The sequence below is a fragment of the Roseivirga sp. AWQ4_251 genome (assembly GCF_056158225.1).
Map to the genome: position 1 here is coordinate 7501 of NZ_JBSWSW010000002.1, position 57671 is coordinate 65171.

Annotated in this window: 47 protein-coding genes and 1 pseudogene (2 of these 48 only partly in view); 30 read left to right on the forward strand and 18 right to left on the reverse strand. The window is 39.8% G+C overall.

Annotation, left to right across the window (positions count from 1 at the left end):
* The 4 genes from ACXACJ_RS14050 to rpmH form a co-directional block, all read right to left on the reverse strand.
* A protein-coding gene (locus ACXACJ_RS14050) for a S41 family peptidase (RefSeq protein WP_475135097.1) crosses the window boundary here: on the reverse strand, nt 1–1566 show its 5' portion. It extends 90 nt beyond the left edge of the window; 1566 of the gene's 1656 nt are visible here — the first part of the coding sequence; the start codon lies at nt 1564–1566; the stop codon falls past the left edge of the window.
* A 167-nt stretch (nt 1567–1733) separates the two neighbouring features.
* Nucleotides 1734–2030, reverse strand: coding sequence for a YtxH domain-containing protein (locus tag ACXACJ_RS14055; protein ID WP_475135098.1), 297 nt, complete (start codon nt 2028–2030; stop codon nt 1734–1736).
* Between the two features lie 159 nt (nt 2031–2189).
* A complete protein-coding gene (rnpA, locus tag ACXACJ_RS14060; protein ID WP_475135099.1) occupies nt 2190–2561 on the reverse strand; it encodes a ribonuclease P protein component in 372 nt (123 codons plus the stop codon).
* A 58-nt stretch (nt 2562–2619) separates the two neighbouring features.
* Nucleotides 2620–2778 carry a 50S ribosomal protein L34 gene (rpmH, locus tag ACXACJ_RS14065; protein ID WP_084362843.1) on the reverse strand — a complete coding sequence of 53 codons (159 nt, stop codon included), beginning with the start codon at nt 2776–2778 and terminating at the stop codon, nt 2620–2622.
* Nucleotides 2779–3003: 225 nt separating this feature from the next.
* Between rpmH and ACXACJ_RS14070 the strand changes: the two genes are divergently transcribed.
* Nucleotides 3004–4674 carry a M61 family metallopeptidase gene (locus ACXACJ_RS14070; RefSeq protein ID WP_475135100.1) on the forward strand — a complete coding sequence of 557 codons (1671 nt, stop codon included), beginning with the start codon at nt 3004–3006 and terminating at the stop codon, nt 4672–4674.
* A 25-nt stretch (nt 4675–4699) separates the two neighbouring features.
* On the opposite strand, the gene ACXACJ_RS14075 is transcribed toward ACXACJ_RS14070, so the two are convergent.
* Both ACXACJ_RS14075 and ACXACJ_RS14080 read right to left on the reverse strand, forming a co-directional pair.
* A complete protein-coding gene (locus ACXACJ_RS14075; RefSeq protein ID WP_475135101.1) occupies nt 4700–5044 on the reverse strand; it encodes a YciI family protein in 345 nt (114 codons plus the stop codon).
* A gap of 104 nt (nt 5045–5148) precedes the next feature.
* Nucleotides 5149–6624 carry an aminotransferase-like domain-containing protein gene (locus ACXACJ_RS14080; protein ID WP_475135102.1) on the reverse strand — a complete coding sequence of 492 codons (1476 nt, stop codon included), beginning with the start codon at nt 6622–6624 and terminating at the stop codon, nt 5149–5151.
* A gap of 82 nt (nt 6625–6706) precedes the next feature.
* On the opposite strand from ACXACJ_RS14080, the gene ACXACJ_RS14085 reads away from it, so the two are divergent.
* The 3 genes from ACXACJ_RS14085 to ACXACJ_RS14095 all read left to right on the forward strand — a co-directional run bounded on the left by ACXACJ_RS14085 (nt 6707) and on the right by ACXACJ_RS14095 (nt 9346).
* The gene (locus ACXACJ_RS14085; RefSeq protein ID WP_475135103.1) at nt 6707–7360 is read left to right on the forward strand and encodes a pyridoxamine 5'-phosphate oxidase family protein; all 654 of its coding nucleotides are present in this window, start codon (nt 6707–6709) and stop codon (nt 7358–7360) included.
* Between the two features lie 56 nt (nt 7361–7416).
* Complete coding sequence (locus ACXACJ_RS14090; RefSeq protein ID WP_475135104.1) at nt 7417–7881, forward strand: hypothetical protein; 465 nt, start codon at nt 7417–7419, stop codon at nt 7879–7881.
* Nucleotides 7882–7945: 64 nt separating this feature from the next.
* Nucleotides 7946–9346, forward strand: coding sequence for an amidohydrolase family protein (locus tag ACXACJ_RS14095; RefSeq protein ID WP_475135105.1), 1401 nt, complete (start codon nt 7946–7948; stop codon nt 9344–9346).
* 19 nt (nt 9347–9365) lie between these two features.
* Here ACXACJ_RS14095 and ACXACJ_RS14100 read toward each other — a convergent pair whose 3' ends face one another.
* Complete coding sequence (locus ACXACJ_RS14100; RefSeq protein ID WP_475135106.1) at nt 9366–9845, reverse strand: c-type cytochrome; 480 nt, start codon at nt 9843–9845, stop codon at nt 9366–9368.
* A gap of 95 nt (nt 9846–9940) precedes the next feature.
* Here ACXACJ_RS14100 and ACXACJ_RS14105 point away from each other — a divergent pair, with 95 nt between their 5' ends.
* Nucleotides 9941–10642: a 3-keto-disaccharide hydrolase gene (locus ACXACJ_RS14105; RefSeq protein ID WP_475135107.1), complete on the forward strand. Its 702-nt coding sequence runs from the start codon at nt 9941–9943 to the stop codon at nt 10640–10642.
* A 96-nt stretch (nt 10643–10738) separates the two neighbouring features.
* Entirely contained in the window at nt 10739–11626 is an 888-nt protein-coding gene (locus tag ACXACJ_RS14110; protein WP_475135108.1) for a hypothetical protein, read from the forward strand.
* Between the two features lie 76 nt (nt 11627–11702).
* On the opposite strand, the gene ACXACJ_RS14115 is transcribed toward ACXACJ_RS14110, so the two are convergent.
* The 3 genes from ACXACJ_RS14115 to ACXACJ_RS14125 form a co-directional block, all read right to left on the reverse strand.
* Nucleotides 11703–15083, reverse strand: coding sequence for a methylmalonyl-CoA mutase family protein (locus ACXACJ_RS14115; RefSeq protein WP_475135109.1), 3381 nt, complete (start codon nt 15081–15083; stop codon nt 11703–11705).
* A gap of 137 nt (nt 15084–15220) precedes the next feature.
* On the reverse strand, nt 15221–17413 hold the full coding sequence (locus ACXACJ_RS14120; protein WP_475135110.1) for a patatin-like phospholipase family protein: 2193 nt from the start codon (nt 17411–17413) through the stop codon (nt 15221–15223).
* Entirely contained in the window at nt 17410–18579 is a 1170-nt protein-coding gene (locus ACXACJ_RS14125; RefSeq protein ID WP_475135111.1) for a THUMP domain-containing class I SAM-dependent RNA methyltransferase, read from the reverse strand. Before ACXACJ_RS14125 ends, ACXACJ_RS14120 begins: the two co-directional genes overlap by 4 nt.
* A 160-nt stretch (nt 18580–18739) precedes the next feature.
* Between ACXACJ_RS14125 and ACXACJ_RS14130 the strand changes: the two genes are divergently transcribed.
* Both ACXACJ_RS14130 and ACXACJ_RS14135 read left to right on the forward strand, forming a co-directional pair.
* Nucleotides 18740–19246, forward strand: coding sequence for a DUF4494 domain-containing protein (locus ACXACJ_RS14130; protein WP_475135112.1), 507 nt, complete (start codon nt 18740–18742; stop codon nt 19244–19246).
* Nucleotides 19233–19490, forward strand: a complete 258-nt coding sequence (locus ACXACJ_RS14135; protein ID WP_475135113.1) for a hypothetical protein — start codon at nt 19233–19235, stop codon at nt 19488–19490. Before ACXACJ_RS14130 ends, ACXACJ_RS14135 begins: the two co-directional genes overlap by 14 nt.
* 71 nt (nt 19491–19561) lie before the next feature.
* On the opposite strand, the gene ACXACJ_RS14140 is transcribed toward ACXACJ_RS14135, so the two are convergent.
* The 6 genes from ACXACJ_RS14140 to ACXACJ_RS14165 form a co-directional block, all read right to left on the reverse strand.
* Complete coding sequence (locus tag ACXACJ_RS14140; RefSeq protein WP_475135114.1) at nt 19562–21244, reverse strand: alanine/glycine:cation symporter family protein; 1683 nt, start codon at nt 21242–21244, stop codon at nt 19562–19564.
* A 207-nt stretch (nt 21245–21451) separates the two neighbouring features.
* Nucleotides 21452–24070 carry an FtsX-like permease family protein gene (locus tag ACXACJ_RS14145; RefSeq protein WP_475135115.1) on the reverse strand — a complete coding sequence of 873 codons (2619 nt, stop codon included), beginning with the start codon at nt 24068–24070 and terminating at the stop codon, nt 21452–21454.
* 29 nt (nt 24071–24099) lie between these two features.
* Nucleotides 24100–24423 (reverse strand): PadR family transcriptional regulator, encoded by a 324-nt coding sequence (locus tag ACXACJ_RS14150; protein ID WP_475135116.1) that lies wholly within the window; start codon nt 24421–24423, stop codon nt 24100–24102.
* A 120-nt stretch (nt 24424–24543) separates the two neighbouring features.
* Entirely contained in the window at nt 24544–25098 is a 555-nt protein-coding gene (gene def, locus ACXACJ_RS14155; RefSeq protein ID WP_475135117.1) for a peptide deformylase, read from the reverse strand.
* 1 nt (nt 25099) lies between these two features.
* Nucleotides 25100–25510 (reverse strand): Holliday junction resolvase RuvX, encoded by a 411-nt coding sequence (ruvX, locus tag ACXACJ_RS14160; protein WP_475135118.1) that lies wholly within the window; start codon nt 25508–25510, stop codon nt 25100–25102.
* Nucleotides 25510–26262 (reverse strand): hemerythrin domain-containing protein, encoded by a 753-nt coding sequence (locus ACXACJ_RS14165; protein WP_475135119.1) that lies wholly within the window; start codon nt 26260–26262, stop codon nt 25510–25512. The genes ruvX and ACXACJ_RS14165 overlap by 1 nt, the downstream gene beginning before the upstream one ends.
* A 345-nt stretch (nt 26263–26607) precedes the next feature.
* On the opposite strand from ACXACJ_RS14165, the gene ACXACJ_RS14170 reads away from it, so the two are divergent.
* From ACXACJ_RS14170 to ACXACJ_RS14230, 13 genes and pseudogenes are all read left to right on the forward strand, one after another.
* Entirely contained in the window at nt 26608–28254 is a 1647-nt protein-coding gene (locus tag ACXACJ_RS14170) for a S41 family peptidase (RefSeq protein WP_475135120.1), read from the forward strand.
* Complete coding sequence (locus ACXACJ_RS14175; protein ID WP_475135121.1) at nt 28229–29389, forward strand: homogentisate 1,2-dioxygenase; 1161 nt, start codon at nt 28229–28231, stop codon at nt 29387–29389. Before ACXACJ_RS14170 ends, ACXACJ_RS14175 begins: the two co-directional genes overlap by 26 nt.
* A 219-nt stretch (nt 29390–29608) precedes the next feature.
* A complete protein-coding gene (locus tag ACXACJ_RS14180; RefSeq protein ID WP_475135122.1) occupies nt 29609–30109 on the forward strand; it encodes a YybH family protein in 501 nt (166 codons plus the stop codon).
* A gap of 574 nt (nt 30110–30683) precedes the next feature.
* Nucleotides 30684–31133, forward strand: a complete 450-nt coding sequence (locus ACXACJ_RS14185; protein ID WP_475135123.1) for a hypothetical protein — start codon at nt 30684–30686, stop codon at nt 31131–31133.
* Between the two features lie 215 nt (nt 31134–31348).
* Complete coding sequence (locus tag ACXACJ_RS14190; RefSeq protein WP_475135124.1) at nt 31349–34759, forward strand: Ig-like domain-containing protein; 3411 nt, start codon at nt 31349–31351, stop codon at nt 34757–34759.
* Between the two features lie 149 nt (nt 34760–34908).
* Nucleotides 34909–35466: an outer membrane beta-barrel protein gene (locus tag ACXACJ_RS14195; protein ID WP_475135125.1), complete on the forward strand. Its 558-nt coding sequence runs from the start codon at nt 34909–34911 to the stop codon at nt 35464–35466.
* Nucleotides 35467–35541: 75 nt separating this feature from the next.
* Nucleotides 35542–35961: an HYC_CC_PP family protein gene (locus ACXACJ_RS14200; protein WP_475135126.1), complete on the forward strand. Its 420-nt coding sequence runs from the start codon at nt 35542–35544 to the stop codon at nt 35959–35961.
* 115 nt (nt 35962–36076) lie between these two features.
* A pseudogene (locus tag ACXACJ_RS14205) lies at nt 36077–39815 on the forward strand (efflux RND transporter permease subunit).
* Nucleotides 39812–41056 (forward strand): TolC family protein, encoded by a 1245-nt coding sequence (locus ACXACJ_RS14210; RefSeq protein WP_475135127.1) that lies wholly within the window; start codon nt 39812–39814, stop codon nt 41054–41056. Before ACXACJ_RS14205 ends, ACXACJ_RS14210 begins: the two are co-directional and overlap by 4 nt.
* Nucleotides 41056–41565 (forward strand): TlpA disulfide reductase family protein, encoded by a 510-nt coding sequence (locus ACXACJ_RS14215; RefSeq protein WP_475135128.1) that lies wholly within the window; start codon nt 41056–41058, stop codon nt 41563–41565. The genes ACXACJ_RS14210 and ACXACJ_RS14215 overlap by 1 nt, the downstream gene beginning before the upstream one ends.
* A 4-nt stretch (nt 41566–41569) precedes the next feature.
* Nucleotides 41570–42787 carry a sialidase family protein gene (locus ACXACJ_RS14220; protein WP_475135129.1) on the forward strand — a complete coding sequence of 406 codons (1218 nt, stop codon included), beginning with the start codon at nt 41570–41572 and terminating at the stop codon, nt 42785–42787.
* 4 nt (nt 42788–42791) lie between these two features.
* Complete coding sequence (locus tag ACXACJ_RS14225) at nt 42792–44555, forward strand: efflux RND transporter periplasmic adaptor subunit (RefSeq protein WP_475135130.1); 1764 nt, start codon at nt 42792–42794, stop codon at nt 44553–44555.
* Nucleotides 44556–44606: 51 nt separating this feature from the next.
* A complete protein-coding gene (locus tag ACXACJ_RS14230; RefSeq protein WP_475135131.1) occupies nt 44607–45062 on the forward strand; it encodes a DUF3347 domain-containing protein in 456 nt (151 codons plus the stop codon).
* 32 nt (nt 45063–45094) lie between these two features.
* Here the strand turns inward: ACXACJ_RS14230 and ACXACJ_RS14235 are convergent, their stop codons facing one another.
* Both ACXACJ_RS14235 and ACXACJ_RS14240 read right to left on the reverse strand, forming a co-directional pair.
* Nucleotides 45095–45556, reverse strand: a complete 462-nt coding sequence (locus tag ACXACJ_RS14235) for a DUF305 domain-containing protein (protein ID WP_475135132.1) — start codon at nt 45554–45556, stop codon at nt 45095–45097.
* A 34-nt stretch (nt 45557–45590) separates the two neighbouring features.
* A complete protein-coding gene (locus ACXACJ_RS14240; protein WP_475135133.1) occupies nt 45591–46115 on the reverse strand; it encodes a hypothetical protein in 525 nt (174 codons plus the stop codon).
* A 378-nt stretch (nt 46116–46493) separates the two neighbouring features.
* On the opposite strand from ACXACJ_RS14240, the gene ACXACJ_RS14245 reads away from it, so the two are divergent.
* From ACXACJ_RS14245 to ACXACJ_RS14285, 9 genes are all read left to right on the forward strand, one after another.
* On the forward strand, nt 46494–47054 hold the full coding sequence (locus ACXACJ_RS14245) for a helix-turn-helix domain-containing protein (RefSeq protein WP_475135134.1): 561 nt from the start codon (nt 46494–46496) through the stop codon (nt 47052–47054).
* A gap of 85 nt (nt 47055–47139) precedes the next feature.
* Entirely contained in the window at nt 47140–47859 is a 720-nt protein-coding gene (locus ACXACJ_RS14250; RefSeq protein ID WP_475135135.1) for a heavy-metal-associated domain-containing protein, read from the forward strand.
* A gap of 10 nt (nt 47860–47869) precedes the next feature.
* Entirely contained in the window at nt 47870–49894 is a 2025-nt protein-coding gene (locus ACXACJ_RS14255) for a copper-translocating P-type ATPase (RefSeq protein ID WP_475135136.1), read from the forward strand.
* A gap of 463 nt (nt 49895–50357) precedes the next feature.
* A complete protein-coding gene (locus ACXACJ_RS14260) occupies nt 50358–52331 on the forward strand; it encodes a TonB-dependent receptor (RefSeq protein WP_475135137.1) in 1974 nt (657 codons plus the stop codon).
* Nucleotides 52332–52906: 575 nt separating this feature from the next.
* Entirely contained in the window at nt 52907–54853 is a 1947-nt protein-coding gene (locus tag ACXACJ_RS14265) for a sensor histidine kinase (protein ID WP_475135138.1), read from the forward strand.
* Between the two features lie 6 nt (nt 54854–54859).
* Nucleotides 54860–55279: a response regulator gene (locus ACXACJ_RS14270; protein WP_475135139.1), complete on the forward strand. Its 420-nt coding sequence runs from the start codon at nt 54860–54862 to the stop codon at nt 55277–55279.
* Nucleotides 55280–55452: 173 nt separating this feature from the next.
* Nucleotides 55453–56214: a DUF6503 family protein gene (locus tag ACXACJ_RS14275; protein WP_475135140.1), complete on the forward strand. Its 762-nt coding sequence runs from the start codon at nt 55453–55455 to the stop codon at nt 56212–56214.
* Between the two features lie 122 nt (nt 56215–56336).
* The gene (locus ACXACJ_RS14280; protein ID WP_475135141.1) at nt 56337–56915 is read left to right on the forward strand and encodes a hypothetical protein; all 579 of its coding nucleotides are present in this window, start codon (nt 56337–56339) and stop codon (nt 56913–56915) included.
* An 11-nt stretch (nt 56916–56926) separates the two neighbouring features.
* On the forward strand, nt 56927–57671 hold the 5' portion of the coding sequence (locus ACXACJ_RS14285) for a flotillin family protein (RefSeq protein ID WP_475135142.1). Its footprint extends 680 nt past the window's final position; the window shows 745 of its 1425 coding nt (coding positions 1–745); the start codon lies at nt 56927–56929; the stop codon falls past the right edge of the window.

A 57671-nucleotide genomic window follows, 5' to 3' on the forward strand; every position in this document is an offset into this window, starting at 1 on the left:
TTCCAGTCTTCCTTCTTCTAAATAATAGCGAGAAACAAATTCTTCGCGTAGCAATTCGCGGATTTGCTCTCTACTGTTTTCCAAATCCTCAGCTTTATTATGCCCAAGTTTGGCTTCAAGTTGAGAAACCTGGCTTTTTACGTCAGTCAACATTCCATAATCCTCGGCAATTTCTTTAAATCTCGCTAGCTCCTTTTCCACCGGATTTGAATAATCGAAAGTTTGACCTACCGCCCACTTATTGAAATCAGCCAAAATCTGATCTGTAATTTTGAAGTTTTTAATCGAGATAATGCTATCCACCTTATTATTATAGAAGTTGCCGAATTTTAAAAACATATTATTTCTAATTAACCCTAGCGTTAATGGCGTGTATGGTCGAGTTTCAACCAACACATCAGGATCAACACCACCACCATCGTAAACGGGGCGACCATTTTCTGTTCTAAATAGAGTTTTTAAAGAATCTGGGACTTTACCCACACTTCCGTCAGGATTTCTGTTTGAATAATCAAGCGCCTGAATGCATCGGCCACTAGGCGTATAGTATTTGGCAATGGTTACTTTCATTTGAGAATTATAAGAAAGAGGCAAAGTTCTTTGCACCAATCCCTTTCCGAAAGATTTTTGACCAATTACTACTCCCCTATCATAATCTTGCATAACACCCGCTACAATTTCAGAAGCGGAAGCACTGGTGCTAGAAGTTAGAACCGCCAGAGGAATTTCCTCATCGGTAGAAGTATTCAGTGTTTTATAGCTCGCGTTCATTTCTTCCAACTTACCTTTTGTGGTCACTACCAATTCTCCCTTCGGGATAAAGATATTGGAAATGTTAACCGCTTCGTTTAACAAACCACCTGGATTCCCTCTAAGATCTAATATGATTTTTGTAGCCCCTTGCTTTTTCAAATCCCTCAAAGCAGCTTTAACTTCTTTTGAAGCATCATCGGTAAATGAAACTTGCTTAATTATACCTACATCATTATTTACCATGGCGAAGTAGGGCACATTCGGCAAATCGATTTTTTCCAACTCAATCGTGATATTTAATTTACCAACATTAGGGCGGAGCACTTCCAGCTTTACATTTTTTGAAGCCTGGCCTTTTATATACTCGCTTGCTCTTTCATAATTCCCTTTTACATCGAGTCCATCAATACTGATAATTTCATCACCACGTTTCAGCCCAGCACGATCGGCAGAAAAACCTTTATCGGGCATCAGCACCATAACTTTATCATCGATTAAGCCAACTCGGGCACCAATACCCCCATACTCACCCGTGTTTGCGGTTCGGGCATCTTCGATTTCGTCTTCAGAATAATAATTAGTGTAAGGGTCCAAATTGGCCAACATGGCATCTATGCCATTTCGCATAAATGTATTTGGATTGATATCGTCCACATAATTCGCGTTCACTTCTTTGAACATAGTGGCAAAAATGTCGAGGTTCTTAAGGATTTCGAAATACTTATCGTTTTGAGGAGCCGTAAAAGACCAAAGCAAAAACATGCTGAGTACCCCCACTATCAAATACCTTTTCTTCAATTTGCTTTTTGCCATCACTTCTTAATTGAGATTTAACTTACAACGAAACGGTGTAATATCTGTTCACCGTATTATGCATTCGGCAGTAAATCTCAATATATGGCGAAGAAAATAAAATGCATAAAAAAAGCCGACTGAACTTTTGTCCAGTCGGCTACTCTACTTTTTTAACTCTACTCTTATTAGGCTTTAAGGGCTACTTTTGCCTTATCCACTCCGTTTTTGGTGCTTTTTGCTGCAGATTCAATAGACTTATTGTATTGCTTTTTTGCTTTGTCCATGCTATCAGAAATTGCTGAACCAGCCGTTGAAGCTGCATCTTTGATTGCTGAGCTTGCAGTAGTTGCAAGGTCTTTAGAACTATCAACTATTTTTTTTCTAGTTTGTTTACCGCTGTCTGGAGCTAAAAGAATTCCTGCTAATGCTCCTGCTGCTGCGCCTGCTACTACTCCCGTGATTACTTTTGCTGTATCGTTCATGTCTTTTATGTTTTAAATTTCTTAATCGTTTTCGCTCTTCAAAAAGAAAAAAGCATACCACGTTAAGAAAACAGCCAAAACACGCTTATTAGCCACATTTTAATTGAAACGACCCAAAAATCGTGTAATCATTTCCACACTTTATGGGGAGTTTCAGGACTACGGCTCCACTTGAGCCAGCTGAAGAAGGCCTTTTTTCATTCTGCCGTTAATCATTTTGAATTCGTGCAACTGCTTACCTGTAAAAATAAAAGCAATTAAATAGCGCGGACTGGAAGATTCACTTGGGAGTTCGTGTTTATTCAGTCGATAGGCTTCCTTAATTCTTCTTTTCAGCAGATTGCGATCTACGGCTCTTTTAAACTTCTTTTTAGATACCGACACCAAAGCCTGATTAACCGGCACGCCTTCGGGCGCTGCCATGTAAACCACTTTGAAGGGGTACAAATAAAAAAAGGAGCCTTTTTCAAAAAGCTCCTGAATATGTTTTTTACTATTGAGCCTTTCCGCTTTAGGGAAAGTATATGTCAAGTTCGTAGTGTCGATGACTCAGAGGTTTACTTATTTTAAAACCTCAGCCGAGAAGTGATTACTTCTTGCCTTTTTTCTCGTCAGAAACGGTCAGCTTGTGTCTGCCCTTAGCTCTTCTGCTAGCTAGAACCCTTCTGCCATTAGCTGATTCCATTCTTGCTCTGAAGCCGTGCTTGTTTTTTCTCTTTCTCTGCGAAGGTTGGAATGTTCTTTTCATTTTATATCAGATTCTTATCGTCTTTTCCCAAAAGGACTGCAAAGATAAGGAGCTTTTTTTTATTTGCCAACCACTGTTTAAAATTGTTTTTCAATAGGTTAACAAATGCTCAAAACGCCCTTTCAGACGCAAATTTCAACAAATTATTAAGATTATCCGCCTCATTGACTACAAGTTTTCAATGTGCTATCCTTGTATTCCATAGATTTTGGTAACAGCTTCTTTATGAAATACACCTTTTCCTATTCCAATCCGCTTCAACATATTATAGATGTAAGTTTGGAAATCAACGATATCGAAAGTGAATTTTTAGACGTTCATCTGCCTGCTTGGAGGCCAGGAAGGTACACCATTCAGAATTTTGCTAAACATATTTTGAAGCTCGAAGCTTTTGACGAGAAAGGAGAAGCACTGAAAACGGAAAAGCTGACCAAAGATCATTGGCGTATAAAAACAAAGCGAAGAAATAGTGCAACTATAAAATATAATTATTACGCTTTTACTATGGATGCCGGCAATTCCTGGCTCGATGAAACCCAGCTTTATATCAACTTCATCAATTGTGCTTTGTATGTGGAAGGAAAGCTGGATGAAAGATGTACGGTTAAAATTCAAGTTCCTTCACATTATCAATTTGCAACAGGGCTAGAGCAAATCAAGCCGAAAACCTTCGCTGCTCCAGATTATTATAAATTGGTGGATTCGCCTTTAGTAGCCAGTGCTCAACTCAAAGAAGTTCAATATAAAATTGGCGATTCTGAATTTCATCTTTGGTTAATTGGTGACGCTCCTTTGAATGAAGAAAAGTTGATTGAAGATTTCAGCAAATTCACCGAACTACAGATAAATGTGATGGGCGAATTTCCTTGCTCCAACTATCACTTCATTTATCAATGCCTACCATACCCGCATTATCACGGTGTTGAACACTGGAATTCTACCATGATTACCATTGGGCCAAGCCACGAATTGAGCAATCGCCCGCTTTACAAAGAATTTCTGGGCGTAAGTAGTCACGAACTTTTTCATACTTGGAATGTAATCCGACTTCGCCCTAAGGAAATGACGCCTTATACTTTCGATTCGGAAAATTACCATAAAACCGGTTTTGTTACTGAAGGTGTAACCACTTACTATGGCGATCTTTTTTTGAAAAGAAGTGGAGTTTTCACCTTAGAAGAATACTTAGTCGAGTTGAATAAAATGTTGGAAAGACATTTTTTGAATGAAGGCAGAAGAAATATGTCAGTTGCTGATTCTTCATTCGACCTTTGGTTAGACGGTTACGAAAAAGGTGTTCCGGGAAGAAAAGTGAGCATTTATAATGAAGGCGCTTTACTCGCGCTAATGCTCGATTTAAAAATCAGGCTGAAATGGAATAACGAAATCAGCTTAGACGATGTGATGCAGCTGATGTGGGAAAAGTTTGGACGAGATATGCTTGGCTACACATATAAGGATTACAAGGAAATGTGCGAAGAGGTGTATGGCGAAGATTTAACGGACTATTTCCAAAAATATGTTTCGGGCACAAAGCCTTTTGAAACTGAGCTTTCCGATCTATTTAAAAACTTCGGTTTGGAATTTTACACCAAACAAAACGACAAAAGAGAATCAAGCCATTTTGGAATAAAGTTGATAGAAAGCGATAAACGCTGGTTTATAGATGCTATCGCACCCAATTCTCCAGCAGAAAAATTACTCAGCATTAAAGATGAAATATTGAACTACAGCCCAGAATTATTCAGCAATTCATGGCCTGTGGATCTAGAGGTTAATCGCTTTGGCCGAAAAGTCAACCTTAGTTTACCACAAGGAAAAGGCGATTACTTTTCTGTTTTTCAAGTAAGATTGAGCGGAAATTGTGCAGATAGATTAAAGGCTTGGCTAAACTAACCAAGCCTTTCTTGCTTCATCAAAATTACATTTCTTCGATTTCTCTAACTTCTATATGTCCATCTTCAGCCTGAAGAATAGGGCAACCTTTAGAAAGTTCAGCGGCATCTTGTAAGCTTTCGGCCTGCACCATTAAATAGCCACCAACGATTTCGGCACCTTCAGCAAAAGGGCCATCAATTACCAATTGGCCGCCTTTTGAAACCTGAATCCCTTCAGCTTTTAAAGGCTCTCCGCCCATAAGTTGACCTTTTTCGGCAAGGGTTTCCATCCAAACGCCCCATTCGGCCATATGCGCTTGCACTTCTTCTGGTGACATTTGAGCCATTCTTTCATCACCACCTCTAAACAGGTATAAAAACTTTTTCATGATTGAATAAATTATGTGTTAAAAATAATTTCTGTTTGAAATTCACTAGCGTGACGAACGAGGTTTTCAGAAAGGGACAATCTTGAAGATTTTTTTCAAGAATTTTAAAAATTCCCTTTCGCATGGCTCATCGCCCATTTTAATATATCGATTACCTTAATTTGCTCCTCAAAATTTAATGAAGCAAAGCCCATTCTTATGCCATTATGTTTTTGCCCAGCGTAAGCATAATGTTTTGGGTCGGGAATCGTCAAACCCTTCTGTTTACACAAAAAACGAATTTCTTCCCAGTTCAAATCTTCCCGAAGCGTGACCCAAAAAGCCATTCCTCCTTCAGGAATTTGATATTCCAAATAATCAGAAAGATGAGACTTCAGTAATAAGTCAAAGTGGTCTCTTCTTTCGTGGTAAAGCTTCAAAGCCTTTCTACTGTGTCGCTGAAAATCTCCCATTTCGATCATTTGCGCAATGGCTTGTTCCAAAATCGCGTCACCTTGCCTATCGATCGTTCTACGCAAATGCCCAGCCGCCTCAATAAAATCCTTCGGCCCAACCATATAACCCACCCGAATTGTTGGCGCAATCAATTTACAAACCGCGCCCATGTACACAATATGTCGACTGTCGTCCATGCTCGCCAAAGGCAAAAGTGGCGCCCTTTGGTAATGAAAGTCGTAATCGTAATCATCTTCCAAAATGGCGAAACCGTATTTTTTTGCCAGTTCTACTAAATGAAGCCTGCGCTCGGGACTCAAAGTAACCGAAGTGGGGTGATAGTGATGTGAAGTAACATACAAAGACTGAATCTGATTTTTCTCCAATACTTCTGGAAGTTGATCTGTTTTCAGCCCGTGACCATCCACAGGAAGCGTGTGCAATTTTGCTCCGGCTTGTTCCAAGGTGAGATTAGCCGCGATGTAATTTGTATCTCCTACCACACTTCCTCCTCCATTTTTATGGATAAGTTGCGCAGAAAGGTATAGCGCCATTTGACTTCCTCTGGTAATCAAAATGTTTTCTGCTTTACACTGAATACCCCGACTTTCTTGGAGATAATTCGCCAAAACATTTCTCAAGTGTTCATTGCCGAAAAAGGAGCCATAATTCAGATAGCGTGAATTGTATTTTCTGGAAAGGAAACTACGTTCGTGGCGAAGAATTTCGGCCATCGGAGCAATTCTCACATCAGGAATACCTTCATCTAGGGTTAGACCTTCTGGAAGTTTCGGGAACCCACGATGCAAAAGCTGGTGTGGGTCGAACTCAAAACCGGCCTTATCTTCTGCCAAAGGCTGAATCGATTCACCTTTTGGCTTCACTTCTGGCAACTTATCGCTCACATAAGTTCCTTTCGAAGGCACAGAGACAATCCAACCTTGGCTCATAAGTTCATCAAAAGCAGAAATAACGGTTTTGCGATGAATGCCCAACTGTTCTGAAAACTGACGTGAACCGGGCAATTTTGCTCCTGCTTTCAAAACTCCCGACTTTACTAGCTGGATCAGTGCATTATGAAGCTGAAGATAAACAGGCACATCAGCCTCACGATTGAGCGAAATCAAATTCTTAAACGACAACATTCCGGACTATTTTAGAACTAAAAAGTGGATCACTTTGATAGTCCGATAAAATTAGATATTCGTTTCAGAAAAACATACCGTCATGGCTGAATTTGAAAAAACCGAATACAACAAAGTAATCCGAGGAACCAAAAGAGCTTCATACGACAAAAATTTAGTTCATCAGATTTTGGATGCCCACTTTCTCTGTCATATAGCGTATCAATTTGAAGGCACAGCCATTGCCATTCCGACTGCATACGGCAGAAAGGAAAATCGAATTTTCATTCATGGTTCCTTGAAAAATAGAATGATGCTCTCTTTGTTGAATCAAGAAAAGGCAAGCCTCACGGTTACCCATCTCGATGGTCTTGTTTTGGCGCGTTCCGCATTCCATCATTCTGCCAATTATAGATCCGTAACGGTATTTGGAAAAGCAAAACTCTTGAATGAGCCTTCTGAAAAAATGGAAGCATTGAGAATTATCACCGAAAATATGGTTGCAGGAAGATGGGACGAAATAAGATTACCGAACGAAAAGGAACTCAATAGCACGCTGGTGATTGCCATAGAAATTGAAACAGCTTCCGCTAAAGTTCGAGCTGAAGGCGCAGTTGATGATCCTAACGATCTTGATTTGGATATTTGGGCAGGCGTAATCCCTTTTACAACTATTTCTGGAAAGGCTATTCAAAATGAAGATTGCTCGAAAGAAATTGCAATTCCAGATTCAGTTTTGAAATTTTCATTTTCATAAACTTCATTTTTAAACTTGCTTTCAACATTCCCGAATATTGTCAGTTAATTTATGGTATGAATAAAAAACTGGCCATCCCCGCTTTGCTGGCAACTTTGGTAGCCTGCCAACCAAAACCTACGCTTCGAGAACAATTGATCGGGAATTGGGAAAACACTTCTTTGGATGTTGAAATGAACACCGTAGACGGCACCGATTCCACCGGCCATATGGTAGCGGAAGAAGGCCAATGGGAAGAAGTTTTGGGTATAAAGCCTATTCAAACCGTATTTAATGCCGACAGTACTTTTTCTTCCACTTACTATAATTTAGATGGAGAAAAGCTAGGGGTTGAATCTGGAGAATGGGAAGTTGTTGGCGATTCTTTGATTCTGAAATCAGAAAATTACGCCAGTGCTTATCACGTTGTGATGGAAAAAGATAAAGTTCGATTCAGAGCTTATTTGGATTGGGATCAAGACGGAAGCGATGACGACCTTTATGATGGTTGGCAAAAACGCGTAACTCCGAAAAAACAATAACCACTGAAAAAAATCACTTTGTGCCTTCCGTGAGAGATAAATACATTCAGGTAATTTATCTCTCATGAAAAAATTCACACCACTCTTCCTACTTCTTTTCCTAATGTCTTGCGGACCCAAACAAGAGTCCATCGACATTTTAATTACCAACGCCAACATCATCGACCTGAAAGCTGGCTCGGTAAACCAAAACCAAACCATTGGTATTCGCAATGACTCTATTGTGTTTGTGGGTTCTGCATCTTCAAACTTTAAGGCCACTGAAGAAATTGACGCCAAAGGGAAATTCATTATTCCCGGCCTTTGGGATATGCACGTTCATTTTCGTGGCGGAGAAGATTTGATTCAAGAGAACAAAAACCTACTTCCTCTTTTTGTGGCCAACGGAATCACGGGCGTTCGCGAAGCTGGTGGGGATATGACTCAGCAAATCTTTCAATGGCGAGATCAAATTCAAGAAGGAACTCTAATCGGGCCAAAAATTTTTACCTCTGGACCAAAACTCGATGGACCAAAAGGCACTTGGGCTGGTTCCATTCCAGTGGCTACCGAAGCTGATGTTCCTCATGCGGTTGATTCACTCGAAAATATGGGTGTAGATTTTATTAAAATCTATGACAGCACGATTTCCCGAGAAGCTTATATCGCCATAATTAAAGAAGCAAAAAAACGAGGCATCATCACTTCGGGCCACATGCCGTTCACCGTTTTGCTAGACGAAGCCGTGAGTTCGGGCATCGGTTCTATTGAACATTTATACTATATATTAAAGGGAACATCATCGGAAGAGGAGCAAATCACGCAAGATGTGATTGATGGAAAAGCTAGTTTTTGGAGTTCCTTAGACAGAGTGATGGCCACTTATGGTGCTGCCACTGCAGAAAATTCATTCAGAAAGTTGAAAGAAAATGGTACTTACGTAGTTCCTACCATGCACATTAGCAATACGCTTTCTTACCTAGACAAAGACAATCACGAGCATGACGAGTACCTCAACTATATTGGCGAAGGCATAAAAAGTAGTTACAGAGGCCGAGTTCGCAGTGCCATGCGTGCTTCGGAAGAAGCCATAGAAAACAGACATGCTCTGAATACGGCTTTCAGAAATTTAGTACCGAAGCTTAACAAAGCTGGTGTTCCATTATTGGCAGGTAGCGATTCTGGAGCTTCGAACTCCTATGTTTATCAAGGCCTTTCGCTGCATCAGGAATTGGCTGCGCTGGTAGAAGCAGGATTAAGTCCGCTTGAAGCTTTGAAAACAGCAACCATAAATGGCGCAGAGTTCTTTCATGTAGAAGATTTCTACGGAACTGTTGAAACCGGAAAATCAGCTGATATTTTGATTTTGGAGGGTAATCCTCTGGATAACATCGAGAATACTCAAAAAATAAGCACCTTGATTTTGCAAGGAAAAAGCTATTCTCAACCTGAATTGTCAAAAATGCTTAGCGACCTGAAAAATTAATCAGGTCGCTAAATTGTTTTTATAACGTTCGGAAATACTCTAAAACGGCTCTTGCTTGTTCTTCGGTTAAGTTCATATCCGACATAGGCGAACCGTTGAATTCCATAAATAAGTCTTTTGCCAAAGGATCATCGCGAAGCATTCTTCCTGGCTCAAGAATCATATTCATTACCCACTCTGGCGATCTTCTGTCTAAAACTCCTTTTAGTGCAGGGCCTATAAATTTCGATTCCACTTTGTGACAAATCACACAACTGGTTTCAAAAATCTGCTTTCCTTGAGCTACCAAACCATCGTCAATTGTTTCTGAAAGTTCCACAGAAGTAATTGGCCCAACGCCTTTGTTTTCCAAATCTACCCGGGTAGAAGCTTTTTCTTTTTCCGTAGCCACAGGCTTCGATTCATTGATGTTAAAACTGTCTGTTTTATCCTTTTTGCCCGAACAGGAGAACACAAGCCCCACTATGGCGAAAGAGAAAATAAGGCGCGAAATCTTCATTTGTTACTGATTAATTTTTTTTCCGCTCACAAGTAACAAGAATTAAGAATGAAAAAAAATCATTATCTAGAGTTCCCATTTTTGAAAACACACCTATGAAAAGAAACGCGCTAATTATCATTACTTTAATTTTTTGCCTCAGCAGTTGTCAAAAAAATGACGGCTGGGAATCTCTCTTTAATGGAGAAAACCTAGACGGCTGGCATATTTACGGCCACGGGAAAAATTATAACGGCTGGACTGTAGACCAAGGTGTCATCCTTTTCGACCCTTCTCTTCGCACCGATGCCTCCAGTGCCAACCTCACAACCGACAAAAAATACACAAGCTTCGAACTTTCACTTGATTGGATGATTGGCGAGCACGGTAATTCTGGCCTTTTATGGGGCGTAGTGGAAGACGATAAATATGAGCATCCATATTTAACAGGAGCCGAAATTCAAATTTTGGACGATGGCTGGACAGAATACGTAAACGAAAGAGGCGATATAAACCGAGCGGGTTCGCTTTATAATTTGATGGCACCTAACAAAGTAGTGAGCAAACCTGCTGGCGAATGGAATCATTACACGCTACACATAGACCAAGAAAACAACGAAGGATTCTTGATTTTTAATGATGAGAAAGTGCTGGAATTCCCAGTAAATGGCCCAGACTGGAAAGCCCTGATCGGTAAGTCAGCATTTAATGTTTGGGAAGATTTTGGAGCATCTCAAACTGGCTATATTTCATTGCAAGAACATGGCGGAAAAGTAGCCTTCCGTAACATCAAGATTAAGGAGTTGAATAAGGAGTGATTGAGAATCATCTTTTAAAATCAGCCGAACTATTGCCTAGATCGGCTGATAAAATTTCATTTCAAAACAAGAAGAGCTTTTAACTTAGCTGAAATAATGCGGGCGACTTTTTCATTTCTGCTTCTTCTAATCATTTTACTCGGCTGTTCCAGAAAGGAAACAAACTCGAAAGCGCCCCCTCTTACCGATCAAGACAAGAAAGCGGTTAAGTCCTATGCTAAAAGTCTAACAAAAAGCATCAATGAATTCGAACATGAGCTTATTAAAAAATCGTGGAGCAATGAAGCTTTTAAAAATCGAGTAGAGGACTTAAATAAGGTTGAAAAGAATGTCTTTATCCACCTTTTCAATGAAGAGATTAGTGATGAAATTAAGTTTTCAGGTCTTACTTTGGTTAATCAAGTTAGCTCAGAAAAAGGCAAAGTTTATCTTACAAAAGTTGAGCACAGAGAAACATATTCAGAAATCACATTAACGCTTGTTTTTCCTTTCCACTATACCTTTCTGAGATACAGGGTCGAAATGATTAATAACAAACCTTACATCTGCAACATTTTTGACATAAAAAGTAATACTTGGTATAGTCAGTCTATTAAAAACTTGATTCATCTTAGCTCAAGGTATAACGCGCAATCGAAAGAAAGGAAATCAGCCATCCAAGCGATGTCTAATTACCAAAAACAGCTAGATCAACAGGATACCGTGGGAGCTTTATACTATTTAAACCAGGTTTCAAGTCTCTGGATTGGAAATGGCCTTAAACTCATGCGATTAAATCTAGCCCATGCTGTTTCTGATTCTATTTACTCTGAAGTTTTAGAGGAAGAATATAACAACTCAGAAAGTCTATACATTGAATATCTTTACCGTTATTACTGGTCTAACTTATCCGAATTAGGAGATATCTACGACCAATTAGTTGAGTTTTCGGGAGAAAAACAGATGTTAGATTCCTTGAACGCCAATGGATACTTTTGGCAATAAAAAATGGCTAGCCCGAATATGCGAACTAGCCATTAATCTAATGATTCAAAATTCTATAAGTTGCCCAACTCAGCAATTACATATTTCTGCGGTACTGGCCACCGACCTCAAATAAGGCACTGGTGATTTGACCGAGAGAGCAATATTTACAGGCTTCCATCAGTTCCTCAAAAATATTCTCATTCTGAATGGCTGCTTGCTGCACTCGCTTCAACATATCTTGTGCTTTGCTTTCATTGCCATTTTGAAGGTTGCTTAGCATATTGATTTGGTACTCTTTCTCTGTTTCAGTCGCTCGAATTACCTCTTTAGGCAACACTGTTGGCGAGCCTTTAGAGCTCAAGAAAGTATTCACACCAATAATTGGGAATTCGCCCGTGTGTTTCAAAGTCTCGTAATAAAGCGACTCTTCCTGAATTTTACTTCGCTGATACATGGTTTCCATGGCGCCCAAAACACCTCCACGCTCTGTAATTCTATCAAATTCTGTAAGAACGGCTTCTTCTACCAAATCGGTAAGCTCTTCAATAATGAAAGAACCCTGAAGCGGATTTTCATTTTTAGCCAAGCCCAACTCTTTATTGATGATCAGCTGAATCGCCATGGCTCTGCGCACCAACTCTTCCGTTGGAGTGGTAATGGCTTCGTCATAAGCATTGGTGTGTAACGAATTACAGTTATCGTAAATCGCGTATAATGCCTGAAGCGTAGTTCTGATATCGTTGAAGTCAATTTCTTGCGCATGCAACGAACGCCCCGAAGTTTGAATGTGGTACTTCAACATTTGAGCACGGGCGTTTGCTCCATATTTCTCTTTCAAAGCTTTTGCCCAAATTCTTCTGGCTACGCGACCAATCACCGCATACTCAGGATCAATTCCATTTGAGAAGAAGAACGAAAGGTTCGGGCCAAAGGCGTTGATATCCATACCACGGCTCAAATAATATTCCACGTATGTGAAACCATTCGCCAAGGTAAAGGCCAATTGGGTAATTGGGTTTGCACCTGCTTCGGCAATATGGTAACCCGAAATTGATACCGAATAGAAGTTTCTCACCACCTTCTGAATGAAGTAGTCTTGAACATCACCCATTAAACGGAGCGCAAATTCGGTAGAGAAAATACATGTATTTTGCGCTTGATCTTCCTTCAGAATATCAGCCTGAACTGTTCCACGAACAGTTGAAAGCGTTTTAGATTTAATTTCGGCATAGATATCGGAAGGTAAAACTTGATCGCCAGTAACGCCCAATAGCATTAGCCCCAAACCATCATTTCCTTCAGGCAAATCACCTTGATATTGCGGTCGGGCAACGCCTTTTCCCTTGTAAATAGCCTCAATTTTAGCTTCAACCTCTTCTTCTAATCCATTTTCTTTGATATAAAGCTCGCACTGCTGATCGATGGCGGCATTCATAAAAAAGCCCAAAAGCATTGGAGCCGGCCCATTGATGGTCATGGAAACCGAAGTGGTAGGATGCGAAAGGTTAAAACCAGAATAAAGTTTCTTAGCATCGTCTAAGCAACAGATACTAACGCCTGAGTTGCCGATTTTACCATAAATATCTGGTCGATAATCAGGATCATTTCCGTAAAGTGTAACCGAGTCGAATGCCGTAGACAAACGTGCTGCTGGCATGCCCAAACTCACATAGTGAAAACGTCTATTGGTTCTTTCGGGCCCGCCTTCTCCCGCAAACATACGGGTTGGATCTTCTCCTTCTCGTTTGAAAGGATAAATTCCGGCAGTGTAAGGAAATTCACCCGGAACATTTTCCTGCAACGACCAACGAATTACATCTCCCCAACTTTTGAATTTCGGCAAAGCCACTTTCGGTATTTGAGAATGTGAAAGTGACTCCGTGTGGGTCTTTATCTTAATTTCTTTATCACGAACCTTAAAGGTGTAAACAGGATCGCTGTACTTCTTTATCTTCTCCTCCCACTGTTCTATCAATTGCCAATTATGCGGATCGAGATCGAGCTTCACTTGTTCAAAAGATTCCTGAAGGCCTTTGATCAATCTGTCTTTGTCAGCAAAACTTAACTCCTTCAGTGTTTCAATCGACCGATGGAAACCATAAAGTTTATCGGCTACATCGGCTTGAGAAAGTGCTTTGTTGTCGTAAGAACGATTGTTTTCAGCAATTTCAGAAAGGTATCGTGTTCTGTTCGGTGGAATCACAAACACCTTTTCCGACATTTCATTGGTAATCTCGAAGGTAGATTTTAGATCAGCTTTTGTCTTTTCAACCACCTTATCCATAATCACCTTATAAAGGCTATTCATTCCAGGATCGTTAAATTGAGAAGCGATTGTGCCATACACTGGCATATCGTCTACTTTGGCCGACCACAAACCATGGTTGCGCTGATATTGCTTTTTGACATCGCGCAAAGCATCCAACGCCCCCCTTTTATCGAATTTATTGAGCGCAATTACATCTGCGAAATCGAGCATATCGATTTTTTCTAGCTGAGTTGCTGCTCCATATTCAGGAGTCATTACATATAATGAAACATCCGAATGGTCTAGAATTTCGGTATCCGACTGACCAATTCCTGATGTTTCCAGAATAATCAAATCATATTGGGCCGCTTTCAGCACTTGAACAGCTTCGCGCACATGTTTCGAAAGCGCCAAGTTCGACTGACGGGTGGCCAAAGAACGCATGTACACACGCGCATTGTTGATGGAATTCATTCGAATTCTATCGCCCAATAAAGCTCCGCCTGTTTTTCTTTTAGAAGGGTCAACCGAAACAATGGCAATGGTTTTGTCTTCAAAATCGATCAAAAATCTTCTTACCAGTTCATCTACTAAGGAAGATTTTCCAGCACCACCCGTACCTGTGATTCCCAAAACAGGCGTTTCCACCTTGTCAGCCATTTCATGTACAGCATCAAAATCTTTAGCCGATTCTTCAGGAAAGTTTTCCGCAGCTGAAATCAATTTGGCAATAGCAGTTACTTCCTTTTCCTTCAAATGGCTCACTTCACCATTCAGGTTTTGTCCTGTCGGGAAGTCGCATTTCTGCACCATATCGTTAATCATTCCCTGAAGGCCCATTTCACGGCCATCATCAGGAGAATAAATTCTCGTTATGCCGTAATCCATCAATTCTTTGATTTCTTCGGGGAGAATAACACCTCCACCTCCACCAAATATCTTGATGTGATTTGCTCCTTTTTCCTTCAGCAAGTCATACATGTATTTGAAATACTCGTTGTGCCCACCCTGATAAGATGTCATAGCAATGGCCTGGGCATCTTCTTGAATGGCGGTATTCACCACTTCTTCCACACTTCTATCGTGCCCAAGGTGAATCACTTCGCAGCCCGTGGCCTGAATGATTCTTCGCATGATATTGATGGCGGCATCGTGGCCATCGAACAATGAGGCTGCGGTTACAATTCTGACTTTATTTTTAGGAGTATAGGGAGCTACTTCTTGCATAAAGATTCTATTATAGTTTACTGGTTGCGAATTTACTGAAAAGAGGTGAGTTTCCTAACAACTGTTAGGCAGAAGGTTTTATTGCGAAACTAACCTGTTCAAATTCAAAAAGATAAACCCAAAGGAAAATAGGAAGTTTATTGATCGGCTAATTCTTTCAAGGCATTTTGATTCAAAGGATCCTTGATTCCACTCAGAATATTCTTGATCTCTTGATCTGTAAGTCGCCAACTGAGAGAAGCTCTATCGGCATTCAAGTTTCTATATTCAAACTCCACCCTTCTCAGCTGATTTCCATAAACTGAAGCAATAAGGTCGTAACGCTGCTCATTTCTAATAGTCTGCACTTGATCCCAACTCTTAATTGCCCCTTGAATTGGCGAAAAGAACTTTTCAATCAAATTCTGGCTCCCATCTTTTGCAATTGGAGGCTCTTTACTTGAATCACGAATGGTAATTAAAACAACCTCGGAAGTATTTTCCTTGATCCAATCTTTAAACACATGTAGAAATGTAATGGCATCGGAAACGCCATAGTTATCAGAAATCCCCGCATCAGCAATGCTAATCTTGGGTTCCGTAGGTAGGGAAATCGTAGGTGTGAAATATGGGAAAGTAGCACTCATCCGAAGGGCGGTCAGAAACCTTAAACTATCCGGCTGATGGTCCTTCAGCAAACTGCTAAAGTCCACGCCTTGAATTTTCGGATTGATATGACCATCGGTTGTATTAAAAAACGCCATCGGTTGAGGCGAAATGTACAGTTTTCGCCCATCGTTGGTAATGGTTGGCGCTACAATCAACAATGGAATTTCACCTTTATATTCTGGTTCCTTATAGGCTGCAATGGGGTTATCCATTAAACCGTGAAGATTGCTTTTTAAGCGTTGCTCAAACTCATAGCCTCTCTCCTTTTTATACTGAAAACCACCATAATCAAAACTTCTAAACTTGAAGAAAACATCGTTTACCAACAAGGTGAAAATTACGGGATTCAGCACATCTCTGCTCATATCGGCCAAATGCTCTGGCTCTTTTGGCTTTAATTTCTTCCAAGCCAATTCTCGGTAAAATGCTGCACCAAACAACCCTCCCGAAGCACCTGTAATCATAAAAGTGTGCTTCATCAAATCATCACGCATCACCGAATCAGCATTTCTCAAAACATTCATCGTCCAAAGGGCAGAACGCTGCCCACCGCCACTCACCGTTACCAAAACCATTTTTGGCTTATCTTCCGTAAACTTCGATTTCCAGTTTTCCAGAATGTGAAGCATGTGATCTTTCGATTGCTCAATTTTTTCTGGAGAAGAATACTCTCTCAGCTTTGTTAGGCTGTATTCTGATGGTTCCTTTTTGTAATCAATGCCATATGCGGGGTATTGATAGGTTAAAAAATCGAACGAGTAAATCATGTTCAACATGATAAAAACGCCAATAACACCGCTTACAATCCATGATTTGAACCAGAAACTCATAGCGCCTGTGAGCATTACCACCATGGTAAGCAATAGAATTCCCGAAGCTGCTGCAGGCACTTGAAAAAGTGGTGTATCTTGAAATAAGCCCAAACCAAAAATGATCAGCAAAACCATCGCTTCTATAATAATGGCATTTCGTTGATTCTGCCTGAATACCTTTAAAATAGCAACCCTGTCATAGTATTCTTCGAATCTGCGTGTAGAATAGAACTTCAGGTTCAAACCGCAGTAGTAATTCACTTTGACCTTCCCCTTTCTTAAGGCCTGCAGTTTTCTAAAAGCTCGAAGTTTTTGATTGGTTGTTCTCTTTACTTTCCGCTGACCAGCGGCCAACTTCAACAGCTTAAAGACATCTCTGTTGGTTCTAAAAAAGTAAGCGAAAATAAACACCAACATGATCAAAACGCCCAAAAGTAAACCTACAATTTTTACGATGGCCTGAGAAGTGTCTCCAGCATTTGCATGGTTCTGAAACTGAACAATTTTGACAATGTAATAGACTAAAAACGTGAGCGGAATAATAGAATTATTAAGGCTAAAGTGAGCCAAAGGTTTGGGCAAAGTTCCTAGAAAAGGAAACCTAAAACCATCTAAAATATAGCTGGTGACATTATAGGCCATGGTGAATCCTGCCACAGCAATCCCCACCAACATAAAACCCCAAATAGAAACTTGATCTAAATAAACGGGATCTAAAAACAGATATGGAATACCAAGGTTTTTCCCAAAACCACCTCCGACTGTGGAGAATAAAATAAGCCAATAAATCAATAAAAACTGATTATGCTTAACGTGCACAATCACCATCTGTATGGGAAAGCTAGACCATATTTTCTTCAGCCAAATCAATCTTTCTGTTTTTTAGAGCCGGAATAGAGTTCGTATTCCAATAATCTAGAATCGATTTTGGCATTGTAGAATTCAATCCTACGTTTGGTCCTTAGTCCAATTCGTTTGGCTAAATCCAGATTTCCAGTAAACACATAGCCCATATAACCCTTGCATTTCTGCTTAAAAAAGTCGCCAATAGCCGAATATATCTCTTCCAGATCTTTATCGGCACCCAGCCTTTCTCCATATTCTGGATTGAACATGATCACTCCGGGTTCTTCCGGAACATCTGTTTCGCGGAAATCGCAAAGCTGAAAATCAATCAAGTGATCAACTCCAGCAGTTTTTGCATTCATGCGGGCTGCCGTTAAAGCCGGTTTAGCCAAGTCAGAAGCAATGATTTTAAAATCCAACTTAGTCTTCTTCTGTAGCTTTGCCAATCGCTGATAACCTTCCCACGATTCTTGATCGTATCCTTTTATGTGCATAAAACCGAAATTATCCCTAAAAAGACCGGGAGCGGTTTTGGTAGCCAGAAGTGCTGCTTCAATGGCCAGTGTTCCACTACCGCACATCGGATTTACAAACGAACTATTGGCATCCCATTCACTTGCAAGAATTGTAGAGGCCGCCAAAGATTCAATCATTGGCGCTTTGTATGGCACTTTTCGGTAGCCATGTTTAGAAATGGTATTTCCGGAAGTATCGAAATAAACGCGAACCTTATCTTCTTTCCAGTAGAGATGCACCACAACACCATCTCGCGATGGCCCCGAATCGGGACGTTCGCCAGTTTTGGCCACCATTCTATCTGCTATGGCATCTTTCGCTCTCAAATTCGCAAAACGTTCGTCTTTAATACTCTCATTCCGTACATACGATGTTATCGAGAATTGCCGATCGGAATGCATGTATTCTTCCCAAGGAATTTTGGAAAGTTGTTTATAAAGTTCATCGGCATTATTGGCCCTAAAGCGCCTGATTTGGAACAAGACACGCCCAGCCGAACGTAAAAACATATTCAGTTTCAAACAATCATCCATGAAGCCCTTTACTTCTACTTCGGTTATGGAAGTGCTTTCCACCTCGAAGCCCAGAGCTTCAACCTCTTTGGCCAACCAAGGGCTTTGTTTTGGGAAACATGTAATTACAATTTGACTTGGGTAAGGAAATACTGCGCTCATTCTGCCGTGAAGTACTGAACTTTTTCGACAATTTAATAAGGTTGCCCCAACTTTCGACCGTGAAGGGCCTCGTGTTCATCTTGTTATTTGCAGAAATTCCTTTTCGTCAATGGTTTACTCAATATCCATTGTATTTTTGCAAGCCTAAAATTGAAACGCTATGAAAATCTGGTTTACCTGTAAGGTGAAGTACATGAAAGAAGACGAACAAGGCCGCACTAAAAATGTGACGGAAACTTACCTTGTAGATGCCCTATCTTTTACAGAAGCTGAAGCCAAAATTTACGAAGAAGTTGGTCAGCGAATTATGGGAGAATTTCAGGTTACTGGCATTTCAAAAAGTAGAATTACGGATGTTTTCGAATATCCAGATGCCGATGTTTTCTTCCAGGCTAAGGTGGTATACTTTGTAGCTGATGCCGATTCTGGCAAAGAGAAGAAAGTAACCAACCTTATGTTGGTTACCGCGGATAACGTAAAGCACGCCTTTGAAAGAATTTTTGAAAGTTTGAACAACATGTTGGTGACTTTCACTGTGCCTGAGGTAAAGGAATCTCCTGTTCTTGAGGTTTTCCACCATTCTTCTGAAGAGAAAATCCCAGATAACCTAAAGCCACTTTCTGAAGTTGAAGCAGAAAACAACCTTGAAGAAGATGAAGAAATTTGATAATGTAAGTCCGGCTGCTTTCGAATGCCTAAGAGGAAAGCTCAAAAGCCAAGGCATAGAATTGAACGGCAATAGCGGCTATCTTTCTAAAAATGGCATTTCACTAGATTTCAATTATAGTGAAAGCGCCCAAAGCCTTGAAATATCTAATCTTGAAGTAGGTTTTCCAGCTTCAATGATTGGCATGAACAGCGAAAAAGTACTCGGAATTTTGGATAAGGCAATAGTAGAATGTAGAGGATAAAACTACGCTACCAAACAAAAAGGGCGATCATTAAAATGATCGCCCTTTTTGTTTCTCTTTATATCGCTGACTTACTCAGGTGTTTTTTCATCTGGATATTCCTTTTTGAAACCATCCCAGAACTCAGCAACAGTATTTTTCATATCCTTTCTCAGCAAGAAAATCCCAAAAAGGTTAGGCAGCGTCATCAGGGCAATGGCGATGGCTGCTACTGTCCAAATAATGGTAGTGTCGGCAATGGCTGCGATAAAGAAACCAGCTACATACACAATTCTATAGTACTTTACTGATCCAGAACCTAGAAGGAAAGTCATGGCTCTATCTCCATAATACGACCATGAAATGGCGGTACTAAAAGCAAACATCAACAAGCCTATTGACACAATATATTGGCCATAATCTCCAAACCAACCTTTTGTAAATGCGATAGCCGTTAAAGGCGAACTGTGGACAAGTGATTTTCCATAGAAAGAAATTTTTCCATCCATGAGAATACCATTTTTGATTTCGACCTCACCTGTTAAAGCTGGGCCACCAAAGTATTCATTTACTTGTACATCTTCAGCTACTGAACGCGCATGAATTACAGTTACATCACTTACAATCTTTCCGTTTTCAACCTGAAGCATTCCATCAAAAACTGGAAGTGGATTCTCTCCAGATAAGTGTTCTTTCAGCGCTACTCTATCTGCTTTGTTATCGTCAGAATATTCTGAACCAGCCAAAATAGACATGTCGGTTACTGCAAAATCATTCAAGTGCTTTTCTTGCCAAACTCCTGAAGAAAGTAGAGTAAGACCCGTGATAGAACAAATGATAATGGTATCGATAAATGGTTCCAAAATAGCCACCATACCTTCAGAAACTGGCTCGTGAGCCTTTGCCGATGCGTGAGCAATTGGCGCAGAACCTTGACCTGCCTCATTCGAGAAAAGCCCTCTTCCAACACCTTTATTGAAGGCAAACATCACGGTTGCTCCAAGAAAACCTCCTGTAGCAGCAGTAGTAGTAAATAGGCTAGTGAATATAGAAGTGATAGAAGGAATCACATTTTCGATGTTGGCAAAAATCACAGAGAAACATCCCAAGAAATAGATGATGGCCATTGCAGGCACAAGTTTTTCTGTAACTGAAGCAATTCTTTTAATTCCACCGATGATTACAAAAGCTAATATCACTGAAAGGACTGCTCCTGTAATCCATGGCTCAATTTGGAAAGTTGACTTTAAAGCAGAAGCAATACCATTGATTTGGGGCATATTTCCTGTTCCGAAAGAAGAAAGCACTGTAGCGATGGCAAACACTACGGCCAACCATTTCATGTTCAGCTTATTTTTCATGTAGTACATTGGCCCACCAGCCATTGTACCATCTTCAGCTACTTCTCTGTATTTATGAGAAAGGGTTACCTCCACAAATTTGGTACACATACCAATGGCAGCCGTCATTACCATCCAAAAAAGAGCAGCAGGACCACCCAAGTGAACCGCCAATGCCACACCGGCAATATTTCCTGTTCCTACAGTACCTGAAAGTGCTGTGGTGAGGGCTTGAAAGTGAGAAGTATCACCTTCATCTCCAGCTCTATCAAATTTTCCTCTAACTACTTTAAAGGCAAATCCGAAGTAACGGATTTGTGGGAATTTCAGGTAAATCGTAAAAAATAAACCTACACCCAATAGCGCAAACGGAAACCATGGCGCACTGCCAATATAACTGTCTATTAGGTTAAGAAAATCGTTGAGTTGTTGCATAGTGCAGTTTTGTGGTTTTTAAAGCAAGTCACAAAAATAGGGATTCTTACTTGCCGACAAAGTTTGCTTTGGCTTAGAGCGCCAGAATGTGACCAACGGAGAAGCCTTTTATAGAAAATACATCGTTTTAGATTTCAGCATTCGATTGCCGACAAAATTAATCGGCAACCCAAGCTGATTCTATAATAGATTCTGAAAGGATATGAGCTATTGTTCAGAAAGATGTTTTACAGGATTGGAAGAAGCCACTTTAAAAGCCTGAAATCCCACACTAATCAAGGTTAGGAACACAGAAATTGCTCCAGAAACCAAGAAAATCTTCCAATCGATCTGAATTCGATAGGCAAAATTTTCAAGCCAATTTTCCATGGCCATTTTGCTCAGCGGTAAGGCGATTAGAACAGAAACCACAAAAATCTGAATAAACTGACCTCCTATTTTGATGAGAATGCTACCTCGCGAAGCGCCCAATACTTTACGAATACTGATTTCTTTAGACCGCTTTTGCGCTACAAATGAGATTAGCCCTATTAAACCTAAAACCGCCAATGAAATACCAATTGTCGTAAAACCCACCACAACGCTCATAAAGCGCTTTTCATTTCCGTACAGTCTGGAAAACGCTTCATCTACATGACTGAACTCAAATGGTTGAGGAGAAAATTGCTGCCAAATGTCATCAAGTTGTTGAATTGAAGTAGCAAGGCTGGAAGATTCCAACTTGATGATCAGATTATCAGGGTTTGCCCTTCCTCCTGGTTCAACAATCATATAAACCGCAGGCTGAATGGAACTATGCAGTGACCTATAGTTAAAATTCTCGATCACTCCTGCCACAAACCTCTCGCTGCCTTCTAAATAGACTTTCTTGTTTTCTAAATCCTTCCAACCGGTTAAGCGAAAAGCAGATTCATTCAGCAAACAATATTTAGAAGAATCACTCGGCATATCTTTGCTCAAATTCCGTCCCATAGAAAGTTTGGCTCCTATCGTTTCCAAATAGTCAAAATCTATGGCAACAAAATCGGCTGTTTCTTGCTGTGTCTCTTTTTTCCCTTGCCAAGAAAAACTCACCGTATTGTTCATTGCGCTGGGTAGTGCTTCACCTGAAGCTGTAATTTCTTGCACTCCCGGAACATAACTCATCTGCTCTTTTATGGTTGTCAACTTCTTCTGAAGTTCTCGGTCATCTACAGGCACATTGATGAGCTGATCTGCATAAAAGCCTTTATCGTAATTGACGAAATATTTAAACTGACTAACCACAATGAGTGTGCTGGCAATCAAAAAAGAAGCAATTGAAAATTGAATTAAAACCTGAAATTGTCTGAACACGGAATTCTGACCGAATACGCCCGTAACATTTTTCTTCAGCACTTCAATTGGCCTGAACCTGTTCATAACCAATGCAGGATAAAAACCAGAAAGTACGAGCAGAACCACAAAAACCAAAGCCATAACCTCAATGACTTGAGGCTGAAAAAGGTCTGACAGAATCAATTGCTTATCCACCACATCGTTGAAATAAGGCAGAAGAAGACAAGCCAAGCCAATTGCTATAATAAATGCACTGAAAAGCTGAAAGCCGCATTCTACATAAAACTGCTTTACAATATGCCATTTGTAGGCTCCGAACACTTTTCGCATCCCAACTTCCTTTCCCCTTCGGGAAGAATTTGCCGTAATCAAATTGACATAGTTAATGGCTGCCGCCAGAAGAATCAAAAATGCTACAAAACCAAACAAGTAAATGTAATTGATATCCCCTTTAGCAGTATTTCCACCTATATCATTCGAATAAAGCCTAATATCAGTCAAAGGTTGAAACATTATGCCATTGAGCTTTGAGGATCCTTCTCCCCTATATTTTTCAAAGAAAGCGGGGATTTTGGCTTCAACTGAGGCTGAACTTACACCGTCAGCTAACTTCACATAACTTCTCAACCAGTAAAAGCTCCAGTAATCGTTGAATCTGCCATACATTTCGTGGGTGGTAGACATTGAGCCCAGAAAGGAAAATTGCAAGTGTGAATTGCGAGGCGGATCATTAACAACGCCTGTAATCTTCATCAAAAAATCCTGATTGCCATCATAAACCTTAATGGGAAGCATTTCTCCAACAACATCTTCTTTGCCAAAATACCGCAATGCTTTGCTTTTGGTAAGCACCAAAGTATTAGGTTCTTCAAGCATCGTTTTACGATCTCCATACAGAATTTCGAAATCGAAAAAAGTCATAAAGTTGGCGTCAGTCCAATAGAAGTCGGTTTCCAGAAAACTCTGACCTCCCACTTTGAGTAAAACATTGTCTTGTCCCAATCGTGTATGTGCCTCCACTTCGGGGAAAGCTTCGGTCATGTACATTTTCCACGGTGAAGGATTTGATTCGAACTTTATGCCCTCAGCTGGATTTGTGTTTACGAGCCGATAAATCTTGTCACTATCCTTATGAAAGCGATCATAGCTGAGTTCATCTAAAATATAAATTGAAATTAAAAGAGCGCTAAAAATACCGATCGCAAGCCCCAATGTATTCATTACAGAATAGCCAAGGTTTCGTTTAAACTGCCTTATGGCAATTTTCAAATAGCTGAAAAATAATGCGTTGTTGTTTTTACTCATGTCGTTTAAGTTTTTGATTCTGAACCATCGTAGATATGCGATTACATCGTAGAGATACATGAACTTAGCGCGGCTGACCCCTTGCTTTTCAACTCTTCTTGCAAACCATTCATGCAAATCACCTTGTACCTCCTCCAAATAGCGATCGGAGCAGTACCATTCTAATAGGCGATCAATCCATTTTGGCGGCTGAGTTCCTTTCATTTCTCTCCTATTTGTAAGACTAATAAATATTAGAATTGATAGTTTGGCATCATTTCCCACATACGATTTCGAAGTTCGCGTGCATGATTTAAAGTATCGAAACCTGTAGCCGTAATGCGATAAAGCCTCTTTCTTCTACCTCCTCTATCTTTGGATGTTCCACCCATGTAAGATTCCACGAAACCCTTTTCTTCTAATCGATACAAAGCCGTATGAACTGTGGAAAGCGTAACATTTCTTCCTGTTTGCTTTTCAATCTCTTCAGCAATAGAAACGCTGTAAGCTGAATCGATAAGCAAAGCGGCCGTTAACAAAACCAGCTCTTCAAATTCGCCAAGGTGTGTACCTTTCATATTTCACTCTTATTTGTCGAACTAATATAAAGCAAATACTTCGGCTTTCTAAAATGGTTACAAATATTTTTGACCGGACACAAAAAAGGCCAAACATTACGCTTGGCCTTCCTCTATTCATTATTTCTTATTGGGGAATTTCATTCGGTAATCCACTTTTACTGATCCTTTTGAAATGTTGACCAGCTTGGCGCGAAGCATCTGCTTTTTAAGTCCCTTGATATAATCGGTAAACAGCACGCCATCTAAATGGTCGTATTCATGCTGAATAACGCGAGCGGTTAGTTCATCAAATTCTTCTTCGTGTTCGTTCCAAAGCTCATCGAAATAGCGGATGGTTAGTTTCTCTGGACGAACAATGTCGCCATGCACATCAGGAATACTCAAGCAGCCTTCTTCATAAGACCATTCGTTGCCATATTCATCCAAAATTTCTGGGTTGATAAAAGCTCTTTTCACCCCTTCTTCTGGATCATCGCCCATTTGGGTTGAATCAATGACAAAAATTCTGTGTGGCAAACCAATTTGAGGAGCAGCCAAACCAACACCATTGGCATTGTACATGGTATCAAACATGCTCTCTACCAACTTGGTCAAATCTTCCGAATCTCTGTGGAAATCCTTAGCTTCTTCTCTTAAAATGCTATCTCCGTAGGCTACAATGGGGTAAATCATATTATCTTCTTTCCAAAAAGGACTGTAGAATTATGGCTGCGCTCACTTTATCTACATTTCCTTTCTCTCTCCTGTCTTTCTTTTTCATTCCTCCGGAAATCATGGCGTCCATGGCCATTTTGGAGGTAAATCTTTCGTCCTGCAAATAAACAGCTTTTTCGGGAAAGTGTTTTTTCAAAATGCGTTCAAATTGCTTTGCATCTTCTGTGGCATCGGTGGGTTGATTGTTCAAATTCATGGGCATACCGAGCACAAAGCATTCAATTCCTTCGGCCTGATCGTAATCCTTGATGAATTGGAGCACATCTTTACTATGCACAGTTTCTAAAGGCGAAGCAATAATCTGAAGCGGATCAGTAACTGCCAATCCCACTCTTTTTCTGCCATAGTCAATGGCTAAAACACGTCCCATTAATTTTGTTTGATGATGTCGTAAAAGCGAAGTTTCACCAGCTTTTCAAGCTGCATGGCCTTAGGCAGAAGAATATCGTCTTCAATTTTGGCGTGGGTGAGCAAATCTTGTTCGAATTGTGCCAATTCGTTGTAAAGCACTTTTATGTGCAAATCTGCGTCATCGCAGAAGGTATAATCGCTGGTGATTTTTCTTAATCCATCCATTTCATGTTCATGCTCTTCATGGTCGAGCGCAAACTCTTGAATGGACTTATTTTCCATGGTGTAGAACAACTTTGTTCCATGGTTTTCGCCAGAAAGAAAATCTCTTAAATCTCGAATGTATGTAAATAGAGAATCTTCTTCTTCGTGAATGTGATGAATGAAGTCTTCAATAAAAAGTGGGAAAACCTCTTTTAAATCGTGAGCTAACACTTGGTATTTATAGTTCACCTGCCCTAAGCCATCAATTAATTGGGCTATATAAGGCAACCTCTTCTTTACAAAAATAGAGTGCGAATGCTTAAGATATTCTAACACCAAATCAATTGGATAGGACATCAATTGCACATTGCTTACCTGAGTTTTAGGTTCAATGGACTCTAAACTTTTGATTACCGCTTCAATATTAAGATGGTGTTTATGGCAAACATCTTTGAGCGTAAGATCGGGCGCATCGTAGAACTTTACACCAAAATAATATAGCACAGAAGCCCTAACGTAGTTTTCTGTTACTAATTCATTGATCGTTCGTTCTTGTAAACCGTGCATTGCAAAGTGACTATTCTGCTAAAATAATAATTTTGGTATTCCAATGCTGCTCTGAATCACTAGAATTTAAGTTTAAACCGTTTTCGGCTGCTTTTTTTCCATAAACGGAACAGCATTTTGCCCTAGTAAAGCTTTAACATAAATGCTAAACACAAATCCAGACATTTCGTTTCTATGATACTAAAGTGCTTACAAGGTTTATGTTTGCACGAAATCATTAATTTAACGTGAATTCAAAATAAGATTGGCCATAACTTTCTGATTTTAACTTTAAAATCAATTTGCTAGCCTGTTATTCTGAATTCACGTTATTTTTACCCAATTCAAAAAAAATAGAGAAGGAACGTGAGCGAAACAGAGAATACGAAGAAACAGATTAGACTTCCCATATTACTTTCTATAGCGGTTTTATTTGGCATTTGGATAGGAACCTCCTTTGCAAAACCAAAGCGAGACAGCAAATACCAAGCATCTATTCAAAAATTTAGACAACTGATTGACTACATTGAAAATGATTATGTAGACTCAGTTGACACAGAAGAATTGCTGGAAGAATCGATCAGCCAGATGTTGGACAAACTTGATCCACACACTATATATATTCCTCCTAGAGACAGAGAACTTACTGAAAGCCAGCTCAAAGCTAGTTTTGATGGCATTGGGGTTCAATTCAATATTCTGCGCGATACTTTATATGTGGTGACACCTTTGGCAGGCGGCCCATCGGAAAAAGCAGGCATTTTAGCAGGTGATAAAATCATTAAAGTAGATGGGCAAGACATTGCTGGTGTAGGCATTAAAGATCGTGAGGTTTTTGATTTACTCAGAGGCCCAAGAGGTACGGAAGTAAAGATTTCAGTTTTCAGAAAAGGAGAAGACGACTTACTTGATTTTGAGCTAGAAAGAAACGCAATTCCTCAATACTCGGTAGACGCCAGCTATATGGTAGATGATGAAACTGGCTATATCAAAGTGAACAAATTTGCCGAAAACACTTACGCTGAATTTAAATCTGCCCTGGAAAACCTGAAAGAAAAAGGCATGTCTAAGCTCATTCTCGATCTTCAGAACAACTCTGGAGGATACATGAGCGCTGCCATCAATATTTGTGATGAAATGCTTTCAGACGGAAAACTTATTGTAAGCCAAAAAGGCCACGGAAATAAATATGATTCTGAAGCCCGCGCTACAGAACGAGGCATTTTCGAAGAAGGTGCAGTAGCCGTTTTGATCAATGAAGGCAGTGCTTCTGCTTCGGAAATTGTGGCAGGTGCGCTTCAAGACAACGACCGTGCGTTGATTATTGGCCGTAGATCTTTCGGTAAAGGACTTGTTCAGTTGCCTTTCGATTTAAAGGATGGTTCAGAATTAAGAATGACCATTGCCCGATATTATACGCCTAGTGGCCGTTCTATCCAAAAACCTTACGATGACGGTGAAGAAGCTTATGCTTCGGATTATTACCACCGATATGTTTCAGGAGAATTGTTCTCTCAAGACAGCGTTCATTTCGATAAAGATTTGGCCTACGAAACTAGCGGAGGAAGAACCGTTTATGGCGGTGGTGGAATTATGCCCGATTACTTTGTGCCTCTGGACACTTCTTTCACCACTACTTACGTAAACCGATTATTCACTAGTAATTCGGTAAAAGAATTCACTTTAGATTACAGAGACAATCACGAATCACTTTCAGAATGGGACTTTGAGAAATTCAACAGAGATTTTAAGGTTACTGACGAAATGTTGAATCAGGTGATTGAAAATGGAAAGAAAAACGGAGTTGCATTTAGAGAAAAAGAATACAGAAAGTCGAAGCACTTTTTGGCCATTTTGGTAAAAGCTCAATTGGCCAGAGACATCTATGATGACAACGCTTTCTATCAGATTTACAATGAAACAAACGAGGTTTATGTTCAAGCGCTGGAACTATTTAAAAACCCGAACAAACTTTTAAATAAATCCAATGGCATACTATTACAAACTCGGTAAAATACCGCCCAAAAGGCATACTCAGTTTCGTCAACCTGATGGTTCTTTGTATAAAGAAGAATTAGTGAGTTCGAGGGGTTTTTCTGGTATCTATTCCAATTTGTACCACATTTATCCTCCAACCCAAATCAAAGAATTAAAGAAACCCGAACCATTCGGAGTGAAAATGGTGAAGGATTATCCTTTGCAACAAACTCACCTGAATACTTCAAAAATCGGGTACACTGGCAATGATTTTTTGAAGGGAAGAAAAATGCTCTTCACCAACAATGACGTCACCTTCGGTTTGCTGCATGCTGAAAAGCTGAGCATGGATTATTATTACAAAAATGCCGAAGCAGATGAAGTGCTTTACATCCATGATGGAGAAGGGAAACTGCATTCTCAGTTCGGCACTTTAGACATTAAATCGGGCGATTATGTTGTAATTCCACGAACCACCATTTTCAAAATCGAATGGAGCGACCAACCCGCCAGAATTTTAGTAATTGAATCTAATTCGCCAGTTGAAACGGTTAAAAGATACCGAAACGAATTGGGCCAACTTCTAGAGCATTCGCCTTATTGTGAAAGAGATATTCGTCCACCTCACGAACTAATTACTGAAGAAGAGAAGGGCGAATATTTGGTGAAGATTAAAAAGCATAATCATCTCCACAATTATGTTTACGAACATAGCCCATTTGACTTAGTCGGCTGGGATGGTTTTCTTTTTCCTTATGCACTCTCGATTCATGATTTTGAACCCATTACAGGCCGAATTCATCAACCACCTCCGGTACATCAAACTTTTCAGGCCAGAGGTTATGTGATTTGCTCCTTCGTTCCTAGGCTTTTTGACTATCATCCTTTGGCCATTCCAGCCCCATACAATCACTCCAATATCGATTCAGATGAAGTGCTTTATTATGTGGAAGGAAATTTCATGAGCAGAAAAGGAATTGACAGAGGTTCTTTCACTTTACATCCGGGAGGTTTACCTCACGGCCCACATCCGGGCACCGTAGAGAAAAGCATTGGCGCTAAAGAAACTGAAGAATTGGCCGTTATGCTCGACACTTTCGGGCCTCTTTACCTTACCGAAGAAGCGCTAGAATTTGTAGACGAGAAATATCCCATGAGCTGGACGGAGTGATTTACAAAAGCTGTCTCAAAGTATAGGGCATTGTCACCCTGAACTCGTTTCAGGGTCTCAACTCCAAACCAACTGAGTTATTTTATGGCCCAACACTTTGAAACAGCTTTAACTTTTTAAAGAGAGTATTTCTCCATTCTTTCCTTCAGAAGAATCTCCAGTTCTTCACACGATCTAGTAAAATCATCCGTTTACGATGCGAAAGGTCATTAAAAACACATGCGTAAATTCTTCTATGCAGCATTTCTATTGCTGTCCATTTTTCATTTATCAGCACAAAACACTTCCGAACAAAAGGCAATCAACCGCGATGTTTGGTACAACTTTATGCAAGCGTATCAAGATTTGAACGCAGGATTGTTCAACCAAATCCATACTGAAGATGTAATTCGTGTGCCAGCCGATGAGGGTACAATGTTAATAGGTAAAGAATATAAGGATGCCAACCTAACTCTATTCAACCGATGGATTGCTTCGCGCGTGAAGCAGAAAATTGAGTTCAGCTTTCTCAAAAGAATTCAAAAAGGAGAATGGGCGTATGAGATTGGCATCTACAAACTGACGCGGTACAGCCAATTTGAAAGTCAAACTTTTTACAGAAAATTCAACGTAACCCTCCACAAAGAAAACGGTACATGGAAAATCTATTTAGACTCTGATTCCAATGAAAATCAATCTATTGGGGAAGAAAATTTTAGAAATGGAAACGTTTTGAGATAACAGTCTTACCTTATAAATCACTAAAGTGACTTACAAGAGCACTCTATCGCTATATTTATATAAAATATTCATTTAAGAGAAATAACGATTAATAAATATTATATGGCAATTGATAAGAATTGATTTCCTAGATTCGTCTCTATGAAAGATTCAATCTTTACATTTTTTAAATCAATACTTTAACAATCCATCAATCTTGAAAAAAGTCATTCTATTTCTTTGTCTCCTTTCATTTTGGGTAAACTCCAAAGCTCAAACTTGATCTACTAGCGGATCTAATATTTACTATTCTGGCGGGAATGTAGGCATTGGAGAATCTTCACCAATGGCTAATTACATTTGGTAAGTTCCAGAGTTTTCGACACTCAGATGACTAGTAGCTACCAAGATTTCCTACTGTTGAAACCTATATCTATGCCTGGTAAAGGAGGATATTTTGGTTCATTCACATGGCTGGTTGGAAGTAGAAGACGAGCCTCATATAGCTGCAACTCAAGAACATTCGGATCCTGACCATGTCAGTTAAGCCTTTTTCACTAAGGGGACAGATGGTCCAGTACCATTTTATGAAGGTATGAGACTAACCCATTCCGGAAAATTGGGCATAGGTGTTTCTAATCCTCAACAATTGCTAGAAGTCAACGGCAATGCCATTTTTCAAGGCAATGTAGAATCCAAAAAAGTTAAAGTTAGTACTTCACTCGGAGGTTGGCCAGACTTTGTTTTCTCTACCAATTATAAACTGAGAAGTCTTGAAGAACTTGAATTGTTCATTAAAGAAAACCAACACTTGCCAGAGGTTCCTTCAGCTAAAGAAGTAGAGGAAAATGGGCTGGATCTCGGGCAGATGGATGCCACCCTCTTACAAAAGGTTGAGGAACTGACTCTCTATTTGCTTAATGAAAATGAAGAGAATCAAAAACTAAAAATCCAAGTGACAGATCTTAAAAAAGAAAATCAAGAGCTTAAAGCAATGTCCCTAATGCTGAAGAAGGAAATTGAAATTATAAAAGGAGGTAATTAGAACACCTTGTTACTCAGGTTCTACTAACAAAAGGTAAAAAGAAGAGACGCAGATTGTTTAACTACTTTTAAAAGCTTCTATTAAAATGATTTGTCAATCATTTTAATAGAAGCTTTTTCTTTAGATTTGAGCGATTTATAGATATTAACTACAACCAGTTAATACATTGAAGCTTAACAAAATACCCTATGCTCCTTTCAAAAACACATTTTTTAATGAAGCTTATCCTGTCATATTTTTTTCTAGGATTTATCTCCCTATCGTTATTGGGTAACTCTTCTAACTCAGGTTCATTAAAGCTGATTAAGGGCACTTCTTCTCCAATAGTCACCTCTTACTTTCCTATAGACAATGCTACGGGTATAGATGATTTCAGCTTCACATTGACTTTTGACAAAAATGTCTTTAGAGGACCTCATGGCGGATTTTTAATGAAAAAAGCTTCTGACAATAGTACGGTCTCCTCCATTTCCATTATTAATACCCGAAGAATACATATAAACGATAACGTAGTTCAGATTGACTTTGAACGACAAGACCCTGGAGAGAATTATTATATAATAATACCTGAAGGGACTTTAGTTGACAACGCAAAAAATAAGTTTGCCGGAATTTCATCTTCTGTAGAATGGAACTTCACTAGTGATACAGCCCCATATCTTATCGAAGCCTCACCAGAAAATAACAGTTCAGAATTTAGCAGTTCAGACTTTACCCTAACGTTTAATGAAAACATTATCAAAGCCTCAAATCGAAACAAATTTATTTCAATTCTAGATTTCTATTCACAGGAGGTTATCTATCAGCTAAATGTATTGAATAACAAGGTAAAAGTTACTGACAACAAAGTCAGTTTTAGAATTGACTCCCCCCTTCCTTTAAATAAAAAGTACTTTATTACCGTTTCGCCTGAGGCCTTTATTGACACAAACGGTTACTACTTTAATGGTGTCGAAGAATCTAGTATTTTGAATTTCAAGACAGATCAAGCTCCTTTTTTAACTTACACAGCATTAAATAGCGGCAACGAATTTACTTCAGCAAAATCTATTGCTTTAGTTTTTAACGAACCCGTGACCAAAGGCTACGGAACAATTTATATAAAGAGCAACATAGATGACGCTGTACTCTTTGAAACTGGTGTAAGAAGTAATCTCATAACCATTCAAGAAAACCGGGTAAGAATTAGAAATTCAGTAAACCTACCTTTAGATCAAGAATTTTATATAACCATACCCTCAACTGCTTTTAGAGATTTAAACAACAACTTTTTCGCAGGTGTTAATGATAAAACTATTCTTAATTTTTCTAAAAGCTTAGGCTTAGAAGTCACTTCGACTAGTCCTCAAAACAATACGGAAATAGGCCTGGGCGATTCATTAAAAGTAACTTTTAATAAATTTATAAGACCCGGCAGTGGGTTTGTACAAGTAATGGACGCTTCGAACGATCAAGAGATTTTTAAATATGACATTACCGATGCAAAGATTTTATTCGAGCAAAATCAAATTATAATCCCCTTTCCTGGAGACACTCCCCTGAACAAAAATCTATATGTTAAAACTAATGAAATTGCCATTCGGGATATCAATGCAAAACCTTTTGATGGATTTAACAATAAGACAGACTGGGCATTTAGCACTCCTGAAGACCTCAAAGTAGTTTCAAGAACACCAGAAATTGGAGCTACGGGAGTTTACAACTTCACTTTCACAATGACTTTTAATAGGAATGTATATAGAGGAGAAAATGGAGGTTTTCTGATCAAGAGAAAATCTGACGACCGTATTGTATCTTCTATTTCTTACCAGAATAAAAATAAGCTAAACATTACTAACAATGTAGTTACTCTTACTTTTGAAAAACTAGAACCAGGAACTGACTACTACATTATAGTTTCTGAAAGAGCACTATTAGATGAGCAAGGGAATGGCCTTTCGGGAATTTCAACCCCTGAAGACTGGACGTTTACAAGTGATTTAGCTCCCTATATTGTGGAAACTTCTCCTGCCAATCACAGTATCAATTTTACAGGTCAGAATCTAAGCCTAACCTTGAGTGAAAACATAACAAAAGATGAGGCTACCTATGGGGAAATTACTGTTTCCGATTTTTACACAGGCGAAGTTTACGAACAAATCTCTACGCTCAGTAACAAAGTTCAGGTGGATCAAGCCGTAATTCAAATTGAACTTACCAATACTCTACCCTTAAACCGAGAATACTTCGTCTCTATATCTTCAGAAGCTTTTATTGATAATCATGGATATTATTTTGAAGGAATTGCAAACTCAGAGATCTGGAGATTTAAAACTGACAAACTCCCTTTACTTTCAAGTGCAACACTTAAAGGAGCAACCTCTAGTCAGTCAGGAAATTTGGTGGAATTAATCTTTGATGAGATAGTTGAAAGAGGCTATGGAACAATTTCGATAAATGCAGCCAGTAATGACGATAAGATTTTTAGTGCAGGAGTAAATAATGACCTTGTTTCCGTTAACGGAAACAAGGTGAGCATTTCAGTTCAAGAAGGACTTCCTTTGGATGGCCAATTTTATATGCTTATTCCATCTACTGCATTCAGAGACGAAAACGATCATTACTTCGCTGGAATATTGAACAAAAACACCCTCTCTTTCGACAATAGCATTCCTTTAAGCATTGCTGAGACCTATCCAGAAAACAATAGCCTCATATATATTGGAGACTCACTGACCATCACTTTCAATAAGTTCATTTCCGTAGGAAAGGGCAAAATTAAAGTTTTTGACTCTGAGGATGATAACGAAATCTTTGAATATGACATTACTGACCCCCAATTGGTTTTTGACCAGAAAAAGCTCATAATCCCATTCAAAGGCCACATTCCCCTAAACAAATCTCTTTACGTCACTATTGACAACACAGCCATTGAAGGCATAAATGATTTAACCTTTGTGGGCATCAACAATTCCTCCGATTGGGCATTCAGTACCCCAGGAGCACTTCATATTGTTAATAAGACACCGGAGAATGGCACCTCTTCAGTTGATAACTTCTTGTTCTCCATGACTTTTGACAGAAATGTATTCAAAGGAGAGAATGGAGCATTTATAATTAGAGATGCAATAACAGGCAACAATGTAACAGGGCGTTCAGTAGACAGAAAGGAAGTGACGATTGATGGAGCAACAGTAAATGTGCAGTTTTCTTCATTAACTATTAACAAAAGTTACTACATGTATATCAGGCCTGGAACATTGATTGATATAGAAGGCAATCTTTTTGAAGGCATTGATTCTCCAACAATTTGGACTTTCAATACGGATGAACTACCATCAAGTGGAGAAAGTAATCACAGCAGTATTGAAGACATCAAAGAAGCTGAAGAAAATGGAATTCATATCTATCCCAACCCTAGTACAACCAACCTTTTTGTTAATATTCCAAAGTTAGGCACTACACCTGCGATCGTTAAGTTGATAAGTTCTCAAGGAGTGATTGTATATGAAGGGAGTATAGATTCGAATGTTTCCGAAATCCCCATACAAAATTTAAAAAAAGGGGTTTACTTAGTTAAAATCCAAGGAGACAACTTTACTTTTTCAGGAAAAGCCTTAATCACTCAAGAAGAAAACCCTCATTGAATAAGTTTAAATCTCAACAAACAAGATTACTTAAATTACATTTAATCCATGTAAATAATTATTTCTCCATTCACCTAAAACATTAGGTCGATAGATACCTTAAAGAGTCTAATAGAAGAATCACATTTATTAACTCAAAAATATCTATCATGAAAAAACTGATTTACATGTCAGCATTCCTTTTAGTAAGCTCTATTGGCTTTGCCCAAATTCAAAAAGGAGATGTTCAATTGGGAGGATCTCTCGGGTTCACTAAGCAGGAGGCTTCCAGCTATGAGAGGTCATATTTCTCCGTTCAGCCAAGAGCAGGCCTTTTCGTATCTGATTTAACAAGTTTAGGACTTACTGTCGGCTATCAGCACACAGATGCTAATTCTTCAAAAGTGAATATGTTCACTTTTGGGGTTTATTCAAGGTTTCACAAAATAATTTCCGATCAATTTTACCTTTACCTTCAACCCTCATTAACATTTGGAACAGGCAAACATAAATCCATTGGATCTGACATTAATTCCATAGACTTGGGAATTGCTCCAGGAATGACCTATTTCTTTTCACCAAAATTTGCAGCAGAAATGAATTTCGGTTCTTTATATTACAGCAATCAAAAAGAGAAGTTGAACGGTAACGAAAGCACCATTAAAAACTATGGCCTGAACATGAACTTAACCAGCGTCACGCTAGGCTTTAGTTATTACATAAAATAATATTTTAACAGCGAAGGTGTCTATTGAGCACCTTCGCTGTTTTTTACCAAACCCATTTTTAAAACTTCCGTATATTTGCCAGAGTTGAAAAGAATTACAACCATATTGTTCACCGCACTTTACCTACTTACAAGTACAGGTATTCTGTTCGGACAGCATGTTTGTATGGGTCGGGTAAAAGAAACGGCCATTTTTCAAAAGGTGGAAAAGCAATGCAACATGTCGCGCGAAATGCACAAAGACATGATGAACTGTTGTGATGATGAATGGTCTTTAAAGAAAATTGAAGACGATCAGCAACAAGTTGCTCAATCGACAGCCCCATTTGCAGCTTTTCATTTCTTATATGAAATTCCTTTTCAGGATTTCACTTCCCCTTTAATCTGTCAAGAAGATCAAGTTGAAATAAAGAATACTGGGCCGCCCGATATTGGTTCTCCAGAATTCTATATTCAATTTCATTCCCTTAAAATCCCTTCTGCTTTACAATCCTGATCAGTGAATTGATTTAGATTGTAATTCCTTTATTCCATTTCTAAATTACTGTACATCACTGATCTAAACCCATCAGCTGGGTTCATCTATTTTTTTGATTGTAACAGTAATTTTAATGGTTAACCGACTTATACAATTCTTTCTTGAAAACCGATTAGTCACCTTCATCCTTTTGGTGGGATTAATCACTTGGGGTTTAGTAACCGCTCCATTTCAATGGGATTTAGGCTTGCCTAAAGACCCTGTACCAGTAGATGCCATTCCCGATATTGGCGAAAATCAACAAATCGTTTTCACCGAATGGGCTGGCAGATCTCCTCAAGATGTGGATGATCAAATCACTTATCCGCTCACCTCCTCTTTATTAGGGATTCCTGGAGTAAAAACCATCCGCAGTTCCTCAATTTTCGGAGTATCTTCTATCTATATCATTTTCAACGATGACGTAGAGTTTTATTGGAGTCGAAGTCGTATTCTGGAAAAGCTCAACTCTTTGCCCAAGGGCCTCTTACCCTCTGGCGTTCAACCTGCTTTAGGCCCAGATGCAACTGCTCTTGGCCAAATATTTTGGTATACTATTGAAGGTAGGGACGAAAAAGGTAATCCAGCAGGTGGTTGGGATCCACAAGAAATTCGCTCGGTTCAGGATTACACCATCCGCTATGCTCTAGCCTCTGCCGAAGGAGTTTCTGAAGTGGCCTCAGTAGGTGGATTTGTGAAGGAATATCAAATCGATATCGATCCGAATGCACTTCAAGGTTATGGTGTTTCATTAGGCGAAGTTGTAAAAGCGGTCAAAGAATCGAACCAAGACATAGGCGCCAAAACATTAGAAATCAATCAAGCTGAATATTTGGTGAGAGGGCTTGGGTATGTAAAAAGCTTAGAAGATTTGGAAAATGCGGTGGTGAAAACCACTGGCAATACGCCAATCCGAGTTCGCGATGTAGCCAGAGTCAACCTGGGTCCAGAAGCAAGAAGAGGCGCACTAGACAAGTCTGGAGCCGAAGCTGTTGGAGGTGTAGTTGTGGCACGCTACGGAGCTAATCCCTTAGCTGTCATCAACAATGTAAAAGCACAGATTGAAGAAATCTCTGCTGGACTACCTTCAAAAACATTGTCAGATGGCACACAATCTAAACTTACCATTGTTCCTTTCTACGATCGAACTCAGCTGATCAAAGAAACCATTGGCACATTGGAGGAGGCATTAAGCCTGGAAATCATCATCACTGTAGTTGTGGTTTTGGTGATGCTCTTCAACCTTCGGGCTTCAATTCTGATCTCCAGCCTTTTACCGATTGCCGTTCTCATGTGCTTCATCGCCATGCGCTACTTAGGAGTTGACGCCAATATTGTTGCGCTATCAGGCATTGCCATCGCTATCGGAACTATGGTAGATGTGGCAATTGTGCTCACTGAAAACATTACGCAACACTTAGAGAATAAGACAGAATCTTCATTATTGAAAACGATTCTCATAGCCAGTCAAGAGGTTTCAGCGGCCATTATTACCGCGGTAATGACGACCATTATTAGTTTCATTCCAGTGTTTTCGCTGCAAGCTTCCGAAGGAAAACTCTTTTCTCCCTTGGCTTACACAAAGTCCTTTGCACTGATTGCCGCCATCATTGTTGCACTCATTTTCTTACCCACATTCGCTTATTGGTTCTTTGGATTCAAACCGAAAAACAAGCTGCTAAAACTCGTACTCAATACAGCCATTCTCATCTTCGGGTTGATTATTCTGTCTATGGGACACACCTTAGCTGGGCTTGTTTTACTGCTTATCAGCGGAGCAAATCTGGCGAGACTCTTCGCTCCCAAAACTGAAGAGTACCTAAAACATGCAGATGTAGCGATTGCCCTATTGGCGGTTTGTATTTTGCTGAGTTGCGAATGGATGCCCTTAGGTGTTCAAGTAAGCGGATTTACCAATTTCATTTTTGTGGCCATAGTCATCGGAGTCACACTTGGAGGCTTCAATCTCTTCATCAAATTCTATCCAAACATTCTGAATTGGTGCCTTAAAAATCGAATTACTTTCCTCGTAATACCAGCTTTTGTAGTGCTCTTAGGAAGCACAATTTGGCTAGGCTTTGACCGTGTTTTCGGCTTTATCCCTTCTGTTTTTGGTGAAGGCGTAAAAGCAAAGAAACCGTACTCCAGTCTTGCTCATACCTTCCCTGGAATTGGAAAAGAATTTATGCCAGCCCTAGATGAAGGCGCTTATTTACTAATGCCAACCTCCATGCCTCATGCGGGAATTGACCAGAACAGAGAAGTACTTCGCATGCTGGACATGGCGGTTACGGCCATCCCTGAAGTAGAATCGGTTGTAGGGAAATTAGGACGAACAGAAAGCGCGTTAGACCCTGCTCCTATTTCCATGTATGAAAATGTGATCAACTATAAAAGTGAATACATCACTGATGAAAATGGAAGAAGGCTGAGGTTCGCCAAAAAAGACGGTGAGTTTTTGAGAGATGAAAACGGAGATTTAATTCCTGACCCGAAGGGCTCTTACTTCCGCCAGTGGCGAGAAGGCATCAATTCGCCTCAAGACATTTGGGATGAAATTATCAAAGCCACAACCCTTCCCGGAGTAACTTCTGCGCCAAAACTTCAACCTATAGAAACGCGCCTAATTATGCTTCAAACCGGTATGCGCGCACCTATGGGAATCAAAGTAAAAGGCCCAGATTTAACTACAATCGAAGCTTTTGGCATTCAACTAGAAGATATCCTAAAGCAAATTCCAGCAGTAAAATCTCAATCGGTTTTTGCCGAGCGAATTGTTGGCAAACCCTATCTTTTAATTGATTTAGATCGCGATGCACTCGCGCGTTATGGCTTAAGCATCGCTCAAGTTCAGCAGTATTTGCAGGTGGCAGTCGGTGGTATGGAACTTTCCACCACTGTTGAAGGCCGAGAACGCTATCCCATTCGGGTTCGTTATCCTCGGGAACTGCGGAATGACCCGGATGCACTGAACAATATTCTTATTCCGACTCCGAACAACGGCCAAATTCCTTTGGGGCAATTAGCGAAAATTGAGTACACCCAAGGCCCTCAAATGATAAAAAGTGAGGACACCTTTTTGGTTGGCTATGTGATTTTCGATAAGCAAAATGGATTTGCCGAAACGGATGTAGTCGAAGCAGCTCAAGACTTGATTCAGCAAAAAATTGAAACCGGTGAATTGAAAATTCCGCATGGAGTTTCTTACACATTTGCCGGCAATTACCAGAATCAGCTGAGAGCTGAAGCCAGACTTTCCATTGTGATTCCCGTGGTTTTGGTGGTGATTTTCTTGATACTCTATTTCCAATTCAAGTCGGTTTCTGTAACCCTTATGGTTTTCTCAGGCATTGCGGTGGCGATTCATTATGCTTTGGCTTTATGGCAGAGAAGGTTTTATGGACTTCAATCTGTTTGGTACCAATATGCGCGACCTTTTCCAAATTCACCCAATTAACTTGAGTGTGGCGGTTTGGGTTGGATTTATCGCTCTTTTCGGAATTGCTACAGATGATGGTGTGTTGATTGCCACCTACCTCAACCAATCTTTTGAAGGCCAAACCCAGCTGAACAAGGCTGAAATCAGAGAAAAAGTAATTGAAGCAGGTATGCGAAGGGTAAGACCTTGTTTGATGACGACTGCAACCACCTTGCTTGCTCTTTTGCCAGTTTTAACATCGTCAGGAAGAGGTTCTGATGTTATGATCCCCATGGCAATCCCTTCTTTCGGAGGAATGTTCATCGCCTTGATCACGCTGTTTGTTGTACCTGTTCTGTATTCATTTTATAAAGAAGCTCAAGTTCGTTCCACTCAAAAAACCAAAGCCGCATGAAGAAGATAGTTATTGCATTTCTGTTGGTGTTTTGGGGTTTTGGCGTTTCTGCTCAAAACCATTTAAACGACTTTTTGAAGATGGCTGCGGAAAATAACCCCGGCCTTCAAGCTAAATTCAAGGCCTATTTGGCTGCGCTAGAAAAGGTTGAGCAGCAGGGAGCTTTGCCCGACCCAACCATTAGTTTCGGTTATTTTATTAGTCCAATTGAAACCCGAGTTGGGACACAGCGATTTAAAGCATCTCTTTCCCAAATGTTTCCTTGGAAAGGTACTTTAACCGCTCAAAAACAGCTGGCTGCCACCCAAGCAAAAATCAAGTTTGAAGAATTTGAAGCCGCGAAGAATCAGCTTTTCCTTCAAGTTAGAAATGCCTTTTTGGCTATGGCCGAATTGGAAGAAGAAATCGGAATCTACCGCGTAAACCTCGATTTGCTAAAATCTTACGAACCGATTACAAAGACCAAATACGAATCGAATTTGGTTTCGCTAGCCGATTTGGTCAGGGTTCAGATCAAGATTGATGAAGCTGAAACCAAACTCAAATTGCTCGAACTCAAACGCAGACCGTTGTTGAACGACTTCAACACTTTGATCAACAAAAGGCAAACCTTTGGTAGAGAAAGCCTCAAGTTTGATTTGGACAGAAAACCAACCGCTTCAACCTTAACCCTCGACAGCCTTTTCAATCAAAACCCAAACATTAAAATGGTTGAAGAACAGCTTGCAATGACAGAACATCAAACTGCTTTGGCCGAGCTTTATCGTAAGCCAAGGTTTGGTTTAGGCCTAGAATATGGCTTCATCCAAAAGCGTGATATGCCAGGAATTGACGACAATGGAAAGGATATTCTCGCGCCAACCATTTCATTAAGCCTACCCATTTTCGGAAAGAAGAACAGAGCTATCAAAAAGGAAGCCGAGCTAATGCAGGAAAGCTACTCTCATCAGCTAGAAGCGGTAAAAGATCAGCTTTCAAACCAATGGATTATGGCTGAATACGAAATTGGAAAGGCTGAAAAAGAGCTCGAATTATACGAGAAAGAGATCAAGAAAACTGAGCTTTTGCTCCGTGTATTGACTTCTGAATACAGTACAAACAACTCACAATTTGAGGAAATTCTAGCCACACAACAGCTTCTGTTGCAGCTGCAACTGGCTCAAATTCAATCGCAAATCGCTTATCAAAAAGCGGTTTTCCAAAAGGATTATTTAACCGGATCAACATTAATCAACAACTGATGAAAAGATTTTTAATCATACCTCTTTCGCTATTGCTGTTCATTTCATCCTGTTCTTCTCCGCAAAAGAAAAATGAGGAACAAGAAACGGCCAATGCAACTTCCTTCTTCGATAAGCTTCAACTTAAAACCATGGATGGGGAGCCCATAACCACAAAAGATTTGGAAGGAAAAACGGCTTTTGTAAATGTTTGGGCTACTTGGTGCAAGCCTTGTTTGCAAGAAATGCCTTCCATTGAACGTGCCAAACAACAACTGGAAAAAGAAGGGTATATGTTTCTGGCCATCTCCGATGAAGACAAAGGTCGAATCGAAGGTTTCATCAACAAAAACGACTACACCTTCACTTACGCTCAATTGGGCACTAGCCCTGATCAATTCAACGTGTATTCGCTCCCAGCTTCCTTTATTGTGAATTCAGAAGGAGAAATTCTTTACCAGCACATGGGCATGAAAGAATGGGACAGTGAAGAAAGTATCGCCCTTTTCAAATCTCATTTAAAACCTTGACCGCATGAAAAACTTATTACTCATTTTAGCTTTGTTGCTGACGGTTTTAACGGCTTGTCAAAGTCCTAAAAAACAAGAACCTGCTATTCTTTCAATAGAAAGCCCAGCGCAATCTGGCAGTGAAGAACCCAACTTATTTGCTGACGGAAAAGGAAACATATACCTCTCTTGGATTGAAAAAAGCGACAAAAACGCCAAGCTACTATTCTCAAAGTTAGAGAACGAAAAGTGGACCAATCCTTCGATGATTAGCCAAGGTGATAACTGGTTTGTAAACTGGGCAGACTTTCCAAGGTTTATGGCTAACGGTGATCTTTTGGCCGCTCACTGGCTTCAGAAACGCACCAACGACACCTATGACTATGATATTCAAATGGCGCTATCCAACGATGCTGGAAAAACATGGAACGAACCATTTATTCCGCACACGGATGGAGTGAGTGCTGAACATGGTTTCGTAAGCATGCTGCCCATGAAAAATGATCAGATTTTCGCTGCTTGGCTCGATGGCCGATTTACCAAAAGCGGGGAAGGGCACTCTGAAAACGGACATGGGTCAGGAGGCGCAATGACTGTTCGCGCTGCCATTTTCGATTCTCAAGGCCAAACTCAAAATGAATGGGAATTGGATCACAGAGTTTGCGATTGCTGCCAAACAGCTTCTGCTATGACTTCTAACGGGCCAATTGTAGTCTATAGAAACAGAACCGAAGATGAAATTCGGGACATGGCAATTGTGAGGCTCGTGGATAATGAATGGACAGGGCCTCAAATCATTCATAACGACAACTGGAATATCGCTGGATGTCCTGTAAACGGACCTTCAGTTGTCGCCAAAAATGACTTGGTCGCTGTGGTTTGGTTTTCAGCAGCTGGAGGAACACCCACTGTAAAATTGGCTATAAGCCGTGATGCTGGAGCCTCTTTTGGAGAACCCACCATTGTAGCGGAAGGATCGAATAATGGAAGAGTTGGAATTTCTATGCTACCCGATGAAAGCTTCGCGGTAAGCTGGATGCAAACTACCGAAGACGCTTCAGAGGTCATGGTGGCCCATTACAGCAATTCGGGCGAATTGTTAAACACACTGAATGTAGCCAAAACCATTGCCGCCAGAAGCAGCGGTTTCCCTGTAATCACCAGCAATGGAGATGATATCTATATGGCCTGGACAGAAGTTGGCGAGGCCAAACAAGTAAAAACAGCAAAGATTAATTTCTAAAAAAATGAAAGCCAATAAATCATTATTGCTCACCATTGCCATTACCCTGATTGTAGGGCTAGGTTTGGGCGCATTGCTTTTTGGCGGTGGAAAAGAAGAAACTTCGCTCGCTCAACATGAGCACGAGGTTGATTCCGCCACCGGCCTTTGGACCTGCTCCATGCACCCTCAAGTGCGTCAACCTGAGCCGGGAGCCTGTCCTTTCTGCGGCATGGATTTGATTCCGGTAACAGAAGGCGATGACAACGATCCGCAGATTCTAAAAATGTCGAATGCAGCGATGCAGCTGGCTAATATTCAAACGACTATTGTGGGTAAAGAAAGTGCCAGTTCTGCCCTAACGCTGAATGGAAAAATCATGCCGGATGAGCGCGAAGTAAACATGCAGACCACTCATTTCGCAGCCAGAATTGAGAAGCTTTATAAAAACTTTGAAGGGGAAATTGTGCATAAGGGCGATAAAATTGCCTCGCTCTATTCTCCCGAATTGGTAACTGCACAAGAAGAATTGATTGAAGCCAAGAAAATGGAATCGACCAACCCGATTTTGCTCGATGCGGCCCACAAGAAACTTCACCACTGGAAGCTTTCCATGGAACAAATTCACGAGATCGAAAACTTCAGCAAGCCTCTGCGCAATTTCGATTTGCTTTCAGATTATGATGGCGTAATCACTAAAAAAATGGTGAATACGGGCGACCATTTGAAAGAAGGTGGAGTGCTGTTGGAAATCACAGACCTATCAAAAGTTTGGGCTGTTTTCGAGGTTTATGAGAAAGACCTAAATGGACTTAAAGTCGGTCAGGAAATACTATTCACCTCTTCTGCCCTACCCAATCAAAATTTCAACGGTAAAGTGGCTTTTATCGAGCCAACCGTTAATGCCAATCGCAGAATCATTGAGGTTCGAGCTAACATTGACAACCGCAAAGGTTTATTAAAACCTGATATGTTCATCAAAGGTAAGGTGCAGCTCACTGGACAAAATGAGGTAATCACGGTTCCTAAATCGGCTGTGCTCTGGACAGGAAAACGCTCTGTAGTTTACACGAAAGTGAATGATGAAAGCGGCAATTATTTCAAGCTTCAAGAAGTAACACTTGGAACCTCAGTTGGCAATCAGTATGAAATTTCAGAAGGTTTAGCAGTTGGTGACGAAGTCGTAACCAACGGAGCTTTCACCATTGATTCTGAAGCTCAGCTGAAAGGAAAAATCAGCATGATGAACCAGCCCAAAATGGTCAGCAATCCTGAAGCTCCTTCTTTTGAAGAAGTTGAATTACCAGAAGTAAAAGACTACAAACAAATGGTTCAGCAAGCCTTCAAAAAACAATTAGAAGAGCTTTCAATGACTTATATAAAGCTGAAGGATAAAATGGTTGAAGGTAGCGCTGAGACCATAACTCCCGCAGCAAAAGAAGTGGAAGCTGCACTTAGCAAAGTCGACATGGCACTTGCCAAAGGAGAGGCTCACATGCATTGGATGGCAATATTGAAACCGATGGAAACGAGCTTAAAAAGCATGGTTTCGAACCAAAACCGAGACGAACAAAGACTTCAATTCATCAACCTTTCCAAAGCCCTAATCAACGCAGTAGAGTCTTTCGGAACAAGTATTTCCCAACCGCTATATGTACAATTCTGCCCTATGGCAAACAACGACAAAGGAGCCACTTGGATTAGCATGGAAGAAGAAATCATCAACCCATATTTTGGAGATGCTATGCTCCATTGCGGAAGTGTAGAAACCGTAATTGAAGGAAAATAAAAAATCGAAAATTAAAATTTAACCATAACCAACACGCAAATAAAATTGATCATGAAAAAGGTAATTATACTATTCGCATTGGCTGTTACAGTAATGGCCTGCGGCAGCAAAACCGAAAATTCTAGCACAACAGAAGAAGTGAACGTAGTAGAGAATTATCTGGCGCTGAAAGATGCTTTAGTGGCTACAGATGCGTCAAAAGCACAAACTGAGGCCAGCAAATTCCTGAAAGTCAATAAAAACGAAAAGCTAAAAATTGACTTGCAAACCATTGCCGCTTCAACTGATGTAGAAGCCCAAAGAAAGGCTTTCGAAAACCTGTCAATCGCAATGTATAGCATTGTGAAAGCAGAAGGCACAGAAACCGTTTTGTACAAACAATATTGCCCTATGGCCTTCAACAACAAAGGAGCCTACTGGCTGGCCGCAGAAAATGAAGTGAACAATCCTTATTTCGGAGATAGAATGTTGCACTGCGGAAGCGTGCAAGAAGTAATTCAACAATAACTCAAGCATGGGGCTGCTGTATAAGCGGCCCCTTATTTATTTTCATGTTCCAGTCTATATATGATTTTCTTCATTTGAGCAATTTCGCGTTTTTGAGCTTCCAAAATCTCTTTCGCTAATTGTTCCGTTTCTGGGTCTTCAAAAGTAGCCTTTTGGCTTACCATAATTGCTGAGGAATGATGGGGAATCATAGCCTTCATATATTCAATATCGCGAATCGGAGTTTGGGTTCTAAGCAACATTAACGAAACCACAAATATTCCTGCTGCACTAGCCATTATTATTTTGTTTAGCTTTTTATTTTCATACATGCCCCACATGAAAAGCATCATGCTTATAGCCATTGGGGCCACCATTAGGAGTGTCATGTAGGTACGTGTGTAACTAAGCATAATATGATCGAGCTGATCCACATTTAAGAACATTACCGCATACATCACAATGAACGATACGATCATCATTAGACCGAATTTGGTGTAACTTCCTATTTTCATATCTTTTTTGATTAAGGTTTTTTTTGAAGAATATTTACTCTGCGGCAATTATGTCATCTACTTCGCCACAACTCAACATTTGCTGACCGAAATAAGGATTCTTTACTTTTTTGGTTTCAGAAAACCAAAAAGCCCCTTCATTATTAAATGCCATAGGACAGTATAGCTTGTAAATTTTACCTTCGGACAGGGAATTGGGCAAAAAGGAATCTAAAAGCTGGCTGTATTCATAGAAAAGGTGTTTCTGTTCGTCTAGTGATTTCGACCTTGCCATTTTCTCTGCTAAAACCTTCATTTCAGGTTGCTTTTCTTGAAATGATTCAGCCATTTCACTAGCTACTTTCCTTACTTCTTTATCATCTGCGTAAACCAAAGCTTCGCTAATATTCAAGTAATTGTGCCACATTTTTCCAGTCATTCCATCTTTAAAAGAAGTGTCAACTATGTCTGGAATTTCCTTCTGAGCAGCTTTCACCTCTTCTGGTGTTTGGAGTTCAGCTTTGCGATTATCACCTCCACAAGAAAACAGGATTCCACAAAGAGGCGCCAGTATTAACACTTTAAACTTTGAAATTGACCAAAAACTTAATTGGGAATTATTATGGGCTGACATATGAAGATTGGTTATGCTTTACTTTGATTTCGCTTAAAGCGACAATAAAACAGTGCCAAAGGCCAAAATCCCTCATAGATGATTTAGAGAACAATTTAAGTTGAGCTTTTCTCTCATATTCAACAGTTGTGTGGATAATGAGCAACATCACCATTCACCGAACGAATGCTTTTTAGAACCATATCTCAGAATTAACAATCAAATACCTAATGAATTATGCTCCCAACTTTTCAAGTGAACCAATTATGGAAAAGAGATACGGATCCTTTTTTCGACCTCTAATTTTCAGTGATACCTACCTTAATTTTCATTAATTTTAATTCCATGAAACTCCGAATCAAACATATGGTTTGCAACCGCTGTATTAATGCTGTACAAACTCTTTTTGATGAGCTTGAAATTGAAGTAAAGTCGGTTGGCTTAGGAGAAGTGGAAACTACAGTAAACCTTTCCGAAGCTCAAAAAACACAGTTGGCTAATGAACTTCTAAAACTCGGTTTTGAATTGTTGGATGATGAAAAATCTTCCAGAGTTGAACAGATCAAAGCGCTAATCATTGCTGAAGTTCATCATAAAACCAACAAAAAATCTGAAAACGAAAACTATTCTTCCTTCATAGCTCATCAACTAGGTTTTGACTATTCTTACCTTAACGACCTCTTTTCAAGTTTAGAGGGTAAAACCATTGGCCAGTTCATTACGCTTCAAAAAATAGAAAGAGCCAAAGAACTCTTGGTTTATGATCAGCTCAGTCTTTCGGAAATTGCTTTTCAGCTGGAATATAATAGCGCACAATACCTTTCTGCCCAATTCAAAAACACCACTGGTATGACGCCTTCGCAGTTCAAAAAAATCGGTCAACGAAAACCGTTAGACCACATTTAGTCCGAAAAACCATAATTAGGTTCCGATTTATTGTAACATTCAAAAGTGTTCCATTGCTGAACTTTGTTTTACAAAAAACAAGAAAATGGAACATGATTACACAATTACAGGCATGACCTGCGAGGGCTGCAAAGCCAAAGTAAAAAACACGTTAGAGGCCCTGCCGGAAATCAAAAGCGCAGAAATAGACTTAAAAAGCGGAAGAACAAAGCTCAATATGAGCTCACATATTTCGCTTGAAAAGCTTCAAAATACTCTTAGCGCCAAAGGAAAATATACAATACAAGAAGACTCAAAACCGAAACTTCAAGAAGAGCCTGAGCAGAACCAATCCTTTTTTCAAGTTTACAAACCACTTTTACTGATTGTCGCTTTTATTGCCGGAGTAAGCGGGCTTGCCCAAGGCTTCAGCAGCTTTTCCTTCATGTTATGGATGCGCTATTTTATGGCAGGCTTTTTCATTGTCTTCTCATTCTTCAAGTTGTTGAACTTAAATGGTTTCGCGAGTTCATACAAGATGTACGACATCGTAGCTGCCAACTGGAAATTCTGGGGTTACATCTATCCATTTGTAGAATTGGCCTTAGGAATCGCATACTTGGTTCATTGGAATCCCCTAGCCACCAACATTGCCACAGTTTTGGTGTTAGGAATAAGTACCATTGGTGTAGTTAAAAGTAATCTGGACAAGCGAAAAATCAAGTGCGCCTGTCTGGGTGATGTGTTCAACCTACCCATGAGTAAAGTTACCATTATCGAGGATGTCTCTATGGTACTTATGGCCATAGTTATGTTAACCTTATAAAATTCAAAACATGGATCACGCTCACCACCAACATTCCAAAAAGCACGAACATAGCCAGCATAAAAACCATGACCACCACCACGAGGGACACGATCATGGCAATATGATTAAAGATTTCAAAACTCGGTTTTACATCTGCCTCATATTGACTGCACCCGTCTTGGCTTTTTCGCCAATGATTCAAGGTTTTCTGGGGCTCGAATTTGAATTCGCGGGCATGGATTACATTTCAGCAGCACTTTCAACTTTTGTCTTTTTCTATGGTGGCTGGCCTTTTCTCAAGGGCTTGAAAGATGAGCTTTCAGAAGGCGGTCCAGGCATGATGACTCTGATTGCCATTGCCATTACTGTGGCTTGGGCTTATAGTACGGCCGTGGTTTTTGGTTTATCAGGGAAAGTGTTCTATTGGGAGTTGGTCACCCTAATAGACATTATGTTGCTCGGCCATTGGATTGAAATGAAATCTGTAATGGGAGCTAGCAGTGCCTTGCAAAAACTGGCAGAACTTATGCCCTCAGAAGCACATTTGGTGAGCGAGAATGGAACTAAAGACATTAAGATCAGCGAAATCAATAAAGGCGATATAATTCTTGTGAAACCTGGTGAAAAAATTCCCGCAGACGGAAAAATCACAGAAGGTGAAAGTGAATTGGACGAGAGTGCTTTAACAGGAGAAAGTACTCCTGCCAATAAAAGTAAAGGCGATAAGGTGATTGGTGGAGCCATTAATTTGGATGGTTCTTTAAAAATCGAAGTGAGCACCGCTGGTGACGATAGTTACCTGAACAAAGTGATCAAAATGGTAAAGGACGCCCAACAAACGAAGTCCAAAACACAAAACTTAGCCAATAAAGCCGCAGGAATTTTGGCTTATGTTGCCATTTCTGCGGGTCTCATTACTTTTCTTTATTGGTATTTTTTAGGTGGGCAAGACTTCAATTTTTCATTGGAAAGAATGGTTACCGTAATGATCATCACCTGCCCCCATGCTTTAGGTTTAGCCGTTCCCTTGGTTTCTGCCATAAGCACGACCTATTCAGCTAAAAATGGCTTATTGATTAGAAACCGAACTGCCTTTGAGAATGCACGAAAAATCTCGGCCATAGTGTTCGACAAAACGGGAACCTTGACCAAAGGAGAGTTTGAAGTGGTTAAAATTACTCTTGAAGAAAAGAACCTTTCCGAAGAAGAACTACTATCCATAGCCGCTGCTATTGAGCAAGAATCAGAACACCCTATTGCGAAAGGCATCGTGAAAAAGGCTAAAGAAAAGGAGTTAGAACTTCCTAAAATCAAGGATTTCAAATCAGAGAAAGGGAAAGGTGTTCAAGCCAAAATAGATGGAAACGATTATCAGATTCTTAGCCCAAAAGCACTAGAAAATTCTGGCAATAAAATCCCAAAAGAAGCCATGGGCGAAAATGCCGAAACGGTAGTTTTCATTCTCAAAGAGAAAAATTTAATAGGCTATATCAGCTTAGCCGATACCGTTCGCGAAGAAAGTAAAGAAGCCGTTGAACAGCTTCAGAATGACGGCATTAAAGCTTGTATGGCTACGGGTGATAATGAGCAGACGGCCAAAGCTGTGGCCGATGAACTCTCATTGGATGGCTATTATAGCGAGGTGCTACCTGATAAAAAATCTGACATCATTAAAGAACTCCAAGACAAAGGTCAATTCGTTGCCATGACTGGTGATGGCGTAAACGATGCCCCTGCATTGGCCAAAGCCGATGTGGGCATTGCGATAGGCTCAGGAACCGATGTAGCCGCAGAAACTGCCGATATTATTTTAACAGAAAGCAGCCCAAAAGACATCATCCGACTTATTAGGTTTGGCCGCTCTACCTACAAAAAAATGATTCAGAATTTAGTTTGGGCAACAGCTTACAATGTTGTGGCAATTCCGCTAGCTGCAGGGGTACTTTATAACCAAGGCATCATGATTTCTCCCGCTGTTGGTGCTGCCTTAATGAGTTTGAGTACTGTGGTTTGTGCAATTAATGCCCAACTTTTAAAAAAGACTTTGAGTTAATTAATGATTCTCATTTAAGGCTCCTTTAAAAGTCATTTTTGGCTAACTTTAGGCCATGCGCAATCACGCCATGCTTCTTATCTACCTCTTAATCTCGACAATATACCAGCCTTGTGCAGAAGCTATTGTGCATCAGGTTCAAGGTGTGGGTAATGAGCAAACAGTTCTCCAAGCAAACCAAAATGAGGATACATGTTGTTGCGAAGAGGGTTGTACTTGCCCTTGCTGTAAACTCCCAGTATTCATCTCCGATCCCGGCCTATTCATTAACAAAGTTTTTCATGAGCATTACTCTTGGGGTAATCAAGCTATGAAATGGAAGGCTGATTTTGAAATATGGCAACCCCCAAAAATTTGATTTAGAATCACCTTTCAAAGCTTGGGACAGAAACCAAATGATCTAGTTAAGCCAATTCTTCTCAGGTTTTCAAAATCAAATTCCATTACAAATTTTCATTTTCCAATGAGTACCAAATCTATATTTATAACGGTTTTGGCTACCATGATTCATATGGTATGCCTAGGGCAGAAAAGTTTTCATTTTAAAATAATCGACCACCATACTTCCGAACCATTAGTTGGAGCAACTGCATATGTTAGTGCAAAGAATGGAGGCATTGCAGATTCTTCAGGCATTGTTAATATCCCATATAAAGAAGGAGAATCCGTAACCATTCAATTTTCATTTGTCGGTTACGACAGCAAAACCCTTACGTTTAATTGGCCTTTTGAAACAGAGGGAGAAATTGTGGTTAGACTTACTCCTTCAACAGAAGAAATGGAAGAAGTAATTGTTACTTCAACACGTTCTTCGCGGAATATTGAAGACGTACCCACACGAATCGAATTCTTAGGTTCCGAAGAATTGGAAGAAAAATCAGTAATGAAATCGGCAAATATTGCCATGCTTTTGCGAGAAAGCACGGGTATTCAGATGCAAATCACATCGCCAAGTTCGGCTAACCAAAGTATACGAATACAAGGATTAGACGGCAGGTACACCCAACTTTTAAAGGATGGATTCCCTCTTTACGGTGGCTTTTCTGGCGGATTAAGCATTATGCAAATCCCTCCGTTAGATCTGCAACAAGTAGAGGTTATAAAGGGAAGTAATTCGACTCTCTATGGGGCTGGAGCCATCGCTGGTCTTGTAAATCTTGTTAGCATTCGCCCGGAAGAGAAGGCCAAGTTCAAACTCATGCTCGATCAAACTACTGGAAATGCAAAAACTATTAATTCCTTCTACGCTAAAAGAAGTGAAAAATTCGGGATGAGCCTTTTTGCTTCTGTGCATAAGCAAAAACCTTACGATGTAAATGATGATGATTTTTCTGATTTACCTGACACCAGAAGCCTAACTTTTAACCCTACTTTTTTCTATTACCCAAATACTCAAAGTGAACTTAGAATTGCATTGAACGGTACATTTGAAGATAGACTGGGAGGAAATTTAAATGCTATTGAAGATAATCACGGAAATGAATCACAATTTCTCCAAAAGAATTTCTCTACACGTTTATCCTATCAATTAGGCTATACTCAAAATACTGAGAAAGGAATATTCAAGATCAAAAACAGCCTTTTAAACTACGGTAGAAAAATCTACCAAAACGACTATTCATTTAAGGGCCAACAATGGGCTTCTTTTAGTGAAACTTCTTATTCCTTTGGTTCAGAAGAACATAATTGGACCTTAGGAGCAAACTTCTATACAGACAAATTTGACGAAAATAACCCGTCAGAAAACAGAGATTATAGCCAGAATACCATAGGATTATTTGCTCAGCAAACTCAAAACTTGAGCAAAGCTTTCTTTTTAGAAAGTGGGATAAGATTCGATTATAGTAAAAACTATGGATGGTTTGCTCTACCTCGAATTTCATTGATGATAAAGCAAAATCAGCAGCTCACATATAGAATTGGGGGCGGATTAGGATATAAGCTACCAACTATTTTCACTGAAGAGACGGAACGAAAATCATTCTATGGGCTCAAAACTCCGAATCTTTCCGACTTGAAAGCGGAAAAATCATATGGAGGGAATTTTGATATCAATTATAAAACCGCCTTAGGCAAGGAATGGACTTTCAGTTTAAACCAGCTTTTCTTCTATACAAGAATTAATAATTCATTGTTGCTAAATAATAGCTCGGCCACTACATACTCATTTGTGAACGCCAACGCTCCCGTAATAAGCAAGGGAACAGAATCGAACTTAAAATTAACCTATAAGGACTTTAAATTCTTTTTGAACTACGCCTTCATCAATGCCCAATTAAAATATGAAACCAACGAAACTCAAAAGCCTTTGACTCCAAAGCATAATATAGGAGCTGTTTTGGTTTATGAAGAAGAAGGTAAATGGAGAGTTGGCTTAGAAGCTTACTACAAAAGTAGCCAACTAAGAAACGACTTAACCAGCACCAAACACTACTAGATTGCGGGGTTAATGGTTCTACGAAAATTCGACACAATTAGCCTTTATGCCAATTTTGAAAACTTTACAGACACCCGTCAATCTAGGTTTGAAGTTATTAACCTAAAAAACAACCTATCTCCAAATGAATTAGATATTTGGGCTCCTCTAGAAGGTTTTATCTTAAACGCAGGATTAATTTTGAATTTAGGGTCAGGGGAATGAGCATACCCTTAATAACTGAAACTGAGTTTTGAAATAAAAAAAACGCCACTTATATACACTTTTATGAACAATAAACTTATAGCAGAGTTTCTTTATAAGTTTATTGTTTATATTTGCAAAACTGGAAAATGGGTAAAATTGAAAAATCCATCAAAATCAGTAATAACCAAAACCTCCTCTGATCTATTCCTCAATAAAAGGATGATTTTACATGATAAGGCATGTAATCACTAGTGAAAAAATCATTCAAATGGAATAGACCATTATAAGATAGATTGAGCTTGAACTCGTGTCGCTCATCATCAACTTCAAAAACTATTTATGGGTTAACTGTGTGTTTGAAGCACATTTAAATTATGTATTTGTAGAAAATGCCGAGAATTCCCTACGCAAAAATTGAAAGAGCCTCCAACATCAGTACTTGGGTAGCCATGGCGCTTAGCCTGATCATACTCTTGGCTTGGCTTTTTGATTTAAAAGGAATTTTGGATGTGATGCCGAACAGCCCAGCCATGAAATTTAATACGGCCTTGCTGCTACTCATTTGTGGATGGGGAGTAAGGCTTACCGATCAAAAGAAGCATCCATCGAAAATTGGCATTCATATAATTTTCATATTTATCATTCTAGTAGGTGTCACAACACTTTTTGAGCATATCCTGAATCTTGACTTCCATCTGGATCATTTAATCGTACAAGACCATTATTCAGATTCACACCCTGGAAGAATGTCCTTTGCTACCGATCTGTGTTTCTTGCTTTTTGGAGTTTCTTTACTTGGCGTCAATGCACAACTCAACTGGATTAAACGATTTACTCAATACATCTTATTTACTATTATTTGTATTGCCATGGTGGCCATTATAGCATTTGTTTTGGAAATTCCAGGCCATGCAGACAGCAATATCTTCAACACCATGACCATTCATGCGGGTGTTTTATTTCTCATTTTGGCGGGTGCTCTATCACTCAAAAATGCGACCCGATCTACATTAGATTTACTTTTTGGTTCTAATGCGGGGAGTAGGCTTATCCGAATTATTGCGCCTTACAACTTTATAATGATTGTCATTTTTGGCTTCTTCTTTTTGTATGTAGTAAATGTTCAAAAGACGGAAATCAACTTTGCCATGACCTTCTACACGGTAATGGCGGTTGTAGCGGCCCTAAGCGTGGTGTTTATCACAGGTGCCAAATTCAACAATACGGACAAAGAGAAAGAAAGGCTTGAGGTGTTTTTACAAAGTTCTAACCAAGAAATGTCTCAGTTCAAGTATGCGCTTGACGAAAGTTCTTTGATTGACGTAACCAATCCGCAAGGAGAAATCACCTATGTAAACGATAAGTTCTGCGAAATCTCTAAAATGAGCCGTGAAGAACTTATTGGCAAAACACACAGTATTCTCAATTCAAGCTATCATTCCAAAGAATTCTTCCGAGACCTTTGGAATCAAATCAGCATCGGAAAAGTCTGGATGGGCGGTATTAAAAATAAAGCCAAAGACGGAAGCTATTTTTGGGTACACACCGCGATAATCCCGTTCAAAAACGAGAATGGAAAGATTTATCAATACTTATCTATTCGCCAAGACATCACCAAACTGACTTTACTTTCTTCTCAATACGAGAACTTAAAGTTGAAAACTAAAGAAATTGAGCAGTTCACATATATTGCTTCCCACGATTTACAAGAACCCCTTCGCACGGTAACCAGTATGATTCAGATTTTGCAGGAAGACCATAAAGAATCGCTCAACGAAGAAGCCGTGACTTGTCTCAACTTTGTTCTCGATGCGACAGATCGCATGAGCAATCTTATCAAAGGGCTTTTGGATTATTCTAGAATTGGAGGCGGTAAAGAGCTTAACAAAGTTGATTTGAACAAGGTGCTTAAGCATGTAGAAGATGATTTGGCCGGAAGCGTAATGAAGGCGAAAGCCAAAATCACCAGAGATTTTATGCCAACCCTGCCTGCTTACCACACGGAAATCCGATTGCTATTCCAAAACTTGGTTAGCAATGCTATCAAATTCCGAAGAAAAGATACCATACCTGAAATTCATATTGGAGTGGAAGAAATGAGCGACTTCTGGAAGTTCTTTGTTTCTGACAATGGTATTGGCATTTCAGAAAAAAATAAACGAGATGCGTTCGCCATATTCCAAAGGCTCAATAATCATAAAGATTATGAAGGCACCGGAATAGGCTTGGCCCACTGCGAAAAAATTGTGCATTTGCATGGAGGCGAGATTTGGGTAGACTCTACCCTGAATGAGGGCAGCACATTTTATTTCACCATATCAAAACATTTAGAATAACAACACATGGCAAAAAAGCTAGACTGTGTCCTATTAATTGATGACGATTACGCCACCAATTTTCTTCACGAAAGAATTTTAAAGAAATCAGGTTGTGTAGAAAAAGTGGTCACCGTATTAAACGGCCGTGAGGCATTGGAATTCCTGAGAACAGAAGAAGACGGGCAACTGCCCCAACCAGATATCATCTTTTTGGACATTAACATGCCCGTAATGGATGGCTGGGATTTTCTGGAAGAATACCACAAGCTAAGTGAAGCCGAAAAAGCCAAAGTTGTATTGGTGATGTTAACCACTTCGCTGAATCCTGACGACAAAAGAAGAGCAGCTTCATTCGAAGAAGTTTCTGGCTTTAAAAACAAACCACTCACCTTCGAAATGATGGATGAAATTTTAGCAGAATATTTCGAAACAGCAGAACAATAGGCCTCTACTCACCAAAGGTCATTTTAATATTTGCCATAAAAAAATGCGATTTGAGATGACCTTTTTTATAACTGTCCTCCTCAAAATGTCATTTGCTTTACCTTAATAGAAAGAAGAAAAGCTCTTTTCGAACTTTATACTAAATTGAGCCATTACCAACCAAACCATAAATTATGCGCTACACAATAGTTCTGCTCACCTTATTGGCTTTTATGGGCTGTTCTGCTCAAAAAGAAAAAGCTAAAACTGAAACCAAAACTAGAGTTCAACAAATTGTTGATAACAGTATTGCATTTCATGGAATGGAGAAGCTAAACAATGCCGATTTCAGCTTAACGTTCAGAGACATGGACTACACCTATTCCAACCAAAAAGGCATGTACACCTATTCCCGAACCCAAACCGATAGCTTGGGCCAATTGGTATATGACGAAATGAACAACAATGGATTGGTGAGATTAATAAACGGTGACACTGCACAAATTACAGAGGAGAAAAGAGCCGCTTATACACGTTCTGTAAATTCAGTGATTTACTTTTTCCGCTTACCTTTTGGCCTCAATGACCCTGCCGTAAACAAAGAATTTTTAGGAGAAACCGAGATTAACAGGAAAACCTATTTAGAAGTAAAAGTGAGTTTTGAGCAACAAGGAGGCGGAGAAGATTTTGACGATGTATTTCTCTATTGGTTCGATAAAGAAGACTACAGCATGGATTACCTCGCTTACCTCTATCATACCGATGAAGGTGGCATTCGTTTTCGCGAAGCTATAAACCCAAGAAGGGTAAATGGCATGCTAATTCAAGATTACATAAACTACAAACCTGCTTCAGAAGATATTGACTTTATGCAGATCGATGAACTATACAAAGCAAACCAACTTGAAGTGCTTTCTGAAATCATCAATGAAGACGTGAAAATCACTTGGCATTAAGCCTCATTCTTTAGGCGCTTCAACTTGCCCAAAAACCTTTCACCCTGAATTTTCGACCACCTTAACTTTTAGTCAGAATTATATCGCCAAAAGTTATACTTTCAGCAGTATAAACTTTTCATATGTCTAACCTATCAGAATGGTGGGCAGGTCTCGATACCATCCACCAAATATATTGGGGGATCGCCATTCCCTTTTCAATCATCTTTCTCATTCAAATGGTGCTCACCTTTATTGGGGGCGAAATGGAAGTAGATGGTGATGCCGATTTCGATGTAGAACACGATGGCGGCATCGGTTTTCAATTTTTCACCATTAAGAACTTTATCGGCTTCTTTACCCTATTTTCTTGGGCAGGAATTGCCGCTTTAGATTCTGGCTATAGCACTACAACTACCTTAATCATTTCCACTTTTGCCGGACTTATGATGATGAGTATTATGGCCGCGCTCTTCTATTTTTTCAGCAAGCTTACCGACAGCGGAACCCTGAACATTAACAACGCGAAGGGTGGAATTGGAGAGGTTTATTTAAGAATTCAAGCCAACCGTGGCAACATTGGTAAAGTGCTTATTACCGTTCAAGGTTCGTTACGCGAGCTTGAAGCCATTACTGACGATGATGACGACCTTCTAATGGGGTCAGTAATTACCGTAAAAGATGTGGTGAACAACAATATACTTTTAGTTTCTAAAAAATAACTTTTAACCCTATGAGTGAATCTTTTATTATCATTATTGCCGCAGCGGCAGTCTTTGTTTTCATTTTGCTCGTGGGCATCTTCAGAAGGTACAAAAGATGTCCATCCGACCGAATTTTGGTTGTTTACGGTAAAGTTGGATCCGACAAAGGTTCTGGCGCAGGCCGTTCTGCCAAATGTATTCACGGTGGAGCTGCCTTCATTATTCCTGTTATTCAAGACTATTCCTTCCTAGACCTTACTCCAATTTCTATTGAAGTGAATCTTACAAATGCCTTGAGCCGCCAGAATATTCGTGTGGATGTTCCTTCAAGATTTACCGTTGGTATTTCTACGGAAGAAGGCATTATGACCAATGCAGCCGAACGCCTTTTAGGACTTTCTCAGCAAAACATTCACGATTTGGCTAAAGACATCATTTTTGGTCAGTTGCGTTTGGTAGTTGCCACTATGGACATTGAAGAAATCAACAGCAACCGCGATAAATTCTTGGCCAATGTTGCTTCAAATGTAGAAGCTGAATTGAAGAAAATCGGTTTGAAATTGATCAACGTAAACGTTACCGACATTAAGGACGAGTTGGGTTATATCGAAGCTTTGGGTAAAGAAGCTGCTGCAAAGGCGATTAACGATGCAAGAAGAAGCGTTGCAGAAAAGAATAGAGATGGATCTATTGGTGAAGCAAACGCACACCAAGATCAAAGGGTAAAAGTGGCCGATGCCGATGCAAGCGCGGTAGAAGGGGAAAACTTAGCGA

Bases quoted from the DNA above. Each gene is read 5' to 3' on its own strand.
- ACXACJ_RS14190 (WP_475135124.1), top strand. From the start codon at position 31,349: ATGAAGCTTATCCTGTCATATTTTTTTCTAGGATTTATCTCCCTATCG.
- ACXACJ_RS14095 (WP_475135105.1), top strand. From the start codon at position 7,946: ATGAAAAAATTCACACCACTCTTCCTACTTCTTTTCCTAATGTCTTGC.
- ACXACJ_RS14135 (WP_475135113.1), top strand. From the start codon at position 19,233: ATGAAGAAATTTGATAATGTAAGTCCGGCTGCTTTCGAATGCCTAAGA.
- ACXACJ_RS14070 (WP_475135100.1), top strand. From the start codon at position 3,004: ATGAAATACACCTTTTCCTATTCCAATCCGCTTCAACATATTATAGAT.
- ACXACJ_RS14280 (WP_475135141.1), top strand. From the start codon at position 56,337: ATGTCTAACCTATCAGAATGGTGGGCAGGTCTCGATACCATCCACCAA.
- ACXACJ_RS14220 (WP_475135129.1), top strand. From the start codon at position 41,570: ATGAAAAACTTATTACTCATTTTAGCTTTGTTGCTGACGGTTTTAACG.
- ACXACJ_RS14180 (WP_475135122.1), top strand. From the start codon at position 29,609: ATGCGTAAATTCTTCTATGCAGCATTTCTATTGCTGTCCATTTTTCAT.
- ACXACJ_RS14265 (WP_475135138.1), top strand. From the start codon at position 52,907: ATGCCGAGAATTCCCTACGCAAAAATTGAAAGAGCCTCCAACATCAGT.
- ACXACJ_RS14195 (WP_475135125.1), top strand. From the start codon at position 34,909: ATGAAAAAACTGATTTACATGTCAGCATTCCTTTTAGTAAGCTCTATT.
- ACXACJ_RS14125 (WP_475135111.1), bottom strand. From the start codon at position 18,579: ATGAGCGCAGTATTTCCTTACCCAAGTCAAATTGTAATTACATGTTTC.
- ACXACJ_RS14145 (WP_475135115.1), bottom strand. From the start codon at position 24,070: ATGAAAGGAACTCAGCCGCCAAAATGGATTGATCGCCTATTAGAATGG.
- ACXACJ_RS14140 (WP_475135114.1), bottom strand. From the start codon at position 21,244: ATGCAACAACTCAACGATTTTCTTAACCTAATAGACAGTTATATTGGC.
- ACXACJ_RS14185 (WP_475135123.1), top strand. From the start codon at position 30,684: ATGAGACTAACCCATTCCGGAAAATTGGGCATAGGTGTTTCTAATCCT.
- ACXACJ_RS14175 (WP_475135121.1), top strand. From the start codon at position 28,229: ATGGCATACTATTACAAACTCGGTAAAATACCGCCCAAAAGGCATACT.
- ACXACJ_RS14105 (WP_475135107.1), top strand. From the start codon at position 9,941: ATGAAAAGAAACGCGCTAATTATCATTACTTTAATTTTTTGCCTCAGC.
- ACXACJ_RS14100 (WP_475135106.1), bottom strand. From the start codon at position 9,845: ATGAAGATTTCGCGCCTTATTTTCTCTTTCGCCATAGTGGGGCTTGTG.
- ACXACJ_RS14080 (WP_475135102.1), bottom strand. From the start codon at position 6,624: ATGTTGTCGTTTAAGAATTTGATTTCGCTCAATCGTGAGGCTGATGTG.
- ACXACJ_RS14260 (WP_475135137.1), top strand. From the start codon at position 50,358: ATGAGTACCAAATCTATATTTATAACGGTTTTGGCTACCATGATTCAT.
- ACXACJ_RS14055 (WP_475135098.1), bottom strand. From the start codon at position 2,030: ATGAACGATACAGCAAAAGTAATCACGGGAGTAGTAGCAGGCGCAGCA.
- ACXACJ_RS14235 (WP_475135132.1), bottom strand. From the start codon at position 45,556: ATGAAAATAGGAAGTTACACCAAATTCGGTCTAATGATGATCGTATCG.
- ACXACJ_RS14110 (WP_475135108.1), top strand. From the start codon at position 10,739: ATGCGGGCGACTTTTTCATTTCTGCTTCTTCTAATCATTTTACTCGGC.
- ACXACJ_RS14230 (WP_475135131.1), top strand. From the start codon at position 44,607: ATGAAAAAGGTAATTATACTATTCGCATTGGCTGTTACAGTAATGGCC.
- ACXACJ_RS14215 (WP_475135128.1), top strand. From the start codon at position 41,056: ATGAAAAGATTTTTAATCATACCTCTTTCGCTATTGCTGTTCATTTCA.
- ACXACJ_RS14225 (WP_475135130.1), top strand. From the start codon at position 42,792: ATGAAAGCCAATAAATCATTATTGCTCACCATTGCCATTACCCTGATT.
- ACXACJ_RS14090 (WP_475135104.1), top strand. From the start codon at position 7,417: ATGAATAAAAAACTGGCCATCCCCGCTTTGCTGGCAACTTTGGTAGCC.
- rpmH (WP_084362843.1), bottom strand. From the start codon at position 2,778: ATGAAAAGAACATTCCAACCTTCGCAGAGAAAGAGAAAAAACAAGCAC.
- ACXACJ_RS14130 (WP_475135112.1), top strand. From the start codon at position 18,740: ATGAAAATCTGGTTTACCTGTAAGGTGAAGTACATGAAAGAAGACGAA.
- ACXACJ_RS14255 (WP_475135136.1), top strand. From the start codon at position 47,870: ATGGATCACGCTCACCACCAACATTCCAAAAAGCACGAACATAGCCAG.
- ACXACJ_RS14085 (WP_475135103.1), top strand. From the start codon at position 6,707: ATGGCTGAATTTGAAAAAACCGAATACAACAAAGTAATCCGAGGAACC.
- ruvX (WP_475135118.1), bottom strand. From the start codon at position 25,510: ATGGGACGTGTTTTAGCCATTGACTATGGCAGAAAAAGAGTGGGATTG.
- ACXACJ_RS14210 (WP_475135127.1), top strand. From the start codon at position 39,812: ATGAAGAAGATAGTTATTGCATTTCTGTTGGTGTTTTGGGGTTTTGGC.
- ACXACJ_RS14270 (WP_475135139.1), top strand. From the start codon at position 54,860: ATGGCAAAAAAGCTAGACTGTGTCCTATTAATTGATGACGATTACGCC.
- ACXACJ_RS14150 (WP_475135116.1), bottom strand. From the start codon at position 24,423: ATGAAAGGTACACACCTTGGCGAATTTGAAGAGCTGGTTTTGTTAACG.
- ACXACJ_RS14075 (WP_475135101.1), bottom strand. From the start codon at position 5,044: ATGAAAAAGTTTTTATACCTGTTTAGAGGTGGTGATGAAAGAATGGCT.
- ACXACJ_RS14115 (WP_475135109.1), bottom strand. From the start codon at position 15,083: ATGCAAGAAGTAGCTCCCTATACTCCTAAAAATAAAGTCAGAATTGTA.
- ACXACJ_RS14245 (WP_475135134.1), top strand. From the start codon at position 46,494: ATGAAACTCCGAATCAAACATATGGTTTGCAACCGCTGTATTAATGCT.
- def (WP_475135117.1), bottom strand. From the start codon at position 25,098: ATGATTTACCCCATTGTAGCCTACGGAGATAGCATTTTAAGAGAAGAA.
- ACXACJ_RS14275 (WP_475135140.1), top strand. From the start codon at position 55,453: ATGCGCTACACAATAGTTCTGCTCACCTTATTGGCTTTTATGGGCTGT.
- ACXACJ_RS14165 (WP_475135119.1), bottom strand. From the start codon at position 26,262: ATGCACGGTTTACAAGAACGAACGATCAATGAATTAGTAACAGAAAAC.
- ACXACJ_RS14250 (WP_475135135.1), top strand. From the start codon at position 47,140: ATGGAACATGATTACACAATTACAGGCATGACCTGCGAGGGCTGCAAA.